Raw genomic sequence first — 44314 nt, 5'->3', positions numbered from 1 at the left:
GGTTACCCACGTGTTACTCACCCGTCCGCCGCTAATCCACCCCGAAAGGTTTCATCGCTCGACTTGCATGTGTTAGGCACGCCGCCAGCGTTCGTCCTGAGCCAGGATCAAACTCTCAATTTAAAAGTTTACACTTTTTTAGTTGAAATGATTAATCTGCGACAACTGTTAAGTTGTTACGCAAGCTCATTACATACTTTTTAGTCTTACGACTAAATTTTACTTTATACTAAAGTAATTAACTGGTTTAACGAAATATTATTTCGCTATCTTTACCTATTTCTCTGTTTAATTTTCAAAGACCAACTTGCTTCGTCATCATGTGATGACTTTTACTATTATAATTCTTTTTTTCATCATTGTCAACTACTTTAAAAAATATTTGATAATGAATTTTTCTTTCATCACTGTGCACTTAAAGTTAATTTATAACTGTATGTTCCAGCGACAATTAATATAATATCATATGTATAACTCACCATTTGTTTATAATCCTCTATTATATCAATCTATTTCCATATATATGTTTATATATACCATATAATCCGTTTTGCTCATAATGATACGCTTGGAACATTTGTTACGCATTTAGCACCTATAGCCTATAAAAATAAAAACCCCAGTAAAAATAATCTTTTTTACCAGAGCTCCTATTTAATGAACATGAAAATGTCTTTTATTATAATGTCATTACTATTTCCTTGTATTTATTACCTCTTACTTCAAAATTTTGAAACATATCAAAACTTGCACATGCTGGTGACAACGTCACTATATCACCCGGTTTAGCAACTAATTTAGCTGTAAAAATTGCTTCATTAAAATTTTCAGCAAGTATAATCTGTAAAGGTATTTTATTTTCTTTAGACATACGCTCAAAAACTTCTTTTATTTTATATTTAGTGTCCCCTACTAATATTAGTGTTTTAATATTTGTGTAGCCTTCTTCTGCTAAAGGTTCAAAAGGTATTTTTTTATCATATCCTCCTGCAATTAGTATAACAGGCTTTCCAAAAGCTTTGAGACTTGCTATAGTTCTAGTTGGCGTAGATGCTATTGAATCATTGTAATATTTAACTCCATCTACTTCCCTCACGAATTCGCCCCTATGAGGTACCCCCATAAAAGTGGTAGCCACTTCTCTCATGCTCGCAACTGTTGCTTCATCTTGAGTTGCACAAAAGGCAGTTAATAGGTTTTGCACATTATGCATCCCTTTTAGCTTTACTTCCTCAAGATTACACACTACCTTGTTCATAATGAATAATTTATCATTTTGAAAATATGCACCATCTTCTAGTTTCTCGCATACACTAAAATACTTAACTTTTCCCTTAACCTCTTTTCTTAATTCATAAGTTAACGCGTTATCCTTATTTAATACAATCAGATCACCGTCACGTTGATATTTAAACACATTTTTCTTTGCATTTATATATTCCTCCATATCCTTATGAATATCTAGATGATTCACACTCAGATTTGTTACTACTGCTACATCTGTAGAAACCGTCATAGTCATAAGCTGAAAGCTCGACAATTCCAATACTACTTTATCGTCTTTGGTTATTTCTTCAATATTTGCGAACAGTGGTGTACCAATATTGCCTCCAACCCAAGTTTTATATCCTTCTTTTTTTAATATATTATATATTATTGTAGTTGTAGTTGTTTTTCCATCGCTACCAGTTACGCCGTAAGTTTTAGCCGGGCAATATTTTATGAACTCTTCCATTTCGGAAGTTATATATGTTCCTTCTTTTTTTGCTTTCAAAAGAGCAGGGTTATCTACTCTCATAGATGGTGTTTTAAAAATAACATCAAACCCCGTTAGATCATCTAAGTAATCTTCCCCTAATACCAGCTTCACGCCCTCTTCTTCGAAATCTATTGCTACCTGTCCCAGTAAACTATAATTTTTTTTATCAAAAGCTGTAACAACTGCCTTAAGCTTCACTAGAAAATGTATTAAAGGAATATTGCTAACTCCTATACCTACAACTCCAACTTTTTTTCCTTTTATAAATTCCTTAAATTCATTGAAATCCTTTTTCATATAACCCTCCATGTAATCTCCATATACTTTATATTATATTATATTATTTATTTTACAAATTTATTTTATAATTTTTTAGATTTATTCTATAAAAAAACAACGCATAGTATAACCACAGCCTACTCAAGCCTCATTATATACTACACGCCATTCTCTAAACCAAACTAACTATTCCAATTTAAAATTTAAAATTGTAGTTTTTCTTCTATAAACTTTTCTAAATCATCTATACTTACCCTTATTTGATCCATTGTGTCTCTGTCTCTAATTGTTACAGTATTATCTTCTAACGTATCAAAATCTACGGTTATGCAGTATGGAGTTCCTATTTCGTCTTCTCTTCTATACCTTTTTCCTATACTTCCGGTTTCATCGTAGTCTACGTTAAATTTTTTACCTAGCATAGCAAAAACTTCGAGCGATTTCTCTGATAATTTTTTACTTAAAGGTAGAATAGCCGCCTTAAATGGTGCAAGTGCTGGATGTAAATGAAGCACTGTTCTTACGTCTCCGCCTTCAAGTTCTTCTTCATCATATGCATTAACTAAGAATGCAAGAACAACTCTATCTGCACCCAGAGAAGGTTCTATACAATATGGTACATATTTTTCATTAGTAATAGGATCTAGATAACTTAAATCATTCCCTGAATGTTCCATATGCTTCTTTAAGTCATAATCAGTTCTATCGGCAACGCCCCATAATTCTCCCCATCCAAAAGGGAACAAGAATTCTATGTCACAAGTAGCATTACTATAGAAAGATAATTCCTCTTCTCCATGGTCTCTAAATCTTAAATTTTCCTTTTCCATTCCCAAATTATATAAGAAATTAGCACAATACTCTTTCCAATATGCAAACCATTCTAAATCTGTACCTGGTTTACAGAAAAATTCCAATTCCATTTGCTCAAATTCCCTAGTTCTAAAAATAAAGTTCCCTGGTGTTATTTCATTTCTGAAAGCCTTTCCTACTTGGCCTATTCCAAATGGAACTTTTTTTCTTGAAGCTCTTTGAACATTTTTAAAGTTTACAAAGATACCCTGAGCCGTTTCTGGTCTTAAATATATCTCTGATTTTCCATCTTCTGTTATCCCCTGGGAAGTCTTAAACATTAAATTAAATTTTCTAATATCAGTAAAGTCTTTCTTTCCACATTTAGGACATACTATTTCATTTTTTGCTATATATTCTTTTAACTCTTCATTTGACCATCCATCAGCACTAGCTACTTCTACTCCCTGATTCGTCATATGGTCTTCCACTAACTTATCCGCTCTAAATCTAGCTTTGCAATCTTTGCAATCCATTAGTGGATCTGAAAATCCTCCAACGTGACCCGTCGCAACCCATACTTCTGGGTTCATAAGTATAGCGCAGTCAACGCCTACATTATATGGACTTTCTTGAACAAATTTTTTCCACCAAGCTTTTTTAACATTGTTTTTAAATTCAACTCCCAGAGGACCATAATCCCACGAATTAGCGAGCCCTCCATATATATCGGATCCCGGGAATACGAACCCTCTGTTTTTGCATAACGCAACTATTTTATCCATACTTTTTTCAAATGTCATATTAATCCCTCCTATTTTTTTATAATCTAATGATATCTCGTTTTATATACTTCTCAATGGTCATTACAAATATATTAATATTACATCTTGTATCCTTTCCTATTTGGCCTAAATATAACCAATTCAATCCATCACACCCGCATAAAGGCATGCTCTTTTATTTTACGTACAAAAAAAAGACTATACCCCAAGGGACGAAAATTATTTCCGCGGTTCCACCCTTATTGGCACATGCCCTACTTTAAGTTCTATACACTCAAAAGTTCCTTTCACAATAATACTTTGATTGTTTACACCAGCCACAACCTCTCTTATGAAGTACTACTACTACTCTTCTTTATCACAGTGAATTATTTTATTATACATTAGATTTCTTATAATATTGAGTTCCAAAAATAAAAAATGGCTCCGCGAAAAGGATTTGAACCTTCAACCTATCGGTTAACAGCCGAGTGCTCCACCGTTGAGCTATCGCGGATTATTATTGCTTACAACAACATTATAACATATACTATTAAAAATTCAATAGTTTTTTCTTTTTTATTTAAATTTCATGATTTTAAGCACTGATGATTACGCTTAAGAAGTAAAAAGGATATTTTAGATTAACTAAAATACCCCTTTGATTCTTTTAAACTACTGGATTGGTTTCATTGTAGGGAATAGGATAACATCTCTTATTGAATAAGAATCCGTTAAGAACATTACCATTCTATCAATTCCTATACCCAGTCCTCCTGTTGGTGGCATTCCTGTTTCTAATGCGCTCATAAATTCTTCATCTATTAAATAAGCCTCATCATCACCCAATTCTCTTTCTTTTGCTTGTTGCATAAATCTCTCTCTCTGAACTACTGGATCATTTAACTCTGAGTATGCATTACACACTTCTCTTCCAAACACAAAGCCTTCAAATCTCTCTGTAAACTCTTCATTCCCTCTCTTCTTCTTTGTAAGAGGTGATATTTCTACAGGGTAATCACATAAGAATGTTGGTTGAATTAGTTTCTCTTCCACATATACTTCAAATAATTCATTTAATATATCTGCTTTTGAGCAATTTTCTAATTCTTTTTTAAATTGTAAATGCTTTTCTTTAGCTATAACCCTAGCTTCTTCATTAGTAGCTATTTTATCAAAGTCCACACCTGAATATTCTCTTACTGCATCTACCATAGTAATTCTTCTCCATGGTGGTGTAAAATCTATCTCAGTTCCTTGATAATTTACTTTCATAGTTCCATGAACCTTTTCACAAACGTAAGCTATCATATTTTCCGTAATTTCCATCATATCATTATAATCTGCATAAGCTTCATATAATTCTATCATTGTAAACTCTGGATTATGTCTTATATCTGTTCCTTCGTTTCTAAAGTTTTTACCCATGTCATATACCTTTTCAAAACCAGCAACAATAAGTCTTTTTAAATATAGCTCTGTTGCAATTCTAAGATACATCTCAATATCAAGCGCATTATGATGAGTACTAAATGGTCTTGCTGCGGCTCCTCCTGCTACTGTGGATAAAATCGGAGTTTCAACTTCTAAAAATCCTTTGTTATCTAAGTATTCTCGGATATATTTAATTATTGATATTCTCTTCATAAACGTATCTCTTACTTGTGGGTTCATTATTATATCTACTTCTCTTTGTCTAAATCTTAAATCAGGATCTTTTAATCCGTGCCATTTTTCTGGAAGTGGTTTTAGAGCCTTCGCTACAAGCTGAAAATCTACTATATGTAGTGATATCTCACCAGTTTTTGTAACAAAAGGTGTACCAGTTATGCTTACAAAATCTCCTATGTCAAAACTTTTATATTCTTTTAATTTTTCTTCGCCTACATCATCTATTTTTATGTATAGTTGTATTTTACCATATCTATCATGAATATCAGAAAAACCTGCCTTACCATGAACTCTTTTAGACATGAGTCTACCTGCTACAATAACCTGAGCGCCTTCTAATTTCTCAAAATTTTCTTTAACTTCTTGTGATGTATGAGTTCTTTCAACTTTGTACACATCAAATGGATCTTTGCCTTCTTCTTTTAAAGCAGATAATTTTCGTCGTCTTATGGTTACCTGTTCATTATATTTAGATTCAAGTTCATGCAAGTTTTTCTCTTCACTTTTTTCTTCATTGTTTTTTTCGTTCGACATTAATATCCCTCCTGTTTTTCCCAGGTCAGAAAATAATTACTAATCATTTATTCTGCCATATTTCTTCTATGTATATATTTCTTTAGGGCACCTACCAATTATAAATTGTTAAGTACCCCTATGTTCTATAAAAATTAAATAATTTTTAAACAATTACCCACGTCGCACTTCCAATACTTCATACCTACCAACACCATCTGGAACTGCAACTTCTATAATTGCTCCTGATTTCTTACCAACGAGTGCACATCCAACTGGTGATTCATTCGATATTTTATTTATCATTGGATCTGCTTCTGCTGAACCCACTATATAAAATTCAACTTCTTCATCAAACTCATAATCCTTAACCTTAACTATAGATCCTATACTTACTACATCTATTTCAATATCGTTTTCATCTATAACACTTGCATTTCTAAGCATATTTTCCAATTGTATTATTCTACCTTCAACAAATGCTTGTTCATTTTTAGCTTCATCGTACTCTGAGTTTTCGGTTAAGTCCCCATACCCAAGTGCTACCTTTATTTTTTCAGTAATATCTTTTCTCTTGACAGTCTTAAGAAATTCTAATTCTCCCTCTAATTTCGTAATTCCCTCATAGGTCATTACATATTGTTTTGGTACGCTCATTTATTTCTCCCCTTTTTAATTTTTATTAAATAAATTAGTAAATATCCATAAAATTCACTATCAACTAACAATACCCTAGCATATTACACCCCAACTACAATACTGTTTTCCTCGAAATATAGCAATTTCATATAATTTATATAATATAAGACTATTAGTTCAAATTGATAAATTATCGATTCTAAGATTTATTCTTAGAATAACAATACATGTAACCATTTAGCCATTATAAATCAGAGCGTTACTATTGTCAATATGTTACGAGCAAAATAGTCTAATATATTACATTATTGTTGAATTTTATTTTTTTAAGATATATACCATTATACTTAAGAGCTTTTTCAATGTCACTTTCTTGCATTTGACATAATATCGATCCTAAAAGTTCGATAGAAAAATCTCCTTTAAAAGTTTTCCAAGGCACATTATAACTTACATCATTTACAGCTATAATATTTTTTGGCGTGCTTATACTATTATCTAAGAACCAGACTAATTTCCCATCACCGAATTCATAGTCTTTAGATGAAACAATAAAATCGGCTATTTTAACAGCATATAGTTCATCATCTGTAACAATAGGAGATACACCAAAATTAGCGATAATATAATCTGCAAGCTTTCTAGCTTTTACCAAATCAGGCGATAAAAATACAATATACTTGCAATGCTTTGCTAATTCCACAATAATATTATAGTTTATTATTTCTACAGCATCATATATAACAATGCAGCAATTTTTCAAACTTTTGTTTCTCATTCTAATCATAAGTTGTATACTTTTTATAACACTAAAAGCTAAGAATCGCTTTTGAAATTCATTAAAATAATTATAATCCATAGGCCTCAGTGTTTTTGGCGATAATTGCACTTCATTACATTTACATATTTTTTTAGCATAAGTTAAATTGTTTAAATATGCTTTTCTATTAAAATTAGGTGGCATCCTTACACTCGTAACTTTAATATCTAATTCTTTAATGTATTCATTACTTATTACTTTCATCTTTAGTTTATCTTTAATTTTACTTAAAAATCCAAATTCATTATATAAATTATCTATATTTGAAGTTATACATAAAATTGGCTTCATACATCTGCACCTTATACATTAATGTACTATTATCTTATTCAGTGTTAATTATATAAATTCCCGTTTTAATTTTTAAATTATGCTTCTATGGTCTTCAAATAATTTTTATAAACCAAAAGTACCTGCTTTACCTCATCATAAGTATTTTTAGTATTAATTTCATTCTTAATCTCAGCACAGTTGTTAAGCCCTTTGATATACCAGGCTGTATGTTTCCTCATTTCTCTAACAGCCTTAATTTCTTCATAATATTTTACAGCTAAATTTAAATGCCTTATACACATATCTATTTTTTCTTCAGGAGTAGGGTATATAACTTTTTCTCCGTTTATTGCCTGCTTAATCTCTCTAAAAATCCATGGGTTACCCCTAGACCCTCTTGCAATCATTATAGCATCACAATTAGTGATTTCCTTTATTTTGACAGCATCCTCTACGGAAAATATGTCCCCATTACCTATTACCGGCACTTTAACATTTTCTTTTACAGCCCTTATAATATCCCAATCAGCCTTGCCTTCATACATTTGTTCGCGAGTCCTGCCATGCACTGCAATAGCATCTATCCCCGCATCCTCCATATATTTAGCAAATTCTACAGCATTAACATTATTTGAATCAAATCCCTTTCTAAACTTCACTGTCACAGGCTTTGTTGAAACCTTTTTCATTTCTTTTATTATTTGCGCTGCTAGTTTAGGATTCTTCATCAAAGCTGATCCCTCTCCATTTTTCACTATTTTATGAACAGGGCACCCCATATTTACATCAACCATACATATATCGCTTCTTGCATTGAAAATTTCACAGGAACTAGCCATAATCTTAGGATCATTACCAAATATCTGAACGGCTACAGGTTTCTCTTGACCCGAAATTCGCATAAGAGATTCTGTATTGTCACTTCCATAATATAACCCTTTAGCACTTACCATTTCAGTATATAGTAGACCACACCCTAATTCTTTGCACAACCCTCTAAAAGCAATATCTGTAATTCCTGCCATAGGGGCCAAAAAAACATCGTTTTCAAAGTTAATATTTGATATTTTCATTAAATCACCTATTCCCTATTCTTCTCATAAATCATTCTAAGGCCTTCTAAGGTTAAATTCGGATGAAACTCATCAATAGCAGAAGACTCTTTGGTTATTAGTTTTGAAAGTCCACCTGTGGCTACTACAAAAGGCTCTTCTTCTCCCATACTAATCATTTCACTTTTCATTTTATTAACAATATAATCTACTTGACCAATATATCCATATATTATTCCAGACTGCATGCTTTCAACAGTATTTTTACATATAACTGTTTCTGGTTTTACAAGCTCTACCCGAGGTAGCTTTGCCGCTCTCTCAAATAGTGCTTCAGAAGCTATTTTAATACCAGGACATATAGTTCCACCTAAGTAATTAGCCTCTTTGCTTATAGCACAGAAGGTTGTAGCTGTACCAAAATCTATTAGTATTAATGATCTTTTATAAATTTCATGAGCTGAAACAGCATTAACAATTCTATCCGCACCTACTTCTTTAGGATTATCATATTTTACATTTATTCCAGTCTTAATCCCCGGGCCTACTACCATTGGTTTCAAATCGAAATATTTTCTTATCATATGTTCTAGTGAATACATACTATTGGGAACAACCGAGGAAATTATTACGCCTTTAATATGTTCTGTTCTTATGTTTCGCTGATTAAATAATTGCATTGCTTGAATTCCGTACTCGTCAGCGGTTTTTTTTGCATCAGTTGATATTCTCCACTCTACAATTAACTCCTTTTCCTTAAAAACTCCTAAAACAGTATTAGTATTTCCAACATCTAAAACTAAAATCACTTTATACACCACCTATATAATTTAAAACAACTTGCAAGTCGTTTTATATTTTTGCCATTATAAAAACACAAAATAATGTATCCAATATTATAAATATTAATTTCAACCGTTCCTAATTTAACAATATAATTTTAACAATTTGAACAAATTTGTCAAGTTAAATCTTTATAAGAAGTTTTGTTTAATTAAATCATCTCCTAGGTCGCTGCAATATTAACGGTTACAGTGAAAGTTACACCTATAAAGCTAATTCTATATATTATACCACAATCCTCATCAAATGTTGGTATATAATTACAGTAAGTTTCTTAGTAAATCGCACTAATATAAAGTTTCTGTTAGAATGGACTCTCTTTACTGGTTAAATGATATAAAAAAAGACATACAGCTAACTCACTGTATGTCTTTTACCAAGTTAAATCTTTGTTAAATCAATCTCACCTGAATCTGTTTTAGCCATTATAGCCTCAAAATCCACGCCTTCGAGTTTTTCTTTTAACAACAGTTCTTGAGCCACTGCATGAAGTTTACTTGCATTTTCAGCAAGAATTTTTTCAGCTTTTCCATAAGCTTCATCAATAAGCATCTTAACTTCTGAATCTATTTTATTAGCTATTTCTTCACTAAAGTTTCTACTTTTGCCTAAATCTCTTCCAAGGAATACTTCATTATGATCATTACCAAAAGATATTGGTCCGAGTTCATCACTCATACCATATTCCATAACCATCTTTCTTGCAATAGCCGATGCTCTATCAATATCATTCTTAGCACCTGTGCTAATATCTTTTAATACTAATTTTTCAGCAACTCTACCGCCTAATAACCCGACCATTTCATCTTTAAGTTTTAGTTTTGAAGTATAAGCAGTATCCTCTTCAGGTAGATGCATTGTGTACCCACCTGCCATTCCTCTTGGTATAATACTTATTTGATGAATTGGATCAGATAATGGAGAATATTTCATTACTACAGCATGCCCTGCTTCATGATATGCTGTTAATTTTCTATCTTTTTCACTGATAACTTTACTCTTCTTTTCCGGTCCAGCAATAACTCTAGTTACTGCTTCATCAAGCTCTTTCATTTCTATAACTGTTTTTTTATTTCTAACTGTAAGCAGTGCAGCTTCGTTCATTAAATTCTCAAGGTCTGCACCAGTGAACCCAGGTGTCCTTTTAGCTAATACATCAAGTTTTACTTCTTCTGCTAAATGTTTACCTTTGGAATGTACCTTTAGAATTTCTTCTCTTCCTTTAACATCAGGCGCACCCACTAATATATGTCTATCAAATCTGCCTGGTCTCAAAAGAGCAGGATCAAGTATGTCTGGTCTATTTGTTGCGGCTATCATAATTATGCCTTCATTTACACCAAATCCATCCATCTCAACTAATAGCTGATTTAGAGTTTGCTCTCTTTCATCATGACCACCGCCAACGCCAGCTCCTCTTTGTCTACCTACTGCATCAATTTCATCAATAAATATTATACAAGGAGCACTTTTTTTCGCTTGTTCAAATAAATCTCTTACTCTTGAAGCTCCAACACCTACAAACATCTCTACAAATTCCGAACCTGATATACTATAGAATGGAACTCCTGCTTCTCCTGATACTGCTCTCGCAAGTAACGTCTTACCTGTACCCGGTGGTCCTATAAGAAGAATACCTTTAGGAATTCTTGCACCTGCTTCTAGGTATCTTTTAGGTTGTTTTAAGAAATCTACAACTTCTGCAAGTTCTTCCTTTTCTTCATCTTCACCAGCTACATCATCAAATGTAACTTTCTTCTTATCTGGCGTTGCTATTTTGGCTCTACTTTTACCAAAATTCATTACACCTCTATTACCGCCACCGCCGCCACCTTGCGATTGCTGCATATACATAAACCAAAAGGCCACTAACATTAAAATTATAAGGAGTGTTGGCAAGACATTTAACCACATTGGCATACTAGCTGGCTTTAAGTATGTTTCTGTAACGCTTGCATTTGGGTTTTGGTCCATAACTTGAAGCAATCTCGTCAATGGGACTATAGTTTCATATCGTGTTCCGTTCTTTAGTTCTCCTGATACTGTTTTATCTTCTTTTACCTGAACAGTTTTAATATCCTTTTTAATCCAATATTCTTGGAATTTATTAACGCTGATTTGACTAACATCTTTGCTACTATCAAGTACGGTTAGTGCTGCATAAATCACAAGTACAAACACTACGATCCAGATTGATGCACTAGAAATTTTCTTCATTAGAAACCCCCCTCTCTTTTTATTCACTTTAAAATTTTATCACATTAAAAAGCAGTTGACAATAATATATATATTATTTTATACACATTTACTTATAAATTTCTTCCTTAAGTATTCCTATAAATGGTAAATTTCTATATTTCTCTGCATAGTCCAGGCCAAATCCTACAAGGAAGTAATCTGGTACATCGTAACCTAAATATTTAACATCTATATTGGCCGTTCTTCTTTCTGGTTTATTCAGTAAGCATATAATTTCTAAACTATTAGGTTTCCTTGCAGATAGTAACTTCATTAGATATTTAAGTGTAACTCCAGAATCTATAATATCCTCTACTATCAATACATCCTTTCCCTCAATTTCAAAGTCTAAATCCTTTAAGATCTTTACAACCCCTGAAGTTTTAGTGGAATTCCCATAGCTTGTAACTGCCATAAAATCCATTTTGCATGGAATCGTAATTTGCTTTACTAAATCTGACATAAATATGACTGATCCTTTTAAAATACCAATGAGTATAAGCTCTTTGCCTAAATAATCCTTACTTATTCTTGCGCCCATTTGCCTAATTTTATCTCTTAATTGATCTTCGCTGTATACTACCTCTTTAATATCATTGTTCATTCTTATTCCTCTCTTCCAATTCTAATCTGCAATATATTTTTAGTATCCTTTGTAACCTTGAATTTTTCGCTAACCCTATATCCAACTACCCAACCTATATCATCCCCAAAACATATTAACGGTATTGCATTTCTTTGGGCTTTAGGTATTTTTAAATCTATAAACAAATCCTTTATCTTTTTACTACCCTTCATACCTAGTGGAATGAATCTATCCCCATCTTTTCTATACCTAAATATTATTGGTTTCTTAATTTTATCATAGTCAAAATACTTAATACAATCATTTTCTTTAAATTCTGTAAATTGTAGCTTAGGATTAACATCAATTTTTACTACTTTATTTAAAGAATGAATAAAGTTTTCCTGATTTATATTTAGAGAGTACTGATTGTTATTAGCTTCAGTAGCTTTTACACAAATATATATATGTATATTCCCATAACAGTTTTCAACTATTATATTCTGAGGTAGCATTATACTTTTACCTGTTTCATGTCTTTGAAGTTCTATAATACTATATATATGAACTTTTTCAAAATTATATAAATTATGATTCACCGCAAGCAAAGCACTCCTAATAATCCTACTTAAAATTGCTTCATGCTCCGCAAAAGCCGCCTTATTTATTATAACCCTTTGCTGACCTATCTCACAATGTTTTTTATACTCTTTTTCAGAAATATTTTCCAAATAATCATTGTCTTTTTTTACAATATCTGATAATCGGTTTAATGTTTTAATTATATCTTTATTAAAATTTTGTTCCATATATGGAATCAATTCTAATCTTACCTTATTTCTCGCATAAATATTTTCTAAATTTGATTTATCTATTCTTGGATTGATATTATTATTTAAACAATATTTCTCTATTTTTTTTCTACTAAGACGAAGTATGGGTCTTACATATATTTTGTCGCGAACAGGTCTTATTCCTACTATTCCCTCGATACCCGTTCCTCTCATTATCCTCATTAAAATAGTTTCAGCTTGATCATTAGCATTATGTGCCAAAGCGACTTTATTAGCATTTAATTTAACCATAAGTTGCTCAAAAAATTCATATCTAGCTTCTCGTCCTGCCATTTCACAAGATAAATTCTTTTCCTTTGAAATTCTATGTACATCCACTTTTTCACTATAAAAATCTATATTCAAACTCTCACAAATTTCTTTTGCATATTCCTGATCTTTATCAGACTCATCTCCTCTAAGACAATGGTTTAGATGTGCACCAATAAGTGTAATCCCAAGTTCTTCCTTAAAGTTGTTTAAAATATAGAGCAAACACGTGGAGTCAGGTCCACCAGAAAATGCAACTATAACCTTATCTCCCTTATCAAACATTGAATTCTCTTTTATAAAGTCCATAACTGTTTCTGACAAAATTTTCACTTCCCAAATTTATTTTTAAAATGTTTTCTGTTTTTTGCAGGTTTATATTTTTTAATACCATATCACTATATCATATTACTATATCATTTAGTAATATATATTTTCCATTTTTTTAGACACACCTTTAAATCGTCTCTTGGGTCGCTGCAATATTAACGACTTAGAAGGAGATTTAAACTCCCACCGAAGTTTTCAATTTGTTAGGGCATGTAACTCCCACTTATAGAAATGAGAGACTTTCCTTCTGAAATGCCGTTAAAAATGGGAAAAATGAAGAATGTAAAAGAGGTTCTTACCCCCATAAATACTTTCTCCATTTTTTAATCTCTTTTATTATATATTCCCTGATTTTTCTCTCAATTTACAGGGCATTAAAATATCTCTTTTATAAAATACATTTAGTATAGACTATATATCTTTGAAACAAGAACTGTCATATCATCTTTTACTCTATTGCCACTTAATTTTTTTGCTTCTGAGAGCAACCCTTCAGCTAAATCCTTGGGATTGTTGCAATTGTTTTTACCTAAATAATCAACTACCCAATCCACCCTCCCTACATTTTCATCATTGTAATCTAATACCCCATCACTAAGCATAACCATAATATCTCCATTTTTTAATTCCATTTGCTGTATATCTATATCTGCTTTATCTAAAACACCGATAGGAAGAGATTTTGATTTTATAATTTCTAAACTTTCACCTGATTTTAGAAAAGTTGCAACTGCCCCCACTTTTAAGAAATCAATTTCCCCAGTGTATAAGTCTATGCTGCTTAAATCTATAGTTGAAAATTTTTCTTCTTCGGAAAATCTCAATGTCATTATTGAATTCACAGTGTTTATAGCCGTAATTTTACTAAAACCTGCTGATGTAAACTTTTCTATTAATTCAACCGCAGCCTCGCTCTCTCTACCCGCTTGGGGTCCCGATCCCATGCCATCACTAATAACTGACATATAACTTCCATCAGGAAGCTTACCAAAGCTATAGCTATCTCCATTGGACTTTTCACCATCTTTACACTGCCTAGCCACATTAGATACCACATGAAACTTAGGTGTTTCTTCAATAGTTACCTTACATATATTGGTCTTCGGATTTATATTACACCCTTCATCACTAACACACATGCACTTGCCTGTGACCCCATTTATAATCGGCAATAAATCCTTTACACACATTTGCCTTCCACTGCAAGCGTTAAGTGACAATTTAATACTCAATCGTCCGAGCTTATCATTCAAACACATAAGATCATTGTGCTTAACTCTATTTTTATCTAAGGCTCTACATATAAGTTTTTCCATAGAAGTATCTATTTGAATTTCAGAATTAAAATCTTCAACAATTTCTCCTACAGAACCCGCCATATTACTAATCTGATTTGCTAAAAGCTCTCTGCCTTCACTAAGCCTCGTTCTCCACATTTCATTTATAATGTGCTTATTAACAATATCTTCTGTATTTTTAAGTATGGCGGTTCTCTTTATACATTTTCTTTCAATTTCTTCCGGTACGCTATTATTCTTCCTCTCAAAATTTTGAATTAATTCTTCAAATGCTGCATATGTATAATGTAATTCCCTTTTCCAACACATAGACTTCATATTACAATTACTACACACCCTGTCCGCAAGATTTTCAACCAACGCGCTGCTTTTACCTTTCATCGCCAATTTTTCATTATCCACTAAGTTATTTAATATATCTGACATATTAGAAAGTACATCTGAAAAATTATTTAGCCTTCCTACAAATGTATCTTTAATTTTATTTATATACCCCTGTTCTACATTTTGCTTTTTTTTATCGGAATTAAATTCTGTGGATAATTCGCTATAAACTTTTTGTGGTATTAGCAAAAATATTACAGCAGCTACAAAAGCTTCAAATATCATAAAATCAGATCCCGTAATACAATATATTTTTATTATTGAAAAAGCCACTAAATAAGATGTTGCACTTAATATCTTTCCAGTTTCTTTAAAAACACCCGTTATTAAGCCACAAACACCATACATTCCTATAAACACAATCATATTTTCAGAAGACATTCCTACAATAATACCCATGGCAATTCCTGATGCAGCACCAGCTCCACTTCCGTTAATGTAAGCTATTATTATAACAAATGCCAGGCCTAAAATATTCGTAATTGATATGGCAAATATACTTAGTCCCCAAGTACCTGCTATAATTAAAGAGCTTATAATTGACATACTTATTATTTCTTCATTCGAAAATATATGTTTTGTTTTAATCTCCTTAAAGCATAAAAGACTATAGTCCAGAATAAAATATAATGGGAAGATACATAAAACTAGAAAAAATGAATTTAAAAAAGCCATTAACCCACTTACCCGGGTTATGAAGAAATTATAGGTAAACAACTCAAATATAATAATAGCAAACATGCTAGCTAAAACTTTAGTTTTTGATTTTATTTTGTTGAAAACATGACTCAAAAAAGCAATTGTAACTATTACTAGTAAATATGATGGTATATTCTTTGCACTACCATTTAAAGTAATATAACCTAAAAATGTACCACTGGCTGTAATTATTGAAATTCTATGATTATTTACAAATATTGTAGCTATTAAGAAAGCTATACCAAATGGGGCAGTATTATTAAGAAGCAAGACCCTACTTATTAATAAGCTTATAACAAAATAAACAATTCCTGTAATAATTAAATTAGTATTTAATGCATTTTTCTTTTTTACTTCATCTTTTATCTTTCTAAGTCTTTCATATGGAAATATATCAATCCCGTATTGCATATTAAAAATCACCCACCCTTTAATCATTAGGACTCCATTATAGCAACGTCTCTTGGAAATAAATGTCATAAGATGGGGCGCTCATATATTTTTTATGAGACAATAATTTGTATATTTTTTACATTAGATTTTTACAATTCCCTATAATATAAAAAAACCTACCATATTAATATAGTAGGTTTTAAAATATTAAATGAAGCATGTCACTTCATGGCATTGTATATTCGAGAAATTTATACTTATATGTTTTTGCACATTATAGTTTAAGTTTTATAGTTTTCCAGCAAATAAAAAATAACTCACAATATAAATTGTGAGTTATGGTAGCGGAAATAGGACTTGAACCTACGACCCTTCGGGTATGAACCGAATGCTCTAGCCAGCTGAGCTATTCCGCCATAGTTGGTTGCGGGAGTAGGACTTGAACCTACGACCTTCGGGTTATGAGCCCGACGAGCTACCAACTGCTCCATCCCGCGATATTTGGTGCTGAAGACCGGAATCGAACCGGTACGGTGTTTAACCACCGCAGGATTTTAAGTCCTGTGCGTCTGCCAGTTCCGCCACTCCAGCTTACTTACTTGTAGTATACTTGTTATGAAGTTTTATTTTACTTACGTTCTAAATAATCTAAAACTTATTGGTTGCGGGAGTAGGACTTGAACCTACGACCTTTGGGTTATGAGCCCAACGAGCTACCAACTGCTCCATCCCGCGATATTTGGTGCTGAAGACCGGAATCGAACCGGTACGGTGTTTAACCACCGCAGGATTTTAAGTCCTGTGCGTCTGCCAGTTCCGCCACTCCAGCTTACTTACTTGCAGTATACTTGCTTTTAACTTACCTATTATGAAATCTTATTTAACTTACGTATTAAGTAATTTAAAACTTATTGGTTGCGGGAGTAGGACTTGAACCTACGACCTTTGGGTTATGAGCCCAACGAGCTACCAACTGCTCCATCCCGCGATATTGTATTTAAGAATAAATTTGAATTAATACGGCACTTGTTTGCTTTTAGCTAATTATATTTAGAATCTTATTTAACTGAAATAATGAGTGATTTAAACTTATTGGTTGCGGGAGTAGGACTTGAACCTACGACCTTCGGGTTATGAGCCCGACGAGCTACCAACTGCTCCATCCCGCGATATTAATGCTAAAGCCTAAACTTTAATTGATACAATATTTAACTATCATATTATTTTAAGCTCTATGTGTCTATTTATTTTTTCATACCAGCTTACTATTACTGTTAAATAAGTTTCTTAAAATCATTTTAATGTTATACTAATTTGCTACATATGTCAATAGTTTTTTATAAAAAACATATTATGTTTTTAAACTCATCATATGCCAAAGTGGTAGCGGAAATAGGACTTGAACCTACGACCCTTCGGGTATGAACCGAATGCTCTAGCCAGCTGAGCTATTCCGCCATAGTTGGTTGCGGGAGTAGGACTTGAACCTACGACCTTCGGGTTATGAGCCCGACGAGCTACCAACTGCTCCATCCCGCGATATTTGGTGCTGAAGACCGGAATCGAACCGGTACGGTGTTTAACCACCGCAGGATTTTAAGTCCTGTGCGTCTGCCAGTTCCGCCACTCCAGCTTACTTACTTGCAGTATACTTACTTGTAGCTTAGAAAATGCTACCTCTTGGCAACATGTTTTATTATATATGATGTATAAACCGTTGTCAATAACTTTTTTTTGTTAAAATAGGAACTAAATACTTAGTTCCTACAGATTTACTAATAGCTTGAAGTTTTTTTACTATAACCTCTTCCTTTTCCTTCTTGATGTTTTTTAACATCTTGAAATCTTTCTTCACTATCTTTTAGAAATTTAGTCATTATATCTTCAAATCCACTTGCATTTGCTTTGCTTTTTTCCTTTTCCCAATCTATTTCCATAGGTTTAATAGATTTTTTAGGCGCTCCAGCTTGTTTTATTGATAAACTGATTTTCCCATTATCATCTACAGAGATTACTTTAACTTTTACTATATCATTTTCTTTTAGATGATCATTAACATTTTTAACGAATGTATCTGAAACCTCAGATATATGCACTAATCCTGTCTTACCCTCCACTTCTACAAACGCACCAAAATTGGTGATATTTACTACTTTACCTTCTACAATACTTCCAGCCATTAAGGTCATATTAAAAATACTCCTCCTTAAAAATTATGTTTTTATTTTATATATTAATTTAATAATAAGCGTAACAATAATTATAGCATTTAGTTTTTATTATCCATAACAGGAGTTTCACCTTCTTTAACAAGACCTAATATTTCTCTTGCTAATTTTTCTATATATTTGTCAGTTTTAGATAACTCTACTTCATCCTGTAATACTTTTTTTTGTTCTTTTTTCTTTTGTAATTCAACATTATACTTTTGCAGCTCTTTCTTTTGTCTGCTCATAATTGATTGTTGCTGAATTAAAAGATAACATACATACATCATAGCAAAAACTAATACGGCACTTTTAATACTAAATTTTTTTTTCATATCCCATACCCTTTTCCTTTCAATGGAATGAGTATTGTTTACGCTTCATAAACCTATTCTAATTTGTATTCCACATTTCTTCAAGCTATTTCTTTATAATTTATCTTTTTTTTTTATTTTGAGCTTATAAACTAACAAATTTGCTGGGTATAAAATAGCATTCCATACAACCCTAAATACTTTCCCATTGAATATTATTAATTTATATTGTACCCTTATAAATACTCCACTTAATAGTTTCAAATATAAGTATACTCCTAATATTAAACATACATACACATAAAAGTTTATGTACCCTTTATTAGTATACATCAAAAATATAAAAACCACTATAGAAGTTAATGTCCAAAATAACAAATCCTGTATTATAGTCAGCACCTTGTTAGGATTTTCAAATCCCCTTATCAATCTATATATATCAAAAAATACTCCAGTTATTATTCCTGCTAGCAAACTGAAAATTATAAGATTAACTTGGCCTATCAAAGAAATTATCATAATTCTTCTACCTAAACAATCTTGATATTATGCTATCTTTTTTTTCTTTACTTTTGTCGCTAGTATACACAAAAGAATCCACTTGCCCAGTTATTATAACATCCCCATTTTGAACATCTAACTTGTTCATCTTTAATTCTCGTCCTTTTACTATCATTGTTCCAACATCTGTATTCAATAATATTTGGCTTTCATTAAAATTTATAACCTCTACAACTCCGTTAACAGTTAATTTTTTTCTGTTTTCAAGCATTAAACTGCTTTTCTTATCTTCTATTTTTATTTCTTTCTTCACTTCCATAATATCCCCCTTATTAGTTTTGCTCTAAAAAATTGGGAATTAAGAAGCTAATCTTATTCTCAATTCTTAATTAATGACATACAATTGTATTCCTATAAAATATATATGCTTATTAAACTTAATTAAGAATTGTATTTAGCAACATTTATTCTTTGTCTTCTCTTCCTGAAATTATTTCATACATTTCTTTTGCACTCTCTTTTGTCACATGCTCTGCAATATTTATAATTTTAGCTTTTAAAATTTGATTTGCAAATTTAATTTCTATAATATCACTCTCGCCTACTACAGTTCCTGCTTTTGCCACTTTATCATTTATAGAAACTCTGCCACTCTCGCAAGCTTCTTTTGCAATGGTTCTTCTCTTTATAATTCTTGACACTTTTAAATATTTATCTAATCTCATTTATACTTCCCCTTTTTAATGTTCTTTACCCATTCAATAATTCAACCAAAGTTTTTAAAATAAAAAACCTAGATATACATCCAGGTTTTTCACATCATAATAATATTATTTGTTAACTATATCTTTAAATTCTTTACCAGCTTTAAATACTGGAACTGTTGATGCTGCAATTTGAATTTCTTCCTTTGTTCTTGGGTTTCTACCCATTCTAGCTGCTCTTGCTCTTGTTTCAAAAGTTCCGAATCCAACCAATTGGACTTTTTCACCTTTTTCTAATGTTTCTTCAATACTTTCTATAATACCTTTTAGAGCTGCTTCTGCATCTTTTTTTGTTAAATTAGATTTTTCTGATATGCTTGTTATTAATTCTGATTTATTCACTTTTGTTGCCTCCTTGTTATTGAGTACATTACTTAGTAGTGATTATACTATTAAATAGCATATTCTTCACTGATTTTGAAATTCCTTCTTTTAGTCTAATTTTTATTTACAAATAAATTTATCGTCTTTTAGATTCGTTCCATAATTCGTCCATCGCAGTAAGTGTCATGTTCTTTAAATCTAAATCCTTATTCCTTGCACTTTCTTCTATGTACGCAAAGCGATTGATAAATTTATCTATAGTATAATTTACTGCAAATTCAGGGTCTATGTCAAGTAGTCTAGCAACATTTACAGTAGAAAACACCAAATCTCCCACTTCTTCTACTATTTTTACCCTATTATTACCTTTATATACATCTCTCACTTCCTGTAATTCTTCTAGAATCTTTCCCATAGCAAGTTCAACGCAGTCAAAGTCAAAACCTACTTTTGCTGCTTTTTGTTGAACCTTCTCTGCTCTCATTAACCCTGGCAGGTTTTTCGGAACATGCTTTAGCGTATCCGTATAACTCTTAAACCCTTTTTCTTCACTCTTAATATTTTCCCAACTTTCTAAAACTTCGTTACTATTTTTACCTTCTGAAACTTTAAAAATATGAGGATGCCTGTTTATCATCTTATTTGTGATGCCGCAAATAACATCATTTATATTAAAATATCCCTCTTCTTTTCCTATTTGTGCATGAAGTACAACCTGTAGTAATACATCACCTAGTTCCTCAATAATATTATCTTCATCATTGTCTTCTATGGCTTCTATAACCTCATAACATTCCTCAATAAGATATTTTTTCAAAGATTCATGCGTTTGCTGTCTATCCCATGCACATCCATTTTCAGCTCTCAATGTGTCCATAACTTGAATTAAATCGTGAAAATCTTTTGTAGCCTCTAATTCTTTTGGTATATAAATTGAGGTTAGATAGTCTATATCCTTTTGTCTATCTAATTCATATAAGTTAATTTTCCTTATACTTTCTAACCCTTTTATACCTGCAGCTCTAACAAAACAAATCTCCATATCATCTTTGTAATACTCAAGCAAAGCAAGTTTTACGTCCGAAGCTATAGAAACGTTATAAACTTGAGTTATTAAAAGTCCTACCCTTTTATCTAAAACTTGATTTTTTATATCAAAGGCATCTATTATTTTTAGTCCTTCAATAGGATCTAGTTTTAAGCTTTGAATCACTGCATCTATAAAGCTAACCGCGGGAAGAATTTCTATATCTATTTTGTTTTTTTCACAAAGCTTTATTAAAAGTTTAACAGAAGTTTCTGCCACAAGCGGGTGACCTGGAACTCCATATACGATGTCCCCATATATTTCGTGTTTCTTAATAAGATCTTCTGCAATAGCCCTATACACATCATCAAAACTATTATATTTTTCATATCTATCATCATAGGTTTCAAATTTTATACATATCGATTTTAGGTAATCCACAGTAGGGTGCTTTTCTGTTCTTAAATAAATCTTTTTACCACCTTTAAGAATTTCAAGTGTTCCTACAGTTAGTGATTCTACTGACCCAGGACCCAATCCCACTATTTTAATCATTAGCTTCCACTCCTTTATTTTTGCTTTAAAACTTTCTTTTTAATTTCCTCATATTCAAATATTCTAAGCAAAAAAATAAATATTAAATAAACAATAACGCCTATTAATATGGATATTAAACAAGATAATCCACTGCTCCTTGTATAATTATAGACATTAGCGTTACTAAATACAACTGCAACTATCATTATAATAGCAGCAATAGCTGGTTTTACAAAAGAGTCTACACTGTTGATTTTTATATTTAAATTTCTCTTTAGATCGTGCATATTTAATAAACAACTTGTAACATATCCTAAAATGGTTCCTATAACTGCCCCATAGATATTTACAAATGGAAGCGAGACTAATACGTACGTTATAATAACCTTTACGATGCACCCTAATGCCAAATTGTATACAGGCTTCATATAATTGCCTACGCCTTGAAGTATCGCAGTGCTGGTTTGCGTTAAAATTACAAAAGGTATGCATATTGATATATATTGTAGTATTTCATATCCGGCCGCATCTTTCATAAAAACCAAATTCATTATAGGATAAGCCATAAAAAACATCCCTAAAGAAGACGGCAGCGAGATAACATTAGACAATTTCACAGCCATATCTACTCTTTTAATAAGTTCCCCACTTCTTCCTAAATAAAACGCTTCAGCAATTATAGGCACTAGAGATGTGCACAGAGCCATTGAAAGAGCCAAAGGTACATTCATCAATGTAAATACCTTCCCAGTCAGCTGACCATACATTACGGCGGATTGTGTTTGCGAAAATCCAGCTTTTAGAAGTTGCTGCGGTACTAACATAGAATCTATCAGTGCCATAACCGTACCCACTGCAGCACCCAAAGATATTGGTAATGCAGCCTTACTTAAATCAGCTAAAATATGCTTGTGCTTTGTTTTTTTCCTTACTGACTGCCCTTTTTTCATTTTAGTATAAGTTAAAAATAAGTATATACTTCCCATAATTGCACCAACAAGGGTTCCAAGGGCCGCTCCTGCAGCCGCATATTCAATCCCCTTTGGAAACAATAAATATGCAAATAAAACTCCAGCGACAACTCTTCCAAACTGTTCTACTATTTGCGAAACAGCAGTAGGTCTAACATTTTGTAGCCCTTGAAAGAAGCCTTTAAAAGTACACATAACGGAAACAAAAATTGGAGCTATAGCAATTACCAAAAAAGAGTAATATGATTTAGGATCCCATTTAAGCATTGATATAATAGGCCTTGCAAACATTAACATAAGTGTAGTAGCTGCTCCGCCTAATATAATCATTAAAACAAGTGTTTGTCTTAAGACTTGGTGCGCTCCCTCCTGATCATTTTTAGCGGTCATCTCCGCAATAATCTTAGACATAGCAATGGGCACACCTGAAGCTACTGCTACAAACATCATATACAATGGATAAGACATCTGGTAGTATCCCATCCCCTCATCTTTTATAAGTGCTTGTATTGGAATTCTAAAAAACAACCCTAAAAATCTAGCAAATATTCCTGCCATCCCAAGTATAATAGTCCCCTTTATCAATGAATGTTTCTTCATAATAACCTCCTTATATTCCCGTGGTGTATGTAAGAATTACATTCTCTAATTATGAATATTTGATTTAAGGGCTTATTATTACTAATACTTCAAAAAACAAAAGTATATATTACCGCAAATATGTTTCACTTCGCTGAGTAATATATACTTTTAGGTTTATTGTTCCATTTGTTTTCCTAGAAAAGAGGCTGCAGTTTCAGCTAGCTTTAATTCTAAATTTCCAAATTTAGCTTCTAGCTCTGTAGATATTATTATTACTGCTCCAATTGCGTCCCCTTCTGCTATTATAGGCGCAATTACTTGAGCATGGTATTTATTTTCCATTTCATCATCATACAGTGATATAACTTTTTCTGAACCTTCACCTAATACAGCAGCCTTTCTATTTTCCATTACTTTTTCTAATTCATTACTAATTTTTTTATCTACATACTCTTTTTTAGGACAACCACTTACAGATATTATGTTGTCTTTATCGCATATAATTATTATGTTTCCTATATTTTGTTGTAATGAATCAGCATATTCTCTAGAAAATTCACTTAATTCACCTATAGGTGAATATTTCTTTAAAATAACTCCACCTTCTCTATCAGTAAATATTTCTAGTGGGTCTCCTTCTCGTATTCTCAGTGTTCTTCTTATTTCTTTAGGTATAACAACCCTTCCCAAATCATCTATACGTCTTACTATTCCGGTTGCTTTCATTTAAATAATTCCCTCCTTATATAAAGTTTTATATAATATACTAGCTTTATTATTATCTTTCTAAACTTGAATTTTTATGCACATTTGCAAATGTTTAAATAAAAATAAAGAATACCTCCATATTAAAGGTATTCTTTATACATTAAATCGTCTCCTGCGGAGCTGCAATTTTAACGACTCCAGAAGTAGATTTATACTCCCACTTATAGAAGTGGGGGACTTTCCTTCTGAAATGTCATTAAAATGCTATAGATTTTTCGGATATTGCTTTATATTCGCTTCTTTTTTCCATTTTGTCATAGCCTCTGTCCATGCACTTTCTTTTCCCTGTGTTATAAGCGTTTTTTCTACTTCTGCCTTAACAGCTGTAAATTTCTTTACAGGGTATTCTTTTTTTTCTATAGTCTTTATTATATGCCATCCATATTGAGTTTTAACAGGTGCTGAGATTTTACCTTTTGGCAAAGCAATAGCTGCTGCCATAAAGGTTTTATCCATTTGAGCATCATTATACTCTACATCTCCTAAATCTCCACCATTGTCCTTAGTTCCATCTGTACCTTTTTCTTTTGCGACTTTCGCAAAATCTTCACCAGCGTCTAAACGTTTCTTAATGGCTATAGCTTCCGGTTCTGTTGCTACTAAAATATGAGCTGCATGAATTGTATTCGGTTTTTCTGTAAACTGGTTTGGATTAGCATCGTAATATGCTTTTTCCTGTGCCTCAGTAACTTTAACATTTTTTGTAACTTCAGTGAATAGTGCATCTTGAATAATACTTGGCTTTATTCTTGCTTTTAGAGATTCTTCTGTAAGGCTTGTTTGTGCTAAAGCCTCTTTATATTTCGCATCTGTTCCCAAACTTTTCTTAATTTCTGCTAATTGCTTATTTGTTTCTTCATTTAATTTAGCTTCGGTAGGCATTAATTTTAACTCTTTCGCCTTATAATCCACAATTTTTTCAGTAATCATACCTTCTACTACTTGCTGTTTTTGCTTTGTTAATTCTGCCATAGCCTCAGCATTAGTTTTATAATTTGCTCCATACTGCGTTTCAAATTGTTTAATAACACCTACTAATTGTTCGTCAACCTGTCCTTTAGTTATTTTAGCATCGAAAGCCTTCGCAACTACACTTTTAGCAATGCCCTTAGGTGTTTTTTCAATCATATTACAACCATTTAATGATGTAGCTAATATAGTTATTAAAGCCGCGCCAATTATTTTTTTTACGTTTTTCATTATATTTCCCCCATTCTATATGTAATATCGCCGTGTAAAGCTCTGTTACGATACCCATTAATTTTAACACAATTTTACTTTATTTCAACTATACTTTTTATATGATTCACAATCTCTATGAGATTTGCAATCACCTCTTCTTTGTTTAAATTTTTAATCTTGTATGCAAAGGCAGGCTTATTCCCTAATTTAAATACAATACTTCTATTATATTTACTAATCAAGGCTTTAACTAATTTTTGATTTATTCTTTCGCTACTATCAAATTGTAATATTATCTCCTCCTTTACCTCTTTGATTTCTATTATCCCCACCTTGCTTGATATACACCTAAGATAAGCGATATTCATAAGACTTACAACACTTGATGGTATGTCTGAAAACCTATCTTCTATTTCCTCTTGTATATCTACCATATCCTCGTTACAATCAATAGCCGCAATTTTCTTGTAAATTTCAATTTTCTGCGACTCATCTTCAATATAAGTACTAGGAATATACGCATCTATTTTAATTTCAACAGAAGTTTCAATAGGCTCCATTTCTATATCGCCTCTTATTTTTTTCACTGTGTCTTCGAGCATCCTACAGTATAAATCATAGCCTACCGCAGCCATATGACCATGTTGGGCACCGCCCATCATATTTCCAGCACCCCGAATTTCCAGATCTCTCATTGCGATTTTAAAACCTGACCCTAGCTCCGTAAAATCCTTAATTGCTTTAAGTCTTTTTTCAGCAACCTCTGTTAACACCTTATCTTTTTTATAAGCAAGATATGCATAAGCTATTCTATTTGATCGACCAACCCTACCTCTTAATTGGTAAAGCTGAGAAAGTCCCATCTTATCTGCGTCGTAAATTATAATTGTATTTGTATTTTGAATATCTATTCCCGTCTCAATAATAGTTGTACACATCAATATATCATACTTGTTCTCCATAAAATCTATCATAATAGATTCTAATTCTCTTTCTGTCATTTGCCCATGCGCAATACACACTCTAGCTTCAGGAACTAGCTTCCCTATAAATGCTGCCATTTCTTTGATAGTTTCTACTCTATTGTACACAAAGAAAACTTGCCCCTTTCTATTTAGTTCTCGCAGCATCGCATCCCTTATTAATTGATCGTTAAATTCTACCACATAGGTTTGTATTGGATACCGCTCCTCTGGTGGCGTTTCAATTACACTTATGTCGCGCACTCCAGTAAGCGACATATGCAATGTTCTTGGAATTGGAGTAGCTGTTAGCGTAATCACGTCTATATTTTTTCTTAGACTTTTTATTTTTTCCTTATGAGTAACCCCAAATCGTTGTTCCTCATCTATAATCAATACCCCTAGGTCTTTAAATTTTACATCTTGCTGAATTATTCTGTGCGTTCCTATTAATATATCTACGTTTCCTTCTTTTGTCGCCTTAATGACAACTTTTTGCTCAGCAGGTGTCCTAAATCTACTTACCATTTCAACCTTTACTGGAAAGTCTGAAAATCTTTTGGTAAGATTTTTATAATGTTGCTCAGCGAGTATTGTAGTTGGTACTAAGAACGCTACTTGCTTTCCATCCATAACCGCTTTAAATGCCGCTCTAACGGCTACTTCTGTTTTTCCATACCCAACGTCACCACATATCAATCTATCCATTGGTTTATCCGACTCCATATCTTTTTTGATTTCTTCAATTGCTATTATTTGATCTGGAGTTTCTTCAAATGGGAATTCTTCTTCAAACTGTTTTTGCCATACAGTATCCTTGCTATATCTGTGGCCCTTAAGTGTAGCCCTTGCTGCATAAAGTTTTACCAAATCCTCTGCAATATCTGCAATAGAGTTTTTAACTTTATTCTTAGCCTTAACCCATTCTAGCCCACCTAATTTGCTAATCTTTGGAGCTTTGCCTTCACTTCCAATATATTTTTGTACTAAATCTAATTGTTCTACCGGAACATAGAGGTTATCACAACCATTATAACTCAGTTGCAAGTAATCTCTTTTATGTCCATGAACTTCCAATTGCTTAATTCCTTTGTATACGCCTATTCCATGATTTACGTGAACAACGTAGTCTCCCAATTTAAGTTCTGTAAAGCTTTTAAGTTTACTTACTCCCTTTTTACTAGAACGACTAGTAGCTTTTCTTTTTGATCCACCAAAAACCTCTTTATCGGAAATAACACATAATTTCAGCTGCGGATACTCAAAGCCCTTTAATTGATTACCAAAGGTTACAACCACTTCTCCAAACTCAATTTGAGAAATGCTGTCTTTATAGACACTTTCAATGCCTCTATCCCTAAGTATATCTATTAATTTCTCCCCTCTAGTTCTTGTACCAGAAAGAATTACGATCTTGTATCCTTTACTTTTTTTGTCCTTTATATCCTCAATAAGCATGTCTAATTGGCCATGGTAATCATAATTGGTAATTTGAGAAAAAGATACTATGTCCCTTGGCTTAAGCACTGTTGTGCTTTTAGCAATAGCGTTTATTGTAATAACTTCTACGTTCTCTAACTCTTCATATATATATTGCTTATCAATTAAAATTTCTGCTTGTTTAGGCAGTATACTTCCTCGTCTTAAAAAATTCTCGTAATTTTCTTCAAATTCGAAATACACGCTATCTAGTTTACCTAGGCACCTTTGTGAATCATCAACCACTATAAATGATCCCTTCATATAATCTAAAAAAGAAGATACATTATCATAAAAGTAAGGCATATAGCTATCAACATCTTTAAAACTCCACGTTTCTTTAAGTGATTCCAAATTAATATCAACTAATGAAGTTATTTTTTTTATAATTTCTTTATCTTTTTTCTTGTTAAAGCTACCTACCACATTGATTAGGTCTTCCTTTATTTTGTTATATCCTTTTTCCCTAATTTCCTGGGTTAATATCATTTCCTTTGCTGGAAATATATCTATTTCGGATACCTTATCAATACTCCTCTGAGTTTCACTATTGAATGTCCTTATAGAATCTATTTCGTCGTCATAGAGTTCTATCCTAAAAGGTAACGCAGAAATAGGGGGATATAAATCTATAATTCCTCCCCTTATTGAAAATTGACCTTTTGTGTCTACTCTTTCTACCCTTTCATACCCACATTCAATTAATTCTTCCGAAAACGCATTTAAATTTAAATTGCCCCCTACAGCTAATTTGAAAATATATTTTCGGAGCAAATCTATAGGCATATAAGTCGCTGCCAAAGCCTCAATACAAGTAATTATTATTTTTTTACCGCTTTCAGTAATTTTTTTCATTACTTTAAGTCTTTCCCATCTCAAGTCGCCAGATACAGCATCCGCATTATAAAATCCCATTTCTCTAGTTGGAAAATAGTACACATCATTTACATAAAAAGATAAGTCTTCGTAAATATTTTTAGCCTCTACATCACTATGCGTTAAAATCAATATAGATTTATCTAATTGCTCGTACACACCATTCACTAAATAGTTCTTAGCTGATTCCGAAAGTCCATATACGCCAATTGGATATATTTTCTCTTCTATATTGCTTAGTATACTTTTAAATTGATTACTCTCTTTCAAAGGCTTCATAAGCCCACTCAGTCTCATGTTAACACCTCTCACTCACTCCATAAATATAGATAATCTTCCAATAATATTTTTATTTAAGCATTAAATCCATTAAACTGATTCATAGCCTCCGTATATCCTTTTGCTATTATCGTTTGAACAGCTTTTATACTAGCCTCAAAAGTCTTTTCTACAAGCACCCGGTCTTCTTTAGAAAATCGCCCTAAAACATGAGGTATTAGCGCCTTTTCCGGTTGTCCTACCCCTATTTTTATTCTTAGAAATATGTCGGACGACATGTTAGCTATAATACTTTTTATCCCGTTATGTCCACCAGCACTACCCTTACTTCGTATTCTTAATTTACCTGCATCCAAACTAATATCATCATACATTATGATGATATTTTCATTTGGAATCTTATAAAAAGAAGCTGCTTCGCGCACACTTTCTCCACTTAAATTCATATATGTACTAGGTTTTAAAAGAATAACTTTTTCCCCTGATATGATAATTTCTCCACATACTCCTTTAAATTTTATCCTATTAATTGAAGTATTATACTTCTCTGCCATTAAATTTATTACATCAAATCCTACATTATGTCTTGTATACCTATATTCATTTCCTGGGTTTCCTAGTCCAACTACCAAATACATTATTACCCCCAAATATTATTATGTTTAAACCTTATGTCTACCACATAATTATTTTTTCATATGCCTTATTTATAATATTATACTAAAAAAGTATTTTAATCCACAACTTTACATAAAAATTACCATATAATTTATTCTTTTGTTATGATTTATCTTTAAAAATAACTAGTAGTCTGCTATGCCTAACCTATATAACTGCTAAGATTATATTATTAACCTTAATTAAGCTATTTTAGTGGTCTAATAACTTTACCATGAGTCATCAAATCATTAATAACTTCTTTAGCTTCATTTATATTAATAGCAAACCCCATTCCGTAAGTTTCACTGGATGAATCAATTTTCAAACTATTTATACCAATAACTTCTCCATAGATATTGCATAACGCTCCACCACTATTCCCTGGATTTATATCTGCATCAGTTTGTATTACTTTATAGATAGTTTGTTCACCTGTTTTTTTATCAACAATATTAATTCTTTTATCCAATGCGCTTATAATACCCGCAGTAACCGTTCCTAAAAACTGTTTTCCTAGTGGATTACCAATCGCAATAGCTATATCACCAATTTTAACCTTTGATGAATCGCCAAATTTTGCAATAGGCAAGTTACTAGCTTCAACTTTTATAACCGCCAAATCAGATATAACATCCGTGCCTACAACTGTTGCTTTCAAAATATTATCATTGCTCAGTTTCACTTTTATTTTTGTCGCACCTTTAATTACATGATAATTAGTAATAATATATCCATCACTTTTAAATATAATCCCTGAACCATTGCCTTCTGGTGTATCCCACAATTCTTCTGCTTTACTACTAATGCCAACTACTGATGGTGCTACCTTTTGTGCAACTTGTGAAATAGGATTATCATCTGCCTCTTGAATATTATCGTTTTCTCTTACACCTGAATTTAAATTGCTACTAGTCACTTTTGGTACTTTCCCCTTATTAATTATATACTGGGCTGTAATCCCCCCAGATAGGGCTGCTATCAGCATAAAACTAATTACTTTTAAAAATGTCTTGAAATAATTTTTCTTGTTGTTTTTTCTAAATTTAATTTCGCTAAAGATGTCCTTGCCAAAATCTGCATTCTTCCACAAAGCATCTCTTACTTCATTACAAGATTCATAGTTATCCTTATTATCCATAGCATCATCCCCTCCCTACTGGTCATATCTATATTATATAAATTTTATTTCATTATATATTATTCACTTTCGTTAATGTAAAAGTAAAATAAACACCATTGTCCTTATTTTCAACCCATATATCACCCTGTAATTGAGTTATTATATTTCTAACTATAGATAATCCAAGTCCAGTACTATCTTTTGCTGTTCTTGATTTATCCGCTTTATAAAATCTATCCCAAATATGCAATAAATCTTCCTCAGCTATTTGCGGACCAGCATTGAACACAGATATTAATGCATTTCTTCCTTTAGATTTTGAACTAATCTTTATTTTCCCACCATCACTTACATATTTTATTGCATTGTCCAATAGATTTGTAATCACTTGTACTAATCTATCTTTGTCTCCTGCTACAAATAAATTATCTTCATCAAAGCATACATCTACAGAGACCTTTTTCTCTTTAATTTTTGTTTCATTTTTTATAACTGTAAGTCTAATGATTTCATTAATATCCACTTCCATAATCTTCAAACTAAACTCCCCAGCTTCAATTGCAGACATATCTAATAAGTCATTTACAAGCCTTGTTAGTCTTTGAATTTCCTCATAGGCAATAGATAAGTAGTATTTTTCCTTTTCCTCTGGAATTACCCCATCTAGTATCCCACCAATAAACCCCTTAATTGATGTTATAGGAGATCTAATCTCGTGCGATACATTGGATATGAATTCGCGTCTATTTTTCTCGTTTTTTTCTACAGAATCAGCCATAAAATTAAATGATTGAGCGAGTTCTCCTATTTCATCATTAGATTTTAAATAAACCCTCTTATAAACATCCCCATTAGATATCTTCTTAGCTACTGAATTAATCTCTGCTAAAGGCTTTATAATTATTTTTTGAGAAAAATAATATATAACTATACAAGAGAATATTATTGCAAAAATTGCAGATATCCAAATTATTTCATAAACACGTTTTAAAGATTGGCTTAATTCTTCAATTGAGTTGCATAATATTATAGCTCCCTTAAAAGTGCCCGCCTCAGTTCTTATTGGCGTACCGTAAACTCTTACCGTGTTATCAAATATTCCAGCATAAGGGCCTGTAATCTCAAACGTATGCCCAAGCCTAAGCTGATCTAGTTGCTCAGCAAAAACCTGTTTTCCCATAAACTCCTTATGCTCTTTATTAGATACCAAATAAACACAACCGTAGCTATCTGTAAGCCAAATATCGGATTTTATATACTCAGCAATGATTGTCATTACGTCATTTAATTTTTCCGAAGTAGCATCCCCAGCCATATATTTCATAGCAAGCCCTTGTATCATATATGACTTATCCAAAAATTGTTCTTTTCTTTGCTCGAAAAAATAATTTTGGAACCAATAAGACAAAAAAGAGGCAATAATTATTAAACTCATTGAAATTATAATAGTATAGGTGGCTAACATCTTAAAAAACAGCCCTCTTTTAAACATCTATTTCACCTCAAATTTGTATCCCACTCCCCAAACAGTCTCAATTTGCCAATTTGGACCTCCTTGAAGCTTTTCTCTTACCCTTTTAACATGCACATCCACTGTTCTAGAGTCTCCTGGATAATCGTATCCCCAAACCTCACATAAGAGTTGTTGCCTTGTGAAAACTCTATTCTTATTAAGAGCTAAATAATGTACTAGTTCAAATTCTTTAGGTGGCATTTTTACCTCTGAGCCTTTATATGTAACATTATAAGAATTAATATCAATTTCTAGATCCTCAAAATTTAAAACCTCTTTACCACCTTTATCTAAGTTATAACGCCTAAGCACAGCTTTCACTCTTGCAATTATTTCTTTTGGCTCAAAAGGCTTAACTACATAGTCATCCGCTCCAAGTTCTAGCCCCAATACCTTATCAAATGTTTCCCCTTTGGCAGTAAGCATAATAACCGGTGTTTCGTTCTCTTTTCTTATCCATTTCAAAACATCGATTCCATCAATATACGGTAACATTATGTCTAAAAGCACCAAATCTGGTTTATAACTTAAAAATGCCTCCTGTGCGGCCCTGCCATCATATGCTACTTTTGTTGCATATCCTGAATTCTCAAGATACATTTTAATTACCTCAGCAATATTTTTATCATCATCAACTATTAGTATTTTCCCTATAGTTCCTTCCATATCAGTACCTCCAAATTATTTCCTCTATTTTTTCCCTCTATTTTTTTCTATCATTCATCTTTGAAAAATAACTAGTCAACATGCTAATTTATCTTATTAATAATTTATCATACTTTAATGATAAGTTATTAGTTTTTATTAAATGTTACAAATTATTCACCACTTCCGATAATAATTTAAACATTCTACATAAGTACTGAGTCTATATAGTATACTTACTATCCCATTATTATGTAAATCCAGATTATAAAAAAATAGCGATGCCCAATTATAAAAATAATAGAGCATCACTATTTTAAAATATGTATTATAAACTGGAATCTTCCTCGAATAATTTACTTACCGAAACATCCTCATATATTCGCTTTATAGCCTCCGCCAAAATTGGCGCTACAGATAATGTAGTGAATTTTTCGCATTGTTTACCTTCTGGCATATCAATTGTATTTAATATTATCAATTCTTTTATTACCGAATCATTTATTCTTTGAATAGCAGGCCCTGATAATACGCCATGACTGCAACAAGCATAAACATCTTTTGCTCCGAGTTTAACTAAAGCATTCGCTCCATTAGTTATTGTTCCCGCAGTGTCTATCATGTCATCCATCATGATACAAGTTTTCCCCTTAATGTCACCTATAACATTCATAATTTCTGCAACATTAGCTTTTGGTCTTCTCTTATCAATTATCGCTATTGATGCATGTAGCTTATCTGCAAATTTTCTTGACCTAGCAACGCTTCCAAGATCTGGTGCAACTACAACTACATCGTCCCTATCTTTAAATCCGTTCTTGATGTAGTATTTTGCAAGTATAGGTGTCCCAGTCATATTATCAACAGGAATATTAAAATATCCTTGTATTTGAGCTGCGTGTAAATCCATAGTCAGTACTCTATCTGCTCCTGCGGTTGTTATAATATCTGCCACAAGTTTTGCTGTAATTGGATCTCTAGCTTTTGCTTTTCTATCCTGCCTTGCATACCCATAATATGGTATAACCGCAGTTATTCTTCCTGCTGAAGCTCTCTTAAATGCATCAATCATAATAAGTAATTCCATTAAATTATCGTTTACTGGTGCATTAGTCGATTGAACAACAAATACATCTGCGCCCCTGACAGTTTCATGTATATTAACAGATATTTCTCCATCACTAAAAGTTCCTACTTCTGAAGCTCCAATTGGTAATCCTAGTATGTCAGCTATATCTGCGGCTAATTTAGGATTTGAGTTGCCCGTAAAAATTTTAATATTCTTTCCGTGGTTTATCATATGTAGTTCTGATTCCTAAAATCATAACAAATCATATTTTAATACAATTCATATAAATTTTCATTCTATACACTAAATAGAACGTCAGCATCACGAGACTCAACTACTAGGGTTAATACTCTCACATTAAAATCTTACATACCATTCAATGCGCGTTTAGTAGTTTTTATATACACATTCTGCTGAAAAAATCAGTTTTACACCTCCCTTTATAATTTACTTATTGATTGTATGCTTGTTATTTTATTTGCTGTGTCCTGATTTCACTACCCAATTTTCAATATTTTTTTGCCTTGCTCTAGCTATTGCCAAAGCATTTTTAGGCACCTCATTTGTAATTGTAGAACCAGCCGCAATGTACGCGTTATCATTAACCTTTACAGGTGCTACTAGGTTAGTGTTGCATCCTATAAACGTATTATTGCCTATTATAGTTTTGTATTTTGCTTTTCCATCATAATTTACAACTACAGTTCCGCAGCCAAAATTACATCCACTTCCTACCTCTGCATCACCAATATAAGTAAGATGAGATACCTTTGTATTATCTCCAATAGTTGATTTTTTAATTTCAACAAAATCTCCTATTCTAGCATGTTTACCTATATTGCTTTCTGGTCTAATGTACGCAAAAGGTCCAACAGTAGTTTGATCGCCTATCTGGCTTTCAATTACAACAGAACTTTGAACTGAAACTCCGTTTCCTATAATGCTATCCGCAATTCTATTATTAGGGTAAAGAACACACTCTTCTTTAAGAATAGTCTTACCCTGCAAAATATTCCCTGGATATATAGTAGTATCTTTTCCTATTATAACTTCTGAACCTATGTATGTATTATTAGGGTCAATTATTGTAACTCCATTTTCCATATGTTTTCTATTTATTCTTTTTCTCATAATGGCCTCTGCATCTGCAAGCTCTACCTTTGAATTAACTGCAGTAATTTCTTCAACTGGCACATCAAAAGCTCCAACCTTAAACCCTTGCTCCTTTAATATACTAATAACATCTGTTAAATAGTATTCCTCTTGAGCATTATTATTATTTAATCTATCTAAACTATTAAGTAATTCTTTTATGCTAAAGCAATACATTCCAGAATTTACTTCTTTAACTAATACTTCTTCTTTTGTACAATCTTTAAACTCAACAATTTTTTTAACCTCACCATTTTCATCCCTAATTATTCTACCATACTTTGCAGGCTCAGCCATACTTGAAGTTAATATAGTAGCTTTAAAATCACCTTTTTCATGATAATCTAATAGTCTCCTAACTGTACATTCAGTAATTAGTGGACCATCTCCAACAAATATTGCTACCGTACCTTCATTCCCACTTAGGAACTCTTTAGCACACATTACTGCATGTCCTGTGCCTAACTGATCTTCTTGGACGGAGTAATTAATTTTTCTATCTTCTGATACTTTTTTAACCTGCGCGGCTCCTTTTCCAATTACCACATCAACCATTTCAATATCTGCCTTTCTCATAATGTCAATAACATGGTTTATCATTTCTTTACCACAAACCTTATGTACAACCTTAGGCATATTAGAATTCATTCTTTTTCCTTGACCTGCAGCTAATATTATAGCGCATTTATACAAATTAAACACCTCTTTATATATTAATTCGACATATTCACACATTTTATTTTATCTTTTCTTCAATTAAAACACTTCTTATATTATATTTTATATAACATTTAATTGCAACCAACCTTGGCCGTTTTTAATATTTTCTTTATAAAATAAAAAGGGGTAACCCCCTTTTTTATACTTCTAAATTTTCTTCTACCTCTTCTACTGGTTTTTCATTTTTTACTTTTTCATACTCATCCAATATAGCTGATTGAATCTTCTCTCTTGTTTGAGTATTTATTGGGTGTGCTATGTCCTTGAATTCCCCATCTGGAGTTTTCCTACTTGGCATAGCAATAAAAAGTCCACTTTGCCCTTCTATCACTTTAATATCATGAACAACAAATTCATTGTCAAAAGTTATTGATATAATCGCCTTCATTTTCCCCTCTGTAGCTATTTTCCTAATTCTAACGTCTGTGATTTCCATACACTCCACCTCCAAGTTGCGTTATAGTTATACTATTTCTCTATAACTTGGGTTTTTCCTTCTTAAATTGCAAATAAAAATTAAATCTTTTGAATATTACACTTTTTCAAAGTTTTTTGATGGAGTTAACTCAGAGTTACCTTCCTCGTTTATTCCTTTAAACTGAATAATCGATATGTATTCTGCTATTAATTTATGACCGCTTTGAATATTATCAACAAGAACTCCAATACCTAAAAGTTTACTTTCGAATTCTTTAAGCAAATTAATTATACCTGTTGCAGTTCCTCCAGCTTTCATAAAGTCATCTATAAAAATACATTTGCTCTGTTTTTTTATAGACTTTCTTGAAAGAGACATAGTTTGAATTCTGTTACTAGATCCAGATACATAGTTGATACTAACAGTACTGCCCTCAGTAACCTTCGGATCATGCCTTACAATAACTAATTGAACGCCAAGCATTTTTGCCACTTCATACGCAAGTGGTATCCCTTTAGTCTCGACTGTTACAACATAGTCTATGTCTAACTCACTAAAAGCAGATGCAAGGATTACTCCTGCTTTGTGCACTATTTCTGGATTATACATAATATCAGTCATATATATAAAATTTCCTGGTATCACCCTGTCCTTCTGTGTTAAAATTTCACATAATTTTTCTGCAAATGTTATACCTTCTTGCCTTGAGACCCCGCAAATATATTTCACTCCACCAGCTGCGCCTGCCACCGATTCCACTCTTCCCATAGATAACTCACTTAAAGTTTCACGGACAATAACAATATCTTCGCTAATTGTGGATTTAGCTGCATTAAATAATTCCGTAAACATCTTTAGATTAATTGTCTTATTAGGATTTTCTGTTAATATTTTAGTAATACCTGTAACTCTTTGATTTCTACTATATTTATTCATAATATCTCACCCATATCTTTATTTTACGAATTTTACTTTGTAAAATTCTTACTATCATTCGTATTTTAATTGTAAATCTTTTTTATCTTTATTACAATGCCTAATAGCTAATTTCAAGAGATTTAGTTACTTTACGTGCAAAAACTTGTTGACAGCTTTTAAGCTTTATAATTTGATGCAAGGCATTTTCAAAAAATATTATTCTATAATGTGTTTAGTTTTTTTGTATTTTTGTATATAATTAAGACGTACATATATACATTTATTTGTTATAATCAATACTAATGCGATTTGCATATACTAAATAGTCATAATCATTTTTAAGGAGTTGATATAATGTCTTTTGATTTTATAAGAGATAAAAACAAAAAAGTTCATTTCATAGGAATCGGTGGTATAAGTATGAGTGGTCTTGCTGAAATACTCATAAAAAACAACTATACAGTCTCTGGGTCTGATATGAATTCATCACATATCACAAGCAAACTTAAAGAAAAAGGTGTTCAAATTTATATAGGCCATAATGGTGATAACATAAATACTGCAGACTTAGTAGTTTACACTGCTGCTATTTCTCCTGAAAATCCAGAATACATTAAGGCTAAAGAGTTAAACATTCCTTTAATAGATAGGGCTGAATTTTTAGGTCAAATTATGAAAGGTCACAAATATAATGTTGCAGTAGCGGGTACACATGGTAAGACTACTACCACTTCAATGCTTGCCCACATCATTTTAAAAGAGGATGTAGACCCTACAATACTCGTGGGTGGAGAATTAGATGCTATCGGAGGTAATGTTTTAGCTGGAAATAGCGACTATTTTATTACAGAAGCCTGTGAGTATAAAGCATCATTCTTAAAGTTTTTTCCCTATATAGGAACAATATTAAACATAGATGCGGATCACCTAGATTACTATAAAGACATAAATCACATTAAAGATACCTTCATAAAATTCATTAATATTATACCAAAAGAAGGTTATTTAGTTGCGAATGTGGAAGATGAAAATGTTAAAACTATCCTCCATAATCATAATTACAACTGTAGCATACTTACTTACGGAATAAATAACGGAATGCTTAAGGCAAAAGATATTAGTTATAATGAATTAGGTTGTGCCACCTTTGATGTATACAAAGAGGGTCACAGATTATTTCAAATAAATCTTAATGTACCTGGGCAGCATAATGTTCTAAATGCTCTTGCAAGTATAGGCACCGCACTAATCCTTAATTTTTCTGAAAACTCAATTACGCGCGGCCTTTCTAGTTTCAAGGGTACACATAGGAGATTTGAGTTAAAGGGGATTAAAAATGGCGTAACTGTTATTGACGATTATGCCCACCATCCTACAGAAATTAAAGCAACTTTAAGTGCTACAAAAAATTATCCTCATAATAAAATTTATTGTGTTTTCCAACCCCATACTTATTCAAGAACATTAAGCTTATTTGAAGATTTTTCAGATTCTTTTTATGATATGGATAATTTAATACTAGCAGATATTTATGCTGCCAGGGAAAAAGATACTGGAGTAATAAGTTCAAGTATGCTTGGAGATAGAATAAGAGAGAAAGGTGTAAATTGCATAAATCTTCATAGCTTTGATGAAATTGTTGATCATCTTAACAATAATTTAAAAGAAGGAGATATTCTTCTTACAATGGGTGCAGGAGACATCGTTAAAATAGGAGAAATGTACCTAAAATAATTGTTTATATTTATCTAAAGTATTTTTATGAAATTATAAAATAATCCATAATACTTAAGGCTTAAGTCTACGTCTTTCAGATGTAGGCTTATTTTTTATTTATGTGTTTGTCTACAACCACTATATTAGGAGTGTAATCCTGAAAATTTATTTAAAATTAACCTTAGAAAGGAATGTGTTCTTTATGAAAAAAGTTATTTACCAAGTAAATGCCTTCTCAGATCTGCCCTTCGGTGGTAATCCAGCCGGTGTAGTACCTAACGCTATTGGATTAAATTATACCGATATGTTAAATATCGCCCGAGAAATGAATTTATCGGAAACTGCCTTTGTTTTTCCTATGAAAGATGAGGAAGCAGATTATGAGGTAAGATTTTTTACACCTACCCAAGAAGTAGACTTATGTGGTCATGCTACAATTGGTTCTTTTTTTTCTTTAGCTTCAAAAGGTATTATTACTGGAACTGATAATGTTAAAATTGTAAAACAAAAAACAAAGGCCGGTATTTTACCAGTTGAACTTTATTTTAAAGATAATAAAATCGATAGTGTAATGATGACTCAAGCTAAACCCAAATTTGTTTTTGATGTTGCAAATACATATGAACTTGCACAAATCATGGGTATCAATGCACGTGACATAGGAATATCCGGGTATAGCCTCATTCCTCAAGCTGTATCTACCGGCCTTACAGACATTATGCTTCCGGTCAAAAGTTTGTCTGCATTAAAATCCCTAAATCCAAACTATACCAGATTAACTGAATATAGTAATAATCTAAATATTATTGGGGTACATGCCTTTACGCTTGAAACTGAAGAAGACTCCTCCACTCTATCTTGTAGAAACTTTGGTCCCGCTGCTGGCATAAATGAAGAATCTGCCACAGGAACTTCTAATGGGGCACTTGGTGCCTATCTAGTAAAAAATGATGTGCTTAAATTTGAAGATAATATAACTATAATCTGTGAACAAGGCTACTATATGAATAGACCTAGTAAAATAATCGTAAGATTAGAAGGAAGCAAAGAAAACTTAACAGTAAAGGTTGGGGGTAAATCGGTCATTGTTATGGAGGGGCTTATTTAATCTGCATAAATTAAAAAAATTAAAGCTCATATCCTTATACTAAAATAAGGATATGAGCTTTTTTACTTTCTATTATATCTCATGAAAAGCTGTTCTACTACCTTAACGCTTTCAGGTTCAATATGTTGAAGAAGGATATTATATGGCTTTTTACCTACTTTTATTGCAATATATTTTTTTGTTATTGCAACCTTACTTATATCATTAAACATAATAGTCTTCCCCTTTGACGCAAAGTTACTATTAAGTTCAAATCTATCCTTTTCAAATTTTAAATAATTTAAATTTTCTAGTTTTCTAAGTTTTATAATAAAAGATATTGAAAATCCTATAGATACAAATGTCACCATTAGAAATATTCCCGCAATTCCGGTTCTTCCACGAACAAATGATCCTATGACTCCTATTAATAATGCAAAGCTCATTAAAATGCTGAATGCACCTTGCTTCATAGCCATTTTTTTTGTTACTCTACTAAATTTAATTTCTTTCAATTGCTTCCCTCCTAAGATACTATTTGTGTATTTTCAGCTCCACGAAAAATTCTTTATCTGTTACTTCAATATATATTTCACTATAATCTATTTCAAAATTTGCCATAGTGGAATGGATTCCACTATCACTTAAAAAATGCACTGTACATATATTATTATCTTCTATATTACAAAATCTAATAAATATACTTTTAACAGATGGAAATTGTATTCTAGACTTTATGTACTTAGGCAGATTTTCAAAATATAAATTTACGCACCGATACTCCACTTCGATTATTAAATCAACGTTATATTCATCCTTTTGTATTTCCTTTACTGCGAAATCGCCTATTATTTTCAAATTGCTTTTTTCATAAATCATATGGCACCTCCAATAAAAGATATTAGTATTAGGCTATTCCATAAGTATCTTTATCAATTATATATTCTCTACCGGTCACAATATTACCTTTATCTAATAATCCTAAAACCATCTATATATTTCAAAAAACTATTTCTGTAATTTTCAACATAATATCCCTCATTGTATTTTTCATTTTTTTACATTTTAAAGCAACTAAATTTTGTACTACCAAAATTATCTACTAATGTAAACACTCATATTTAAATTTCAATATTTATAATTATATTGCGTATAAACATTAGTCTTTGGTAACACTAGATATGAAAAAATGTTTTGGAGGTATATATAATGAAAAATTTTCTAGTTTCAGCTATAGTAGATGTCGTAATAATCTTTGCTTCATATTTTCTATTTAGAAGTATTATAAGTGGGCCAACTCGTCACCGATTGTATGAGAAATTCATGAGTTCTTTCGCAAAATTCGTAATTATTATTTTTGTATCTACCGCACTAGTAACATCTCTCATAGCTCTAGTTTTATACAAAACACGATATATAGTATATATTAACATACTAGCTCCTGCCTTATTATCAATCCTTGTAGGTTTTGTTATGTCTACTGTACCTACTAGAGGCGCCGGTGATAAAGAAAAAAATGGCAAAAATAAATAAATAAATAAATATAAAGCAGCTTTTAGGATAATATTGTTTTTATATCATCCTAAAAGCCGCTCTCTTCTTTTACACATTCCCTAAATAATTAATTTAACAAAAGAATATGCTAATTTAAATCCATATAATATTATGACTATACCACATACTAAGTTTATTATTTTAATAACTTTAATGTTAAACTTCCCTTTAAATAGCGAAATAATAGTTGCTAATGAGGTAAACCAAATGAAGGACGCTAAGCATACTCCTATAATAAAGTAGCTTGACATGTTTACTGGAAGTGAAGCTCTCATCCCACCCAATAATAAGGAACCATCAACTAGAGCCTGGGGATTTAGCCAGGTTACTGCAAAACATGTCCATACTATTTTTATAAATGATTTATTCACATCCACAGTTTCTCCCGATTCAACTTCTGGAACTTGCCTGACGAGACCTACTCCAATGTAGATTACTGCTACACTACCTAGTAAAAGAATAAGTATCTTTAAAAGTTTAAACCTTTCCATAAGCGCCCCTACACCTAAAAAGCATGAAAGCGCAAGTGATATATCAAAAAATATAGTAATAAATGCAACTTGATATGCCCTTAGTCTACTTTTGCGTATAGCCGTATTTATTACAAATATGTTTTGTGTACCAATGGGTGCTACGTATGCGAAACCTAAGAGTAAGCCTTGTATTATATATTTATACATTCCGGTCCCCCTAACTCATATATATCCTTATCACTTAAAAATTACCTCTTTATCTGCACCTCTATTTATGTGAGATTATTAATTTTTATAGATTACAATTTGAACTTAATTGTAATCTATAAAAATTTTAAATGCAATAATGTTTTCAGAAAATTGTGGCAAGATCCAGTTATATAAAACAAAAATAAACTGTTGACATTTATGCATTTGTTTTATATAATAACTAGTGTTGTCAGCAAGTAGAATTTATAACTTACATATTTCATGTTTTATATTTTCAAAAATATTTACCAATTTTGTTGACATTTATGCATTTGTTTTGTATAATTAAGTTGTCTTCGGGGTGTAGCGCAGCTGGGAGCGCGCGTGGTTTGGGACCATGAGGTCGCAGGTTCAATCCCTGTCACCCCGACCAAAAAGAGTTGTCTAATGACAACTCTTTTTTTATTATAAATTTTTATTCGTTAGTATGTATAAAACTCGTCATTTTTGACAAAATAGATAATAGCCTACTATTTTATTATTTTTTGTAGATAATATGCTAAAGTCATTACATATCTAATAACAACTTAGGAGTGATTATTTTGAATAAAATGTATAATGAAATTTTTAAATCCCTAGCCAAATCCTATTATGAAGATAATTTTGAAAACAAAGTACAGGAATTACTGTCTAAGGATAATATTAATAAAACTGAGTTAAGCTCCGTAATTTCCTCACTTTGCGGAGTTGAAGTAGACTTTTCTCATAATTACATAGATGATTTAAATAAAGCTATCCTTTCTTATGAATCAAATTATAAAATTGTAAATAAAATCAAAGGCTGCACTATGGATTGTACAGATAAGCCTGGAAAGACAAAATGTCAAGCTTCCTGCCCTTTTGATGCCATATTAATAGATAATAAAAGTAATACTACTTATATTGACAATGATAAATGCACAGACTGTGGTTTTTGCGTAGAAGCATGTCCGAATGGTGCCTTAATGGACAAGGTAGAGTTTATTCCTCTTTTAAATTTATTAAGAGGAGATTCGAAAGTAATAGCAGCTGTAGCCCCTGCCATTACTGGTCAATTTGGAGAAAATGTTAATATAAATAATCTTAGAACCGCTTTTAAAAAAATGGGGTTTACAGATATGGTTGAAGTTGCTTTTTTTGCGGATATGCTTACATTGAAAGAATCCGTAGAATTTGATGAGCACATTAAAACAAAAGAAGATTTAATGATCACCTCCTGCTGTTGTCCTATGTGGGTAGGGATGGTAAAAAAGATTTACCACGATTTAGTGAAGTATGTATCTCCCTCTGTATCTCCTATGATTGCCTGCGGTAGAATTTTGAAGAAATTAAACCCTAACTGCAAAGTAGTCTTTATAGGTCCCTGCATTGCAAAAAAGGGTGAAGCTAAGGAAAAAGACCTTTTAGGTGATATTGATTTTGTTCTTACATTCTCAGAACTTAAGGATATTTTTGATATATTAAACATCAACCCAGAAAAACTTCCACAAGCTGTATCCAGTGAGTATGCTTCCAGAGGCGGCAGGCTTTACGCTAGGACAGGAGGAGTATCTATAGCAATTGGAGACGTTATAGAAAAATTATTTCCTGAAAAATATCATTTATTAAATGCTATTCAAGGAAACGGTGTAAAAGAATGTAAAAAACTACTTACTAAAGCTCAAAATGTAGAGGTTAATGCAAATTTTATAGAAGGTATGGGTTGTGTTGGTGGTTGTGTTGGAGGGCCTAAAGCTTTGATTGACGCAAGCTGCGGAAAACGTAGAGTGGATAAGTTTGCAGAAAGTTCAAAAATTAAAACTTCCTTAGATAGTGATTGTATGAACGAAATTCTAAGTAGAATTGGAATTAAT

At 31.9% G+C, this 44314-nt stretch carries 37 protein-coding genes, 12 tRNA genes, 1 rRNA gene and 1 other annotated feature (2 of these 51 cut by a window edge); of the genes, 5 read left to right on the top strand and 45 right to left on the bottom strand.

The features are described 5' to 3' along the window. The 42 genes from ACWJKE_RS14145 to purR form a co-directional block, all read right to left on the bottom strand. A 16S ribosomal RNA gene (locus ACWJKE_RS14145) occupies window positions 1–123 on the bottom strand; it reaches 1395 nt to the left of the window's first position. Window positions 124–679: 556 nt separating this feature from the next. Next, window positions 680–2056 carry a UDP-N-acetylmuramoyl-L-alanine--D-glutamate ligase gene (murD, locus tag ACWJKE_RS14140; RefSeq protein WP_220287807.1) on the bottom strand — a complete coding sequence of 459 codons (1377 nt, stop codon included), beginning with the start codon at window positions 2054–2056 and terminating at the stop codon, window positions 680–682. 185 nt (window positions 2057–2241) lie between these two features. After that, a complete protein-coding gene (locus ACWJKE_RS14135) occupies window positions 2242–3633 on the bottom strand; it encodes a glycine--tRNA ligase (protein WP_216304370.1) in 1392 nt (463 codons plus the stop codon). 187 nt (window positions 3634–3820) lie between these two features. Continuing rightward, window positions 3821–3986, bottom strand: a binding site (T-box leader). A gap of 50 nt (window positions 3987–4036) precedes the next feature. Next, a tRNA-Asn gene (locus tag ACWJKE_RS14130) sits at window positions 4037–4111 on the bottom strand. A gap of 158 nt (window positions 4112–4269) precedes the next feature. Continuing rightward, complete coding sequence (lysS, locus tag ACWJKE_RS14125; protein WP_216304368.1) at window positions 4270–5799, bottom strand: lysine--tRNA ligase; 1530 nt, start codon at window positions 5797–5799, stop codon at window positions 4270–4272. A 153-nt stretch (window positions 5800–5952) separates the two neighbouring features. Continuing rightward, a complete protein-coding gene (gene greA / locus ACWJKE_RS14120) occupies window positions 5953–6435 on the bottom strand; it encodes a transcription elongation factor GreA (protein WP_216304367.1) in 483 nt (160 codons plus the stop codon). Window positions 6436–6709: 274 nt separating this feature from the next. Then, complete coding sequence (locus tag ACWJKE_RS14115; RefSeq protein ID WP_216304366.1) at window positions 6710–7528, bottom strand: Rossmann-fold NAD(P)-binding domain-containing protein; 819 nt, start codon at window positions 7526–7528, stop codon at window positions 6710–6712. Between the two features lie 77 nt (window positions 7529–7605). Further along, window positions 7606–8583, bottom strand: coding sequence for a tRNA dihydrouridine synthase DusB (dusB, locus tag ACWJKE_RS14110; RefSeq protein ID WP_216304365.1), 978 nt, complete (start codon window positions 8581–8583; stop codon window positions 7606–7608). Window positions 8584–8591: 8 nt separating this feature from the next. Next, complete coding sequence (locus ACWJKE_RS14105) at window positions 8592–9371, bottom strand: type III pantothenate kinase (RefSeq protein ID WP_216304364.1); 780 nt, start codon at window positions 9369–9371, stop codon at window positions 8592–8594. A gap of 415 nt (window positions 9372–9786) precedes the next feature. Further along, window positions 9787–11622 carry an ATP-dependent zinc metalloprotease FtsH gene (ftsH, locus tag ACWJKE_RS14100; protein ID WP_165412323.1) on the bottom strand — a complete coding sequence of 612 codons (1836 nt, stop codon included), beginning with the start codon at window positions 11620–11622 and terminating at the stop codon, window positions 9787–9789. An 88-nt stretch (window positions 11623–11710) separates the two neighbouring features. Continuing rightward, window positions 11711–12247, bottom strand: a complete 537-nt coding sequence (hpt, locus tag ACWJKE_RS14095) for a hypoxanthine phosphoribosyltransferase (RefSeq protein WP_165412324.1) — start codon at window positions 12245–12247, stop codon at window positions 11711–11713. A 2-nt stretch (window positions 12248–12249) separates the two neighbouring features. After that, window positions 12250–13644, bottom strand: coding sequence for a tRNA lysidine(34) synthetase TilS (gene tilS / locus ACWJKE_RS14090; protein WP_309137230.1), 1395 nt, complete (start codon window positions 13642–13644; stop codon window positions 12250–12252). Between the two features lie 398 nt (window positions 13645–14042). Continuing rightward, window positions 14043–16433, bottom strand: a complete 2391-nt coding sequence (gene spoIIE, locus ACWJKE_RS14085; RefSeq protein WP_220286289.1) for a stage II sporulation protein E — start codon at window positions 16431–16433, stop codon at window positions 14043–14045. Window positions 16434–16754: 321 nt separating this feature from the next. Beyond that, a tRNA-Met gene (locus ACWJKE_RS14080) sits at window positions 16755–16831 on the bottom strand. Between the two features lie 5 nt (window positions 16832–16836). Next, window positions 16837–16912, bottom strand: a tRNA-Met gene (locus ACWJKE_RS14075). Window positions 16913–16917: 5 nt separating this feature from the next. Further along, window positions 16918–17006: transfer RNA gene (locus tag ACWJKE_RS14070), tRNA-Leu, on the bottom strand. A gap of 68 nt (window positions 17007–17074) precedes the next feature. Next, window positions 17075–17150: transfer RNA gene (locus ACWJKE_RS14065), tRNA-Met, on the bottom strand. A gap of 5 nt (window positions 17151–17155) precedes the next feature. Continuing rightward, window positions 17156–17244 (bottom strand) — tRNA-Leu (locus tag ACWJKE_RS14060). 83 nt (window positions 17245–17327) lie between these two features. Continuing rightward, window positions 17328–17403, bottom strand: a tRNA-Met gene (locus ACWJKE_RS14055). Between the two features lie 105 nt (window positions 17404–17508). Beyond that, a tRNA-Met gene (locus ACWJKE_RS14050) sits at window positions 17509–17584 on the bottom strand. A 212-nt stretch (window positions 17585–17796) separates the two neighbouring features. Then, window positions 17797–17873 (bottom strand) — tRNA-Met (locus tag ACWJKE_RS14045). 5 nt (window positions 17874–17878) lie between these two features. Then, window positions 17879–17954: transfer RNA gene (locus ACWJKE_RS14040), tRNA-Met, on the bottom strand. A 5-nt stretch (window positions 17955–17959) separates the two neighbouring features. Continuing rightward, window positions 17960–18048 (bottom strand) — tRNA-Leu (locus ACWJKE_RS14035). Window positions 18049–18190: 142 nt separating this feature from the next. After that, entirely contained in the window at window positions 18191–18604 is a 414-nt protein-coding gene (locus ACWJKE_RS14030; RefSeq protein WP_165412325.1) for a S1 domain-containing RNA-binding protein, read from the bottom strand. Between the two features lie 80 nt (window positions 18605–18684). After that, on the bottom strand, window positions 18685–18957 hold the full coding sequence (locus ACWJKE_RS14025; protein ID WP_165412326.1) for an FtsB family cell division protein: 273 nt from the start codon (window positions 18955–18957) through the stop codon (window positions 18685–18687). 93 nt (window positions 18958–19050) lie between these two features. Then, a complete protein-coding gene (gene yabQ / locus ACWJKE_RS14020; protein ID WP_216304592.1) occupies window positions 19051–19455 on the bottom strand; it encodes a spore cortex biosynthesis protein YabQ in 405 nt (134 codons plus the stop codon). 7 nt (window positions 19456–19462) lie between these two features. Continuing rightward, window positions 19463–19756 (bottom strand): sporulation protein YabP, encoded by a 294-nt coding sequence (gene yabP, locus ACWJKE_RS14015; protein WP_216304591.1) that lies wholly within the window; start codon window positions 19754–19756, stop codon window positions 19463–19465. Window positions 19757–19901: 145 nt separating this feature from the next. Next, entirely contained in the window at window positions 19902–20162 is a 261-nt protein-coding gene (locus ACWJKE_RS14010) for an RNA-binding S4 domain-containing protein (RefSeq protein ID WP_216304590.1), read from the bottom strand. A 105-nt stretch (window positions 20163–20267) separates the two neighbouring features. Beyond that, window positions 20268–20543 carry an HU family DNA-binding protein gene (locus tag ACWJKE_RS14005; RefSeq protein WP_216304589.1) on the bottom strand — a complete coding sequence of 92 codons (276 nt, stop codon included), beginning with the start codon at window positions 20541–20543 and terminating at the stop codon, window positions 20268–20270. 118 nt (window positions 20544–20661) lie between these two features. Then, window positions 20662–22107 carry a bifunctional methyltransferase/pyrophosphohydrolase YabN gene (gene yabN / locus ACWJKE_RS14000; RefSeq protein ID WP_220286283.1) on the bottom strand — a complete coding sequence of 482 codons (1446 nt, stop codon included), beginning with the start codon at window positions 22105–22107 and terminating at the stop codon, window positions 20662–20664. A 14-nt stretch (window positions 22108–22121) separates the two neighbouring features. After that, complete coding sequence (locus tag ACWJKE_RS13995; RefSeq protein ID WP_216304587.1) at window positions 22122–23660, bottom strand: putative polysaccharide biosynthesis protein; 1539 nt, start codon at window positions 23658–23660, stop codon at window positions 22122–22124. A 156-nt stretch (window positions 23661–23816) separates the two neighbouring features. Then, complete coding sequence (spoVT, locus tag ACWJKE_RS13990) at window positions 23817–24368, bottom strand: stage V sporulation protein T (protein ID WP_165412333.1); 552 nt, start codon at window positions 24366–24368, stop codon at window positions 23817–23819. A 246-nt stretch (window positions 24369–24614) separates the two neighbouring features. After that, window positions 24615–25610 carry a peptidylprolyl isomerase gene (locus tag ACWJKE_RS13985; protein WP_216303794.1) on the bottom strand — a complete coding sequence of 332 codons (996 nt, stop codon included), beginning with the start codon at window positions 25608–25610 and terminating at the stop codon, window positions 24615–24617. Between the two features lie 74 nt (window positions 25611–25684). After that, window positions 25685–29206: a transcription-repair coupling factor gene (mfd, locus tag ACWJKE_RS13980; RefSeq protein WP_216303793.1), complete on the bottom strand. Its 3522-nt coding sequence runs from the start codon at window positions 29204–29206 to the stop codon at window positions 25685–25687. A gap of 56 nt (window positions 29207–29262) precedes the next feature. After that, window positions 29263–29826, bottom strand: coding sequence for an aminoacyl-tRNA hydrolase (gene pth / locus ACWJKE_RS13975; protein WP_165412336.1), 564 nt, complete (start codon window positions 29824–29826; stop codon window positions 29263–29265). A 227-nt stretch (window positions 29827–30053) separates the two neighbouring features. Then, a complete protein-coding gene (locus tag ACWJKE_RS13970) occupies window positions 30054–30986 on the bottom strand; it encodes a S1C family serine protease (protein ID WP_165412337.1) in 933 nt (310 codons plus the stop codon). Between the two features lie 52 nt (window positions 30987–31038). Beyond that, complete coding sequence (locus tag ACWJKE_RS13965) at window positions 31039–32460, bottom strand: HAMP domain-containing sensor histidine kinase (protein WP_462958905.1); 1422 nt, start codon at window positions 32458–32460, stop codon at window positions 31039–31041. Continuing rightward, window positions 32461–33147 (bottom strand): response regulator transcription factor, encoded by a 687-nt coding sequence (locus ACWJKE_RS13960; protein ID WP_165412339.1) that lies wholly within the window; start codon window positions 33145–33147, stop codon window positions 32461–32463. Between the two features lie 307 nt (window positions 33148–33454). Continuing rightward, window positions 33455–34426 (bottom strand): ribose-phosphate diphosphokinase, encoded by a 972-nt coding sequence (locus ACWJKE_RS13955; protein WP_165412340.1) that lies wholly within the window; start codon window positions 34424–34426, stop codon window positions 33455–33457. Window positions 34427–34669: 243 nt separating this feature from the next. After that, a complete protein-coding gene (gene glmU / locus ACWJKE_RS13950) occupies window positions 34670–36040 on the bottom strand; it encodes a bifunctional UDP-N-acetylglucosamine diphosphorylase/glucosamine-1-phosphate N-acetyltransferase GlmU (RefSeq protein WP_462958904.1) in 1371 nt (456 codons plus the stop codon). A 166-nt stretch (window positions 36041–36206) separates the two neighbouring features. Next, entirely contained in the window at window positions 36207–36503 is a 297-nt protein-coding gene (gene spoVG, locus ACWJKE_RS13945; RefSeq protein ID WP_165412342.1) for a septation regulator SpoVG, read from the bottom strand. Window positions 36504–36599: 96 nt separating this feature from the next. Next, window positions 36600–37421, bottom strand: coding sequence for a pur operon repressor (gene purR, locus ACWJKE_RS13940; RefSeq protein WP_216303791.1), 822 nt, complete (start codon window positions 37419–37421; stop codon window positions 36600–36602). Between the two features lie 336 nt (window positions 37422–37757). On the opposite strand from purR, the gene murC reads away from it, so the two are divergent. Continuing rightward, window positions 37758–39137, top strand: a complete 1380-nt coding sequence (gene murC, locus ACWJKE_RS13935; RefSeq protein WP_220286280.1) for a UDP-N-acetylmuramate--L-alanine ligase — start codon at window positions 37758–37760, stop codon at window positions 39135–39137. Between the two features lie 184 nt (window positions 39138–39321). Continuing rightward, complete coding sequence (locus tag ACWJKE_RS13930) at window positions 39322–40227, top strand: PhzF family phenazine biosynthesis protein (RefSeq protein ID WP_216303789.1); 906 nt, start codon at window positions 39322–39324, stop codon at window positions 40225–40227. 62 nt (window positions 40228–40289) lie between these two features. On the opposite strand, the gene ACWJKE_RS13925 is transcribed toward ACWJKE_RS13930, so the two are convergent. After that, entirely contained in the window at window positions 40290–40721 is a 432-nt protein-coding gene (locus tag ACWJKE_RS13925; RefSeq protein ID WP_462958903.1) for a hypothetical protein, read from the bottom strand. A gap of 19 nt (window positions 40722–40740) precedes the next feature. Next, complete coding sequence (locus ACWJKE_RS13920; protein WP_462958902.1) at window positions 40741–41085, bottom strand: hypothetical protein; 345 nt, start codon at window positions 41083–41085, stop codon at window positions 40741–40743. A gap of 330 nt (window positions 41086–41415) precedes the next feature. On the opposite strand from ACWJKE_RS13920, the gene ACWJKE_RS13915 reads away from it, so the two are divergent. Next, window positions 41416–41739, top strand: coding sequence for a hypothetical protein (locus ACWJKE_RS13915; protein ID WP_216303786.1), 324 nt, complete (start codon window positions 41416–41418; stop codon window positions 41737–41739). Window positions 41740–41819: 80 nt separating this feature from the next. Here ACWJKE_RS13915 and ACWJKE_RS13910 read toward each other — a convergent pair whose 3' ends face one another. Next, a complete protein-coding gene (locus ACWJKE_RS13910) occupies window positions 41820–42440 on the bottom strand; it encodes a LysE/ArgO family amino acid transporter (protein WP_165412349.1) in 621 nt (206 codons plus the stop codon). Window positions 42441–42779: 339 nt separating this feature from the next. Between ACWJKE_RS13910 and ACWJKE_RS13905 the strand changes: the two genes are divergently transcribed. Next, a tRNA-Pro gene (locus tag ACWJKE_RS13905) sits at window positions 42780–42855 on the top strand. Between the two features lie 169 nt (window positions 42856–43024). Then, window positions 43025–44314: the 5' portion of a [Fe-Fe] hydrogenase large subunit C-terminal domain-containing protein gene (locus tag ACWJKE_RS13900; protein ID WP_462952673.1), read on the top strand. The gene runs 57 nt beyond the window's last position; only the first 1290 of its 1347 coding nucleotides appear in the window; the start codon lies at window positions 43025–43027; its stop codon lies beyond the right edge, outside the window.

The organism is Clostridium sp. CM036 (assembly GCF_055081135.1).
The sequence above is the reverse complement of the archived record's forward strand: the minus strand, read 5'-3'. Positions and strand labels throughout refer to the sequence as shown.

What these genes read in the sequence shown, in the direction of transcription:
- murD (WP_220287807.1), bottom strand. Translation starts at nt 2,056, where the DNA reads ATGAAAAAGGATTTCAATGAATTTAAGGAATTTATAAAAGGAAAAAAA.
- ACWJKE_RS14135 (WP_216304370.1), bottom strand. Translation starts at nt 3,633, where the DNA reads ATGACATTTGAAAAAAGTATGGATAAAATAGTTGCGTTATGCAAAAAC.
- lysS (WP_216304368.1), bottom strand. Translation starts at nt 5,799, where the DNA reads ATGTCGAACGAAAAAAACAATGAAGAAAAAAGTGAAGAGAAAAACTTG.
- greA (WP_216304367.1), bottom strand. Translation starts at nt 6,435, where the DNA reads ATGAGCGTACCAAAACAATATGTAATGACCTATGAGGGAATTACGAAA.
- ACWJKE_RS14115 (WP_216304366.1), bottom strand. Translation starts at nt 7,528, where the DNA reads ATGAAGCCAATTTTATGTATAACTTCAAATATAGATAATTTATATAAT.
- dusB (WP_216304365.1), bottom strand. Translation starts at nt 8,583, where the DNA reads ATGAAAATATCAAATATTAACTTTGAAAACGATGTTTTTTTGGCCCCT.
- ftsH (WP_165412323.1), bottom strand. Translation starts at nt 11,622, where the DNA reads ATGAAGAAAATTTCTAGTGCATCAATCTGGATCGTAGTGTTTGTACTT.
- hpt (WP_165412324.1), bottom strand. Translation starts at nt 12,247, where the DNA reads ATGAACAATGATATTAAAGAGGTAGTATACAGCGAAGATCAATTAAGA.
- spoIIE (WP_220286289.1), bottom strand. Translation starts at nt 16,433, where the DNA reads ATGCAATACGGGATTGATATATTTCCATATGAAAGACTTAGAAAGATA.
- ACWJKE_RS14030 (WP_165412325.1), bottom strand. Translation starts at nt 18,604, where the DNA reads ATGACCTTAATGGCTGGAAGTATTGTAGAAGGTAAAGTAGTAAATATC.
- ACWJKE_RS14025 (WP_165412326.1), bottom strand. Translation starts at nt 18,957, where the DNA reads ATGAAAAAAAAATTTAGTATTAAAAGTGCCGTATTAGTTTTTGCTATG.
- yabQ (WP_216304592.1), bottom strand. Translation starts at nt 19,455, where the DNA reads ATGATAATTTCTTTGATAGGCCAAGTTAATCTTATAATTTTCAGTTTG.
- yabP (WP_216304591.1), bottom strand. Translation starts at nt 19,756, where the DNA reads ATGGAAGTGAAGAAAGAAATAAAAATAGAAGATAAGAAAAGCAGTTTA.
- ACWJKE_RS14010 (WP_216304590.1), bottom strand. Translation starts at nt 20,162, where the DNA reads ATGAGATTAGATAAATATTTAAAAGTGTCAAGAATTATAAAGAGAAGA.
- yabN (WP_220286283.1), bottom strand. Translation starts at nt 22,107, where the DNA reads ATGATTAAAATAGTGGGATTGGGTCCTGGGTCAGTAGAATCACTAACT.
- ACWJKE_RS13995 (WP_216304587.1), bottom strand. Translation starts at nt 23,660, where the DNA reads ATGAAGAAACATTCATTGATAAAGGGGACTATTATACTTGGGATGGCA.
- spoVT (WP_165412333.1), bottom strand. Translation starts at nt 24,368, where the DNA reads ATGAAAGCAACCGGAATAGTAAGACGTATAGATGATTTGGGAAGGGTT.
- ACWJKE_RS13985 (WP_216303794.1), bottom strand. Translation starts at nt 25,610, where the DNA reads ATGAAAAACGTAAAAAAAATAATTGGCGCGGCTTTAATAACTATATTA.
- mfd (WP_216303793.1), bottom strand. Translation starts at nt 29,206, where the DNA reads ATGAGACTGAGTGGGCTTATGAAGCCTTTGAAAGAGAGTAATCAATTT.
- pth (WP_165412336.1), bottom strand. Translation starts at nt 29,826, where the DNA reads ATGTATTTGGTAGTTGGACTAGGAAACCCAGGAAATGAATATAGGTAT.
- ACWJKE_RS13970 (WP_165412337.1), bottom strand. Translation starts at nt 30,986, where the DNA reads ATGGATAATAAGGATAACTATGAATCTTGTAATGAAGTAAGAGATGCT.
- ACWJKE_RS13965 (WP_462958905.1), bottom strand. Translation starts at nt 32,460, where the DNA reads ATGTTTAAAAGAGGGCTGTTTTTTAAGATGTTAGCCACCTATACTATT.
- ACWJKE_RS13960 (WP_165412339.1), bottom strand. Translation starts at nt 33,147, where the DNA reads ATGGAAGGAACTATAGGGAAAATACTAATAGTTGATGATGATAAAAAT.
- ACWJKE_RS13955 (WP_165412340.1), bottom strand. Translation starts at nt 34,426, where the DNA reads ATGATAAACCACGGAAAGAATATTAAAATTTTTACGGGCAACTCAAAT.
- spoVG (WP_165412342.1), bottom strand. Translation starts at nt 36,503, where the DNA reads ATGGAAATCACAGACGTTAGAATTAGGAAAATAGCTACAGAGGGGAAA.
- purR (WP_216303791.1), bottom strand. Translation starts at nt 37,421, where the DNA reads ATGAATAAATATAGTAGAAATCAAAGAGTTACAGGTATTACTAAAATA.
- murC (WP_220286280.1), top strand. Translation starts at nt 37,758, where the DNA reads ATGTCTTTTGATTTTATAAGAGATAAAAACAAAAAAGTTCATTTCATA.
- ACWJKE_RS13930 (WP_216303789.1), top strand. Translation starts at nt 39,322, where the DNA reads ATGAAAAAAGTTATTTACCAAGTAAATGCCTTCTCAGATCTGCCCTTC.
- ACWJKE_RS13920 (WP_462958902.1), bottom strand. Translation starts at nt 41,085, where the DNA reads ATGATTTATGAAAAAAGCAATTTGAAAATAATAGGCGATTTCGCAGTA.
- ACWJKE_RS13915 (WP_216303786.1), top strand. Translation starts at nt 41,416, where the DNA reads ATGAAAAATTTTCTAGTTTCAGCTATAGTAGATGTCGTAATAATCTTT.
- ACWJKE_RS13910 (WP_165412349.1), bottom strand. Translation starts at nt 42,440, where the DNA reads ATGTATAAATATATAATACAAGGCTTACTCTTAGGTTTCGCATACGTA.